This is a genomic window from Streptomyces sp. NPDC041940 (genome assembly GCF_055589465.1).
Map to the genome: position 1 here is coordinate 56,090 of NZ_JBVJBP010000004.1, position 55,544 is coordinate 111,633.

Genomic DNA, 55,544 nt, shown 5'->3' on the forward strand with positions numbered 1-55,544 from the left:
GACCCGACCAGGACCCAGCCGCGCTCGCCGTCACCCTCCGGCATGCAGGCCAGCGGCGTACGCCGGGCCAGCCCGCTGCGCGCCCCGGTGGAGGTCAGCACCACACCCGGCAGCAGCTGGGCACTGAGCAGCACCTTTCCGCGGGTGAGCCGGTGCACGGCCCGGTCCAGGGCCGGGAACACATGCGGTGCCACCCGCGCGAACCCCGGAGTGGAGGACACCTTCTGCACGAACCGCACGCCTCTCATCGGCCGGCCTCCTCGAAGACATGCGCCGCGTCGGCAGCATGCGCCCGGAGCCGGTGCACCGGCCCGAACAGCAGCTCGTCGCCCGCGGCACGCTTGAAGTACAGATGCATGTCGTGCTCCCAGGTGAACCCGATGCCGCCGTGCGACTGGATCCCCTCGGCGGCGGCCCCGCGCAGGGCTTCGAGCGCCTGGGCGAGGGCCAGGCCGCCGGCGGTCTCCTCGTGGGCGGCGGCCCAGGCCGCGTAGTACGCCGCCGAGCGGGCCGCCTGCACCTGGACGTAGGCGTCGGCCAGCCGGTGCTTGACCGCCTGGAAGGAGCCGACCGGCCGCCCGAACTGCTCGCGCTGCCCCACGTACTCCACGGTCCGCTCCAGCACCCGGTCGGCCGCCCCCACGGCCTCGGCGGCGAGACAGACGGCGGCGGTGTCACCGAGCCGGGCGAGGGCGGCGAGTACGTCGTCTGTCTCGCCTCCGTCGCGGCCCAGCAACTCGGCTTCCACGTGGCGGAGTTGGACGCGCGCTTGCGGACGGGTCGCGTCCAGCGCGGTCAGCCGTGTGCGGGTGAGGCCGTCGGCGTCCGCCCGTACGAGGAAGAGCAGGACGCGGGAACGGGCGAACCCCCCGGTGTGCGCGGCGACCAGGAGGAGCCCCGCGCTGTGCCCGTCGAGGACCTGCCCGGCCTCCCCGTACAGCCGCCAGCCGCCGTCGGTCGGACGGGCCTGCACTCCCCCGGCCCGTCCGCCGCCGGCCCACACCCCGCGCCGGTCGTGGCCGGTCAGCGCGAGGGCGGCGGTGAGGGCGGGGCCCGGTACGGCCAGGGCGGCGGTGAGGGCGCCGGAGGCGATCCGCGGGAGGAGGTCGGCCCGCTGGGCGTCGGTGCCTAGCGCGAGGAGCAGCGGTGCCGTGAGGACGGCCGTGGCGAGCAGGGGCGAGGGGGCGAGCGCCCGGCCCGTCTCCTCGCAGGCGAGGGCCAGCTCGGTGACCGAGCAGCCGACGCCGCCGTAGGTCTCGGGGAGGGCCAGCCCGGGCAGGCCGAGCCGGCCCGCGAGGGCGGTCCACAGGGCCGGGTCGTGTCCGGCCGGGCTGTCGAGGGCGGCCCGCAGCTCCCCCGGACCGCACCGCTTGTGGAGCAGTTCGCGCAGGGTGCGGCGGATCTCGTCCTGTTCGAGGGTGAAGCGGGCGTCCATGAGGGAACCACCTCCGCATCTGACGGTGCGTCATATTAGGGCGCGGGGGCAGGGATGCCCAGAGTTCCGGCGCTCCCCCGCCCGGGTTATCTGATGTACCGTCAGATTCATGGTTGCCCGGAGGAAAGTGGCCGTCGTCGGCGTGGCCCTCTCGGACTGCGGCCGCGTGGACGACGCGACCCCGTACGCCCTGCACGCCCAGGCGGCCCGCCGCGCCCTGGCCGACGCGGGCCTGGACCGTTCGCTGGTCGACGGCTTCGCCTCGGCGGGCCTGGGCACGCTGGCCCCCGTCGAGGTCGCCGAGTACCTGGGGCTGCGGCCCACCTGGGTCGACTCCACCTCCGTCGGCGGCTCCGCCTGGGAGGTCATGGCGGCCCACGCGGCGGACGCGATCGCGGCCGGGCACGCGCGCGTGGTGCTGCTCGCCTACGGCTCGACGGCCCGGGCGGACGTGAAGGCGGGCCGCCGCACCGGGACGCTGTCCTTCGGCACCCGAGGCCCCCTGCAGTTCGAGGCGCCCTACGGCCACACCCTGATCGCGAAGTACGCCATGGCGGCCCGCCGCCACATGATCGAGTACGGCACGACGATCGAGCAGCTGGCGGAGGTGGCGGTCCAGGCCCGGGCCAACGCGGCCCTGAACCCGGAGGCGATGTTCCGCACGCCCATCACCTCGGACGAGGTCGCCTCCGGCCCGATGATCGCGGACCCCTTCACCAAGCTGCACTGCTGTGTCCGTTCCGACGGCGGGGCGGCGGTGCTGCTGGCGGCGGAGGAGTACGTACGGGACTGCCGCAGGCCGCCGGTGTGGGTGCTGGGGAGCGGGGAGTCCGTGTCGCACTCGGCGATGTCCGAGTGGCCGGACTTCACGGTGTCGCCGGCGGCGGTGAGCGGACGGCTGGCCTTCGAACGGGCGGGCGTACGGCCCTCGGAGATCGACTTCGCCGAGATCTACGACGCGTTCACCTACATGACCCTGGTGACCCTGGAGGACCTCGGCTTCTGCGCGAAGGGCGAGGGCGGGGCGTTCGTGGAGAAGGGCCGGCTGCGGGTCGAGTGCGGCGAACTGCCGGTGAACACCGACGGAGGCGGCCTGTCGGCCCAGCACCCGGGGATGCGGGGTCTGTTCCTGCTGGTGGAAGCGGTACGGCAACTACGGGGCGACTGCGGCGACCGCCAGGTGCGGCGAGGCGACGGCTCCCTGCCACGACTGACGGTGGCGTCGGGGACGGGGGGCTGGTTCTGCTCGTCGGGGACGGTGGTGCTGGGGGCGGGGTGAGGGGGCGCGGGAGTGGGGCGGTGGCGCGGGGGCCGGCGTGAGGAAGGGCGGACGCGGCGGTGGGACGGGGCGGGATGCGAGGAAGCTCCGACGCGGGACGGCAGCGCAGGAAAGCCGTGCCAGGCAACCCCGACACGCGACGGCAGCGCAGGAAGCAGCGGCGCCCAGCAACCCCGCCGCGGGGCAGCAGCACAGGGAGCCGTGCGAAGAAACCCCGGCGCGCGGCGGCAGCGCGGGGGCGGCATGAGGGAACACCGACGCCGGGGCCGGTGTTGGTGTTCGTGAGAAGGATCTGAGCGAGCCGCTGGAGGAGACCGGAATGGCCCTGACCCGCGAAGAGCGCGAACAGTTCCTGGCCGAGCCGCATATCGCCGCGCTCGCGGTCGACGCGGGGGCGGGCCGCGCCCCGCTCACGGTGCCGATCTGGTACCAGTACGAGCCCGGCGGCGACATCTGGATCATGACCGGCCTCGATTCCCGCAAGAACCAGCTGATCAGCACGGCGGGCCGGTTCTCGCTGATGATCGACCGGCTCGAACCCACGATCCGGTACGTGTCGGTCGAGGGCCCGGTCGTCGACACGGCCCCCGCGACCCTCGACCTGCTCCGGGAGCTCTCGGCCCGCTACCTCCCGGCCGACAAGGTCGACGGCTACGTCGACTTCGCCTGGAAGAACCACGGAGAGCAGCTGGTACTGCGGATGCGGCCGGAGCGGTGGGTGTCGTCGGACCTGGGGCAGGTCTGACGAACGCCCTCGGGTGACAATCGGCCCATGGCACCCGATCTTCACGAGCTGCTGAGGTCACTGCGGGTCTGGGACCCGCAGTCCACCCACCTGCCCCCCTTCGATCCGACTGCCGCCCCCGCGACCCCGCTGCCGCTCTTCACGGAGTGGTTCGCGGCGGCGGTGGCGGCCGGGCAGAGCGAGCCGCACACCATGTCCCTGGCGACCTCGGACGAGTCCGGCCTGCCCGACGTACGGATCGTCATGCTGCACGGCGCGGACGAGACCGGCTGGTCCTTCGCGTCCCACGCCGGCAGCCGCAAGGGCCGGCACCTCACCGCCCGCCCGTACGCCGCCCTCGGCTTCTACTGGCCGGTGCTGGGCCGCCAGGTCCGGGTACGCGGCCCGGTGACGGCCGCCCCGTCCGCCGAGGCGCAGGGCGACCTGCACGCCCGCTCGACGGGCGCCCTGGCGGCCGCGCTGACCGGCCGCCAGAGCGAGGTGCTGGGCTCGGTGGAGGAGCTGGCCCGGGCCTCGGAGTCGGCGTGGGAACGGGCCGGCGACGAGCCGGAGGCTCCCGTACCGTCCTGGACGCTGTACCGGCTGCGAGCCGAGGAGGCCGAGTTCTTCCAGGGGGACGAGCGGCGGCGGCACGTACGGCTGCGCTACCGGCGCGGGGACGGGGAGGGGTGGGTGCGGGAGCTGCTCTGGCCGTGAGGGGCGCCGGGGTCTCCGTCAGACCGTGCCCAGGGCGGAGAACAGGAAATAGACGGAGAACGCCATGGCCGCCACGAACAGCGTGACGCCCGTCCAGATGTACCGGTCGAGGAGACGCAGCCGCCGGTCGCGGAACTCGCGGAAGCCCCTCTCGTCGCTCACGGTGACGAGGGTGGGCACCAGTGCCAGGATGAACGCCACGCCGGCGAGCAGGAAGAGGACCATGGGCAGCACGCTCAGCCGGCCGGTGAAGGAACCCGAGATCCCCTTGATCCCCACGTAGTTGAGCACCGCCGTATAGACGGGGATGGCGCCACTGCTGGTGGCCAGCATGGTCCGGCAGAAGTCGAGTGCCGTCGCACGTGACCCCTTCTGCCACTCGGCACGTTCACCGCCGCCCTCCTGTGCCACCGCGGCCCCCGCGGCCGCGGGCTCGGGGAGCGCGACGGTCACGGTGGCGCCCGCCGAGGGATCGACGGGGCCCAAGTAGGTCTCGTTCTCGCGGAGTTCGAGCTCGACGACGATCGGCCCACCCGTCGTCGGGCAGGTCAGGCCCGCGCCGGCCACGGCGCCTCCGAAGGTGAGAACGGCACGTCGGCCGAAGCCCAGCGTGAACCGGTGCCGCTCGGTGCAATGGGGGCACCGCTCCACGATGTACTGCTGAATGCGGGCGATGGGAATCGACGGATCTGACACATTTTCATGTTATCTACTGGGTACCGTATTTCGGTGGAAGAAATTCTGTTCTCCGGCGCCGGGCCGGCAGATCCATCGGCTCCGCAGGACGAGACACGGGCCCGCGCCGTGCCCCGGTCACTGGCTGTCGAGATCCTGGAAGCGGCGGTCGCGAAACTGAGCAGCAGCCCGGAGGCGCGGGGGCTTTACGGCGACCTGCACCGGGGCGCCACACTGGAACAGACCTGGCGCACATTCGGTCTGCTCTCCGGCATGCATCCGGTCTGCCTCCTCGCGGCCGGGCGGCCCGAGGTGCCGACCGCCGCGATCGACCGCGTGATCGTCTTCTCCCCGACCGCTCTGGTCGACCTCCTGGCCAGGGGCCTCATCACACGGAACGTCAAGGGGACGGCCGTCCAGGTGTACGACGGCCGCTCCGGACACTGCATCAATCTGGTGGCCGCCGACGACGATTCGGTCCTCTTCCACGACCCCTGGCCGGGTCGCTCCCTGCTGTGCCGCGAGCACAACGCGGCGGGCGTGGACGCGGTGGAGCACGGCAACGGCTGGATCATCTCCAGGGCCGATCTCGCCAAGGTCGTCTTCTCGGCCTTCCTGTGGCCGTCGGAGTGGGGTGACCTCTCCGGGGAGCCCACCCTCGTGCCGTACGCGGACCTGCGAGGCGGCGACTTCTTCGGCTTCTTCCATGTGGGAGAGACGGCGGACGGCCGTACGACCGAGGCGGACGGAACGACGGTGCGCCTCAAGACCGGCGGCTTTCAGGAACACGTGGACCTCACCCTGCACCTGGACGCGCGTGAGCGGGTGACCCGTGCGGAACTGTGGCTGCGCAGGGAGTGGATGGCGAACCTCAACCCGTTCGCGAAGGACATCGCCAAGAGCTTCGTGGGCGGTTTCGTCACCGAGCGCGGTGGCGAGCGGGCCGCCCCGATCGTCGAGCTCCTCTGGAACCTGGGCGGGCTCGACGAGGCCACCGCCGAGCGCCTGCTCGGGGACGACGCCCCGGAGTGCGCGATCGTACGGGCGTACCTCGGACTCCAGGAGCGAGCCTTCGCCGCCCTGGCGACCGAGACGCTGGACGCCGAGAACACCGACCGGGAGGGCACCGCCTGGTTCAGGCTGACGCTCACATTCTGGTGAGACCGCGGCACCGCCCGAAGGAGACCGCCGCGCTATCCGAAGTCGTACACCTCGAAGTCCGCCACCGGCCGGTACCCGATCCGCTGGTACAGCCCGTTGCTGGTCGGGTTCGCCAGGTCGGTGAAGAGCAGCACCTCCTGTGCGCCGGAGGCGAGGGCGGTGCGGCTGATCTCGGCCGTGGCGGCGCCCGCGTAGCCGCGGCCGCGGAGGTCGGGTGGGGTGTAGACCGGGGCGACGCGGATCTGGCCGGCGATCAAGGGGGTCCGGCCGGCCATGGCGACGGGCGTGCCGTCCGGGGTCTCCCAGAAGGTGATGCCGCCCTGTTCGATGCGGGCGTCCGCCCACTCGCCGTCGTCCCGGACGGTGCCCATGCCCATGGCCTCATTGAACTCCTCGTGCCAGCGGATGAGATGGGCGCGGTCCGCCTCGACGGCGATCCGGGGCCCGCCGGGCGGTACGGGGCCGGGCACGGTCAGGGTGCCGAGGCGATAGAGCCGCTGGCGCTGACGAAGTGTGGCCGTGGCGCCGGTGTGCCGCTGCCAGGCCTCGGTGAAGGCGGCGGCGGTGTCGCGGTCGGCGTTCACGCCGGGCAGAGGCCGCCCGAGAGCGGCCAGCCGCGCCGCGAGGGTATCGGCCTCCCCGGGGGTGAGGGCGGTGAGGTTCAGCCAGTGCGGAGGAGTGCGGAAGAACGACGCCCGGACGGCTCCGTCCCGCTCCAGTACGCCGAACTCCGGCGCCCCCTCGCCGTAGACGTGCCGTCCGCGGGTGCGCAGCGTCTCCGTGACGGTCAACGGGACGGTGTGCAGAGCGGGTTGGGAGCGGAGGAAGGTTCCCGCGTGGTCGAGGAAGTCGTCGAGGTCCTGGGTGAGGTGCCAGTCGTCGGTGCGCATGCCCCATGGTGCCGCCCGCGCCCCCGCCGGCACCTCCGAATTACGCCCGGGCCCCTCCGCCCGCTTCGGGTTCCGCGTCCGTCGCCAGCCGCGCGTGCAGGTGGGCGTCTCTGAACGTGTCGTGCCGGCCCTCCTCGAAGATCGACCCGCGCAGGGTTCCCTCGTACGCGAACCCGCAGCGCTCGGCTATCCGGCACGACACGTCATGACCGACCGCGTGGTCCAACTCGATGCGGTGCAGGTTGAGTTCGGCGAAGGCCCAGCGGGTGGCGAGCAGCAGGGCCCGGGTGGCGACGCCCTGGCCGCGGGCCTCGGGGAGCACCCAGTAGCCGACGCGGGCGACCTTCATGTGGTACTTGATCTCGTTGACGCCGATGTGGCCGAGGGCCGTGTCGCTGCCGGCGTCCGCGACGCGGAACGACACCGACGTGCCCTCCACGGCGCTCTGCTCCCGCGCGAGCAGCGACTGCCTGGCGCTCGCCCGGTCCGTGACCAGCCGCAACGGGGTGTTCCAGCGCCGGAACTCCGGGTCCCGCATGCCGCGCATCCACGTATCGACGTCGGCGCCGGACGTGGCGTCCCAGGGGCGAAGGCGGAGGCCGTGTCCGTGGAGTTCGGGCAGAGCGGTCGGGAACGGGTCGCGTATGGGGGCCATGGGGGTATTCAAGCCGGTGGGCTGGGAGGGGTCACCTCCCTTTGTGACGCCGATGTGGGCTCCTCCTGGAGCCCACATCGGCGGCTGGGTGAGGGGCTATTCCGTGCGCAGGCCTTCCGGGCGCATCATCCGCAGCAGTGGCGGCAGGCTGAGCAGCGTGACCACGCCGACCACGGCCGCGCCCACGCCGGTCATGGTCAGGACGCTCTCCCAGTCCATGGCCACCGGCGTATCGGTCATCTTCAGCAGCACCGTGCCGAGGGTGACACCCACCGTGGTGGCCAGGGCGAGGCCGAGTCCGACCGGGAGGGCCGTCTGCCACAGCACCGACAGGCTCAGGGTGCGGCGCCGGGTGCCGAAGGCGACCAGCGCGGAGAGCAGCTTCCTGCGCTCGCGCAGCTGCTCCAGCTGGGAGACCAGCAGGCTCGCGCCGATCAGTGCCAGCACGAAGACGGAGCCGACGAACAGGCCGGTGCGGATGGAGGTGTACTTGGTGTCCTCCTGGGTCGCCGACCAGGTGTAGGTGCTTGCCAGGGGGTCGATCCGGGCGGCGACGTTGCGTATGTACTCCCGTGCGTCCGGCACCGACGGGTCCAGGCGCAGGTAGACCCCGTCCGAGACCAACGCGGGCGCGGCCTCGGCGGGCAGGGCCGCGGGGGTGACCAGCACGCTGTTGGACTCCACCAGTGAGTCCTTGCGCGCGTCCACCACCCGCACGTTCGCCGGAACGGTCCAGGGTGCCTCCATGCCGCGTTCGCTCGTCGCTTCGCCGTACGACGGGTCGAGGTAGAGCTTCCGGCCGGGCTTGAGCACGGCGATCTCGTCGGCGTTGCTGGGGTCTTCGTAGTGGTTCCTGGTCCGCGTGACGAACACGTCGCCGTCCTCGCAGGAGGGAAGCGTGGCGAGTTCGCGCAGGGCGGTGCAGTTGCCCACGGTCATGCCGCCGCTGTACTCCGGGTCGCGACGGGTCTGCCCGTACTCCAGGTCGGCCAGGGACACCGCGGCCCGTACCCCCTTGGTGCCGGTGAACTCGCGCTCGACACCGGACAGCGGCTTGCGGTCGCTGAACTCGACCTGTACCCCGACGCGGCCGGGGTCCTGGCCGGTGGCCTTGGTGTACTGGCTCTCCGTTCCCGTGAACAGCATCTGCAGGGCGATGGCCCCGGCCACGGCGACGGCGATGCCGTTGACCATGCGTGCGGCGGTTCCGCTGCTCAGCTGGAGCCGTCGTACCGCGAGCTGCCAGGACAGCGCGCCCTTGCCGAGGCGCACGACGACCGCCTCCACGACCCAGGGGAGCAGCGCCGTGATGCCGACGAGCAGCAGCAGCACGCCGCCGATGACGTAGTACTGGTTGAACTCGCCGTTCTCACGCCCCTTGCCGATCATCGGGTAGAGCATCGCGAGGCCGGCCAGCGGAGGCAGCAGCCGCCACCACAGCCGGCGGCGGCGCTGTCTGGCCGCGCGGACGACGCCGAGCGGTTCCACCACCACGCCGCGCATCGCGAGCAGTGTGACGAGTACGGCGGCGACCGGGACCGCCACCGCGACCAGAGCGGCGAGCGCGGGGGAGGGATCGAGGTAGCTGGGCCAGACGCTCACGCCCAGCAGCTCGGTGGAGCCCAGCGTCTGTCGGCCGAGGAGGAAGAAGCCGGTGCCGACGACCAGGCCGAGCAGGGCTCCGGCGAGTGCTTCGCCCGCCGCGATCCGCCGGGTCATGTGGCTGTCCGAGCCGACCAGGCGCAGCGCGGCCAGCCGGCGGTCGCGGCGCTCGCCGCCGAAGCGGACGGCGGCGGCGATGAACACGGTGACCGGGGTCAGCAGCACCACGAACACGACCAGGATCATGAGCAGCAGCACCGGGTCGGTCTTCTCGGGTGCCGTGTCCGCGTCCGGTCTGCCGTATCCGGTCAGCCGGTGCACGGGGGAGAACTCCGTGAGTCTCAGCCCCGAGGTGCCCGCGTAGTAGGCCAGTTCGTGGGAGCCGATGAGTCCGCTCTCGCCGATCGTGCCGGTGATCTTGTAGGGCAGCCGCTCCCGCAGCAGCTCGGCATCGTCCGAGGCGAGCAGGTCCTTGAGCGCCGGGGAGACCACCATCTCGCCCTTGCCCGGGAAGCTTTCGACCCCTGGGGGCAGCGGCGCCCGCTCGCCCTCGGGCTCGACGAGCCGCCCGCGGATGTCGTCGTCGTGCCAGGTGGTGTCGGCGCCGGCGATGAGGAAGGTGTTGTCGGCCTTCGGCGGGGCCTTGCCGGAGTACACGAACGTGCTGTCGTAGCGGGCGTCCTCCACCTTGCCGCGGGCGGCGAACACGTTGGGCAGGGCGGTGCACAGCAGGAGCAGTGCCACACCGAGGCCGACCCCGACGGCCGTGAGCGTCATCCGGACCCAGCCCTCGCGTCCGCCGGTGAGGGCGAAGCGGGCCCCCATCGCCAGGTCCGTGGCCCACTGTCGCGGACTCATACGGCACGCTCCACGGTGCGGGACCTGCCGTCGAGGACGACGACCTCGCGGTCGGAGTAGGCGGCCACGCGTGTCTCGTGGGTGACGAGGACGACGGCGGCGTTGGTCGAGCGGGCCGCTTCGGTCAGCAGTTCCATCACGCGTTCGCCATTGGCGGAGTCGAGCGCACCGGTGGGTTCGTCGGCGAACAGCAGGCGCGGTCCGGTGACCAGCGCGCGGGCCACGGCGACGCGCTGGCCCTGGCCGCCGGAGACCTCGCCGGGACGCTTGGCCGTGAGGTCGTCGACCTCCAGGCGCTCCATCCAGCCGAGCGCGGTCCGCTCGGCGTCCTTGCGGGAGGTGCCGTTCAGCCGCAGCGGCAGGGCGACGTTCTCCACGCAGGTCAGCTCGGGCACCAGCTGGCCGAACTGGAACACGAACCCGAAATCGGAGCGGCGCAGCGCGCTGCGCTGGGCATCGCTCATCTTGGTCAGTTCGCGCCCGTGGTAGGTGATCGACCCGGAGTCGGGCGGCACGATCCCCGCGAGGCAGTGCAGCAGCGTGGACTTGCCGGACCCGGAGGGGCCCATGACGGCGACGACCTCGCCGGGGCGGATGGAGAACCCGGCGCCGTCGAGGGCGGTGGTGGGGCCGTACGCCTTGCGCAGGTCGTGCGCGGTGAGCAGGGGGCCGGGGGGAGGAGTCGGAAGGCTGTGACCGATGGACATGCCGCGCACTCTACACACTGTGTATACGCGGTGTGTATACATGGCATGCATACGGCTCGGAAATCAGGTCCCTACCGGGCACCCGGCGCGATCCGGAAGACCGGGATTCCTTCCCGGAAGGTCACTTCCAGGTCCGCCCCGGCGGACAGCTCCCGCTCCCCCACCACCTCCGTCATCATCCGCGGCCCCTCGGCCAGGTCGACCACGGCGGCGACGTACGGCGTGCGTTCCGCGAAGGGCGGCAGGTCGTTGCGGTGGACGACAGACCAGGTGTAGAGGGTGGCCCGGCCGCTCGCCGCCTCCCAGACGACGTCCTCGCTCCAGCAGCGGGGGCAGAACTCGCGCGGGTAGTGGTGGGCCCGTCCGCAGGCCCGGCAGCGGCGGATCAGCAAGCGGCCCTCGGCTGCCGCGTCCCAGTACGTCCGGGTGAAGGCGTCGGGCTCGGGCAGGCCGAATCGCCCGGTCGACGGCCCGCCCATCAGAACAGCCCCAGCGCGCTGTCCAGCGACCACGTCTGCCAGGACATCCCGAACAGCCCGACCACGGACATCAGCGCCATCATCGAGTTCTGCCCCTGCTCGGCGACGTCATGGATCATGAGCGTGAGGTAGAGGGCGTTGAGGAGGAACCCGCCGACCAGGGCGACCGGGGTGAGGAAGCCTGCGATCAGGCCCAGCCCCAGGGCGAGTTCCGCGTAGACGACGACGTACGCCATCACGCGCGGACGGGGCGCGACGACCGCGCCGAAGCCCGAACGGACGGCGTTCCAGCGGTGCTCGGCCGCTATCCCGGCCGCCCACTCGATGCCGGCGCCCCGTTCGAACCAGGCCTCGCGGTCCTTGTGCCGCCAGCTCTCCAGCCACCACAGCCCGAGCCCGATCCGCAGTACGGCCAGCCACTCCGCCCCGCCGAGCCAGATCGTGTCCATGCGATCTGACGGTACGTCAGTTCTTCGGATCCGCAAGACCCCGCGACAAGGCTCCCCGCAGCCAGGGAACCCCGGTCTTCGTATCCCTCACCGGAGGCCGCGCCCACCAGCCCCACGTCAGGAGTGATCACCGGCTCGCCACAACCGGGCGCCCTACGCCACAAGCCCCACCCCCTCCTCCTACAGCCGTGATCAATCCGCAACCAATTCCGGTCTTGACCGAGACCCATCAACCGGGCTCGTGATTACGCTCCCGCTCATGGCCGACTCCACGCCCTCCCCACACTCCTCCGCGCATCCCGCACCGGACCGCCCCGTCTACGTCATCGGCGGCGGCCCCGGCGGACTCGCCGCCGCGTACGCGCTGCGCGCCCGGGGCGTACGAGCCGTCGTCCTGGAGAAGTCCGACCAGGTCGGGGCGTCCTGGCGCCGCCACTACGACCGGCTGCGCCTGCACACCACCCGCCGCCTGTCGGCCCTGCCCGGGCTGCCGATGCCGCGCCGGTTCGGGCGGTGGGTGTCCCGGGACAACGTGGTGCGGTACCTGGAGAAGTACGCCGAGCACCACCGCCTGGAGATCGTCACCGGCGTCGAGGTGTCCCGGATCGAGCGGGCGCCCGACGGCACGGGCTGGCTGCTGCACGCCACCGGGGGCAGGGAACTGACCGGCTCGGCGGTCGTGATCGCGACCGGCTACAACCACACCCCGCGCCTGCCGGACTGGCCCGGCCGCGAGGCCTTCACCGGCGAGTTCCTGCACGCCGGGGAGTACCGCAACGGCACGCCCTACGCCGGCCGGGACGTCCTCGTCGTCGGCGTCGGCAACACGGGTGCCGAGATCGCCGTGGACCTGGTGGAGAGCGGCGCCTCCCGGGTCCGGCTGGCCGTGCGCACCGTCCCGCACATCGTGCGCCGTTCGACCGCCGGCTGGGCCGCCCAGTACAGCGGTGTCCTGGTACGCCGTCTCCCGGCCGGCCTCGTCGACCGGATCAGCCGGGCACAGGCCAAGGTGGCGATCCCCGACCTGTCGGCGCACGGGCTGCCGCGTCCCGACACGGGCCTGTACACCAGGGTGAAGCAGGGCGCGATCCCGGTGCAGGACGTCGGCCTGATCGACGCCGTGCGCAAGGGCAAGGTCGAGATCGTGGCCGCCGTGGAGTCCTTCGAGGGCGACGGGAAGGTCGCCCTCGCCGACGGCACCTTCGTCGAGCCGGACGCCGTGATCGCCGCCACGGGTTACGTCCGCGCCTTGGAGGGCCTGGTCGGCCACCTCGACGTACTCGACGCCCACGGCAAGCCCGTCGTCCACGGCGCCCGCAGCCCCAGGACCGCCCCCGGCCTGTACTTCACCGGCTTCACCAACCCGATCAGCGGCAACCTGCGCGAGCTGGCGCTCGACGCGGTGCGCATCGCGAAGGCCGTCGCGCGGGACGGTTCGGTGTAGAGCGCCGGTTTCTGCACAGCCATTCCTGGCATCGCGTCAGTTCAGTAATCTGACAGAGCGTCAGTTAGCGGCTGTCTCACAGGAGCGGGCGGAAACGATGCTTGGATCGACCTACGGCACCCTCACCACCGACTCCCGCCGGGCCCGGGCCATCGCCTGTGGCGAACGGCCCGGGCCTGCCGTGCACGGCAGGCCGGCCCAGGAGGGCGACCTCGACGTCAGCGGGCGTCCGCTGCACGCCGACGTCCCTGATCTCGACCACTTCTTCCGGCCCCGGTCCGTCGCCGTGATCGGCGCCTCGGACGCCGAGGGACGCCCCCACACCGGCGTGACCCGCCAACTGGCCGACTGGGCCGAGCGGGTCGGGGCCCGGCTGTACCCGGTGCATCCCAGCCGCCCGTCCGTCTTCGGCCTGGCCTGTTCCCCTTCCGTCGCCGACCTGCCCGAGCAGGTGGACCTGGCGGTCGTCCTCGTCGGCGACCCCGTCCCCGTGATCGAGGAACTGGCCGAGGCCAAGGCACGGTTCGCGGTCGTCTTCGCCTCCGGGTTCGCGGAGACCGGCCCCGAGGGCGAGGCCGCCCAGCGGCGACTGGCCGCAGCCGTCGAACGCTCCGGGGTGCGTCTGCTGGGCCCCAACACCAACCTCAACGCGTTCGAACGTTTCCGGGACGACCTCGAAGGCCCGGCGATCGCGCTCATCACCCAGTCCGGCCACCAGGGCCGCCCCGTCTTCGCCCTCCAGGAACTCGGTATCCGCCTCTCCCACTGGGCGCCCACCGGCAACGAGGCCGACCTGGAGACCGCCGACTTCCTCTCCTACTTCGCCGAGCAGCCCGGGATCGGCGCCATCGCCTGCTACCTGGAAGGGCTGAAGGACGGCCGCTCCTTCCTGCTCGCCGCCGACCGGGCCGCCCGGCGCGGAGTCCCGGTCGTCGCCGTCAAGGTGGGCCGCACCGAGACCGGCGCCCGCACGGCCGCCTCCCACACCGGCAAACTGACCGGCGCGGACGCGGTGGTGGACGCGGCGCTGCGCCAGTACGGCGTGATCCGCGTCGACGGCCTCGACGAACTCCAGGACACGGCGGCTTTGCTGGCCCGCGCCCGCCCGCCGCGCACCGACGGGGTGGCCGTCTACTCGATCTCGGGCGGCACGGGCGCCCACGTCGCGGACCTGGCGACCGAGGCGGGCCTGAGGCTTCCGGTCCTGTCCGAGGCCAAGCAGGCGGAACTGCACCAGTGGATCCCCGAGTACCTGAGCGTCGCCAACCCGGTCGACAACGGCGGGCATCCGGTCGGGGACGAACGCGGCCGGAAGATCATCGACGCGCTCCTCGAAGACCCCGGGATCGGCGTGCTGATCTGCCCGATCACCGGCCCCTTCCCACCGCTCAGCGACCGACTGGTACGGGACCTGGTGGACGCGGCCGAGCACACGGACAAGCTGGTGTGCGTCGTATGGGGCTCGCCGGTCGGCACCGAACCGGCCTACCGCGAGGTCCTGCTCGGCTCCTCCCGCGTGGCCACCTTCCGCACGGTCGGCAACTGCCTCACCGCCGTCCGCGCCCACCTCGCCCACCACCGCTTCACGACCGCCTACCGCTCCCCCTTCGACGAGGCCCCGCGCACGCCCTCGCCGTCCTGCCGCAAGGCCCAGGCGCTCATGCACCCCGGCGAACAGCTCAGCGAGCACGCCGCGAAGCAGCTGCTGCGGGCGTACGGCATCCGCGTACCGCGCGAGCAGTTGGTGACCAGCGCGGCGGGCGCCGTCCGGGCCGCCGGCCTGGTGGGCTACCCGGTGGTGATGAAGGCCTCGGGCGCCCGCATCGCCCACAAGACGGAACTGGGCCTGGTGAAGATCGGCCTGACCTCGGCGAGCCAGGTCCGCGACGCCTACCGGGAGCTGACCGACATCGCCCGCTACGAGGAGGTCTCCCTGGACGGCGTACTGGTCTGCCAGATGGTCGAGCAGGGCGTCGAGATGGTCGTGGGCGTCACCCACGACGACCTGTTCGGCCCGACGGTGACCGTGGGGCTCGGCGGGGTGCTCGTCGAGGTCCTGCGCGACACCGCCGTGGGCGTACCGCCCTTCGGGGAGGAGCAGGCGCGGGACATGCTCGCCGGCCTGCGCGGCCGGGCCCTGCTCGACGGGGTCCGGGGCCGCCCGCCGGCCGATCTGGACGCCCTGGTCGAGGTGGTCCTGCGCGTGCAGCGCATGGCACTCGAACTCGGGGATCAGCTGGCCGAGTTGGACATCAACCCGCTGATGGTACTGCCGCAGGGGCAGGGCGCCGTGGCACTGGACGCGCTGGCGGTGTGCCGCTGATGCCGGCCGTCCTGCACGCTACGGCCGACCAGGTCCTCACCGTCACCCTGAACCGCCCCGAGACGCTCAACGCCCTCACCCCGGACCAACGGGACGAGATCGTCCGGCTCCTGTGGGAGGCGTCCGCGACAGCCGCTGTCCGAGCGGTGGTGATCACGGGGACGGGCCGGGGCTTCTGCGCGGGCGCGGATCTCAGGGGGGCGGCCACCACGGACGAACGCCGCGTCGGGGATGTCGCCCGCACCCTCCGCACCGGCGCCCAGCGCCTGATCGCCGCCGTCCTGGACTGCGAGAAGCCGGTGATCGCGGCGGTGAACGGCACGGCGGCCGGCCTCGGAGCCCATCTGGCGCTCGCCTGCGATCTCGTCCTGGCGGCGGAGTCGGCCAGGTTCATCGAGGTGTTCGTACGGCGGGGGCTGGTCCCCGACGGCGGCGGCGCGTACCTGCTCCCCCGTCTGATCGGCCCCCAGCGGGCGAAGGAGCTGATGTTCTTCGGCGACGCCCTCACGGCGACGGACGCCGAACGCCTGGGCCTGGTCAACCGGGTCGTAGCGGACGGGGAGCTGGAGAAGACGGCCCGCGCCTGGGCCGAACGGCTCGCCACCGGCCCGACCCGCGCCCTCGCCCTGACCAAGCAGCTCGTCAACGCGTCCCTGGACACCGACCGGACCACCGCCTTCGCCGCCGAGGCCGCGGCGCAGGAGATCAACATGGCGACGGCGGACGCGCAGGAGGGGGTACGGAGCTTCGTGGAGCGACGGAAGGCGACATACGAGGGCCACTGACCCTTCCAATCTGACGCTTCGTCAGTTTCAATCATGAACGTGATGGGACAAGCAGGAATGGCGGAAGCCGCCGTTCGCTACCTCAGGTCGACCCGCGCTCCGGACCCGGGCCCACGGCCCGTGGAACCGCTGCCGCGCCCGGAGCTGCGCTGCGTGCGCGAGGACGAGCGCGCACCCCTGGACCGGCAGGAATTCCGCCGCGTCCTGGGCCACTTCGCGACGGGCGTGACGATCGTGACGGCACCCCCCGCCACGCCCGGCACCGCCCCCGCCGGCTTCGCCTGCCAGTCCTTCAGCTCCCTCTCCCTCGACCCGCCGCTCGTGGCCTTCATGGTCGGCCGTACGTCGACGACCTGGCCGCGCATCGCCCGCGCGGGCGGCTTCTGCGTCAACGTCCTGGGCGCCGGCCAGGGCGAGTTGTGCCGCTCCTTCGCGGTGAGCGGCGCGGACAAGTTCGCGGGCGTGGCGTACGACAGGGCACCCGTCTCGGGCTCACCCCGCCTCTCCGGCACGGTCGCCTGGATCGACTGCGCGATCCACGCCGTCCACACCGGCGGCGACCACCTGATCGTGGTCGGCAGGGTGACGGCCCTCGGCACCGGCACGGACTCCCCGGACGGACCGCTGCTGTTCCACCGAGGGCGCTTCGCGCGGCTGACGGAGGGCTAGCCGACGGCCAGCCGCCACAGCGAGGTGACCTCGGCGGCCCGTACGGCGTGCAGCGGATCGTCCGTGTCCCGCGCACGGGGGTGACGCGGACGCGTGTCCGAGCGGCCGACCACCCGCAGCCCGGCCTCCTCCACGGCGGTGAGGAGCTCGTCACGGCTGCGCAGCCCGAGCCGCTCGGCGAGGTCGGACAACACGAGCCAGCCCTCACCACCGGGTTCCAGCCGCCCGGCGAGCCCGCTCAGGAAGCCCTGCAGCATGCCGCCGCCCGCGTCGTACACACCGAGGTCGAGGTCGGAGGCGGGTCGGCCGGGAATCCAGGGCGGGTTGCACACGACCAGGTCGGCGCGCCCCGGGGGATACAGCTCGGACCCGCTCACCACCCGGACCACCCCCGAGAGCCCCAGCCGCCCCACGTTGTCCTGGGCACACGCCCGGGCCCGCGCACTGACGTCGCTCGCCACGACCTGCCCGACGCCCCGCCGGGCCAGCACGGCGGCGAGCACGCCCGTTCCGGTGCCCAGGTCGAAGGCGACCCGTACGTCACCGCCTCGCGGCAGCGGAGCCTGCGCGACGAGATCGACGTATTCGCTCCGGGTGGGCGCGAACACCCCGTAGTGCGGGTGAACCACCGCTTCCAGCGCCGGGACGAACACGCCCTTCTCCCGCCACTGCCGGGCACTGATCACACCCAGCAGCTCGGAGAGGGCGACGGCCACGGGCCCGTCGAACGCCCCGTACGCCTCGGCGACCGCCCGGCGCACATCGGGAGCCCTGCGAAGGTCCAGCCCCTGATCCGCGTCCAGCAGCACCAGCAACTTGCCCATCACGCGCGCACGGTGGGCACGAAACCGGCGCTGCGACCGGAAGGTGTCGGCCGTCGTGTCCGCCGCGCCGGGCGCGGTACGCCCGACACGGCGGTCCAAGGCACTCAACAACTGCCGCGCGTTGTGAAAGTCCCCGCGCCACAACAGCCCAGTGCCCTCACAGGCCAGCCGGTAGGCGACGGCGGCCCGCATCCGGTCGTCGGCCACGACGACCGTGCGGGGCAGGGGCAGTCCGGACTCGGAGTGCCAGCGGGCGGAACGGGGTTCGGTCTCGGTCCAGTGGATCGTGGACACGGCGTACTCCTCGGAAGATCGGGCGCGGACGAGCGTGCTGAGTCACGACGTCCACGTCGCCGAGGACCATGCCGAGTGTCGTCGACGGACCTCTCGATGCGGCGAAGCAGCTGGGCTCAGTGTGCCGGATCTTTCAGCCGGGCAGGGCCCGAACGAACCCGCCGACCAGCATCGCCACCGCGTCAGGAGCCTCGAGGATCATGGGATGGGTGGCGTCGATCCGCTCGACGCCGACCATCGGCCGGGCGCGGGAGAGGGCGGCCAGCTCGTCGGAGACCTCTCGGGCGAACCGGGCGCTGAACTCGTCGAACCACTCCATGCCGGGCGCGGGCGGCAGCCGTCGCCCGGCCTGCACCAGCAGCAGCGGGCGGTCCACCCCGTCCAGCCAGGCGGCGACACCGTGCGCGCCGAGCCGGTGGAGTTCGTCGACGATCTCCAGCGCCGCGGCCCGTCCCGGCAGCGTCTGCCAGGTGCCGTCCGGCAGCGGGCGCGCCGCCGCGCGGGCAGCGGCCTCCGCACGGTCGGCGGGCACTCCGAACCGCGCGGAGTTGGCGACCTGCTGCTCGACGTACCCTTCCGGTGCAACGGCCCCGACCGACGCCAGCAGCCCCTCAGTCACCTTTTCGGCACCGGGATACTCCCGCGGCCACCAGAACCCGTCGAGATTCACGGCGGCACGCGCACGCTCCGGATACGCCCGGGCGTACTCGACGGCGACCAGCCCTCCGAGCGAATGCCCCACCACGACGGCCTCGGTCACACCGTTCGCGTCGAGCGTGTCGGTGATGTCCCGCACCACGGTGGAAAGCACCCAGGGTGAGCTATCGGGAGAACGCCCGTGCCCGGGCAGATCGACACCGAGAACCCGATGCCCGTCGGTGAGCTGAGCCGCCGAGGCACTCCAGTCGACGAGAGACCGCCCGAACCCGTGCAGAAGAACCAGTTGTGGGCCATCGCCCCCGTAGTCATGCACATGAAGAAGAGTCATATGGGCCTCACCGTAGGCCGATCCACCTCCCCTCGAACACCGAATTACGCCGCTCAGTGATGGCCTTCCTGAACATCTGGCCGCCGCCTACGCTCCCGGCATGGCTGACTTTCTCCAGGTATCGACCGCGACACCGACTCATGACCAGGCCGTTGAACTTGCCCGTTCGGTCGTCGCCGAGCGACTCGCGGCCGGCGCGCAGATCATCGGCCCTGTCACGTCGGCGTTCTGGCACGACGGCGAGTTCGGCACCGGGGAGGAGTGGCAGCTCCTGCTGAAGACCACCCGGTCCCGCTACCCGGAGCTGGAGGCCCACCTGCTGAAGCACCACCCGTGGCAGACCCCGGAGATCGCGGCCGTGCCGATCGAGGCCGGCTCGAAGAGGTGCCTGGAATGGATCGCCGCGAACACCACGCCGCCCGCATAGCTCAGAGGCATCCGCCGCTCGCACCTGTGCCCATGCCATCGCCCCACGAAAGGAGCATGCCCTGGACCGTCCTCGCCGAGTGCGGAGCGTCGCAGAGCACTCACACACAAGTGCCCCGCCCCATACCCTGACAGTGGACGCTGACCGAGAAGGGGCGAGACCGTGCCATCTGACGCCACCCCGGACCCCTACGCCGACCCGCTGGTCTTCGGGCCACGACTCCAGATTCTGCGCACCCGCAAGGGCCTCACCCGCGAGCAACTCGGTGGCCTCGTCGGCCGGTCCGGTTCCTGGGTCAAGGGGATCGAGACGGGCCGCCTCAAGACGCCCAAGCTCGAAGTGATCCTGCGTATCGCCGAGATCCTCCGCCTGCGGGACCTCTCGGACCTCACTGGAGACCAGTCCGTGCGGGTCGGTCTGTTCACCGGCCCCGGTCACCCACGCCTCCCCGAGGTGAAGTCGGCGGTCGATGCCTTCCCGCTCACCACCGAGCGTCAGGCACCTCCTGCCGAGCACCTCCGCGCTCGCCTCGCACGCGCCTGGGCCGCCCGGCACTCGGCCCCGAACCACCGTGAGGTCATCGGCGAGTTGCTGCCGGACCTGATCCGCGACGCGCAGGCCGCGGCACGGCAGGCCGACTCCGGACCGGAGCGGCGCGCGGCACAGGCCGTCCTCGCGGAGGTGTACTCCCTCGCGCAGTTCTTCTGCGCCTACCAGCCCGACCCGGCGCTGCTGTGGCGCGTCGCCGACCGTGCCCTGACCGCCGCCCAGGAGTCCGAGGACCCGCACGCGATCGGCGTCGCCGCGTGGCTCGCCGCTCAGGCACACCGCGACAGCGGCCCCGCGCACTTCGACGCTGCCGACGCCGTGACGATGGGGACGCTGGCCTACCTCGAACCACTGCTGCCGAACGCGACCGACGACGTCCTCGCGATCACGGGCGCCCTCACCTTCGAAGCCGGATACACGGCAGCCCGCCGTGGCGAGGCGGGCACAGCCTGGAGGCACTGGGACCTGGCGCGGGACATGGCGACCCGCCTGCCGGCCGCCTACTACCACCCGGTGACGTCGTTCTCGCGCGGCATCATGGGCGCGCACGCCGTGACCATCGCCGTCGAGACGCACGCCGGCGGGGAATCCGTACGGCAGGCGGCCGCCGCCGACGCGGCAACCATCCCGTCGCGGCCTCGACGAGCTCGCCATCGCATCGAAGAGGCTCGCGCCTACCATCTCGACGGGCAGCCGGACGTGGCCCTCGCGACGCTCAACCAGGCCTACGAAGCAGCCCCGGAGACGATCAAGTACAACGGCTACGCCAAACGCATCGTCCTGGAGGAGACCGAGGCGAAGTCCCCAGCGCGCAGGCGCCGCGCCTCGGGGCTCGCGGTGAAGCTCGGTCTTCTCTCAGCGTGAGCAAGGGGGCACAAACTGTGCCCCTGCCGAGGTAGCAGCGCTTCTACGGTCACGGCGTGAAACGGAACGCACGTGACCGGGAAGGCCCGAGCATGCCGAACAACCACAGCCGCACAGCCTTACACCCCGCCGAACACTCGCTCTTGGCGACACTCCCCGCACCGAGCCGTGACCGCGCCCGCCTGGAATGGCAGCAGCACGCCGTAACCATGCTCCCGCTCGGCATCGGTTTCTCCGCCGTACGAATCCCCGGCCGCCTCGTACTCGCCCTGGCGGACAGCACCGAGCCTTCGGAACTCGACGAGTTCATGCGCCAAGCCCTCGACGACGGCCCGGTCATCTGCGATCCGCGCCACCTCCGCTACTACGCCCTCGTACCCCCGACCATGCCGAGAACCTGGCGTCAGGCCGTCGACGACTGGAGGCCCCTGGACGTGGAGTGCCTGGGCCAAGGCAGCTACCTCGGAGTCCCCAGAGCGGACGCCGTGGAATGCACCGGCGCTCGCGCCACGTACTGGTCGGTGCCGATGGAGTCGGCACCGACCCTGTGCAGGCCCTTGAAGGTCGCCCGGCTGATCGCCGCCGCCCGGCACTGCCTGACCACGGAGCCGGAAGCGTGAGCGACACGGCAGCTCCACGGGCCCCCTCAGCCACCCCGCCCCGCGTTGAGCCGTGCCGCCTGCCGTGTCAGGTGGTCGCGTTCGGCGAGGTTGGGGGCCAGCCGGGCCGCCTCGGCGTAGAGGCGGGCGGCCGTCGGCAGGTCGCCGTCGCGTTCGTGGAGGTACGCCGCCACCGCCGTGTGGCGGGGCAGAGAGGCGTCCAGTTCGGCGAGCGCGGCCAGGCCGGCGCGCGGTCCGTCGGCCTCACCCACGGCGACCGCGCGGTTGAGCCGGACGACCGGGCTGTCGGTCAGGCGGGCGAGCTCGTCGTACCACTCGACGATCTGCACCCAGTCGGTCTCCTCGGCGACGGGGGCGTCGGCGTGGAGGGCGGCGATGGCGGCCTGGGCCTGGAACTCGCCGAGGCGGTCGCGGGCGAGGGCGGCCTGGAGGATCGCGACGCCCTCGGCGATCGATGCCGTGTCCCAGCGGCCCCGGTCCTGCTCGGCCAGCGGCACCAGGCTGCCGTCGGGCGCGGTCCGGGCGGCGCGCCGGGCGTGGTGGAGCAGCATGAGGGCGAGGAGACCGGCCACCTCGGGGTGGTCGATCGCGGTCGCGAGCTGCCGGGTGAGGCGGATGGCCTCGGCGGCGAGGTCGATGTCGCCGGAGTAGCCCTCGTTGAAGACGAGGTAGAGGACGCGCAGGACGGTGGCCACGTCCCCGGGCTGGTCGAACCGTACACCGGAGACCGTGCGCTTGGCCCGGCTGATGCGCTGCGCCATGGTCGGCTCGGGCACGAGGTAGGCCTCGGCGATCTGGCGGGTGGTGAGGCCGCCGACGGCGCGCAGGGTGAGCGCTACCGCCGATGCCGGGGTCAGCGACGGGTGGGCGCACAGGAAGTAGAGCTGGAGCGTGTCGTCCAGCGCGGGCGCCGGGCCGGGCGCCGGCTCCTCCTCGACCCGGTCCTCGCGCCGGCGGCGTGCGAGGTCCGACCGGGTCGCGTCGAGGAACTTGCGCCAGGCCACGGTGACCAGCCAGCCCTTGGTATCGCGCGGCGGGTCGGCCGGCCAGACCCGGAGTGCCTCGACCAGCGCGTCCTGCACGGCGTCCTCGGCCGCCGCGAAGTCGGCTCCGCGGCGGACGAGGACGGTGAGCACGCTCGGCGTGAGGCTCCTGAGCAGAACCTCGTCCATCGCGGACACCTGTGGCCTCACTCCGTGATGGTGGTCCGCACGCCGTAGAACGGGCGCACCTCCAGCCACTCGTGGATCGGCTTGCCGCCCGCGCCAGGGGCGGCGGACAGCTCCCCGGCCAGCTCGACGGCACGCTCGTAGCTGTCGACGTCGATGATCATCCAGCCGGCGATGAGGTCCTTGGTCTCGGCGAACGGTCCGTCGGTGACCGGCGGGCGCCCCTCACCGTCGTAGCGGACCCACGCGCCCTCGGGGGCGAGCGCCTGGCCGTCGACGAACTCGCCGGTCTTCTCCAGCCGGGCCGCGAAGTCGTTCATGTACTGCATGTGCGCCGAGATCTCCTCGGGGCTCCACTGGTCCATCGGGACGTTGTTGACCGGAGCCGGGGCGCCGCGGTAGTGCTTCAGCAGCAGGTACTTCGCCATGATGGTCTCCTCGGTGCTCGTGCGACCCATTGTGGTCGCGTTCACACCGGGGACGGAGCCGGACGCGGGTTCTCGACATCCTCGTCCGACTTTTTTTCGGGCCCTGTGGAAACGAGGTCTCAGACCGCCACCGGCACCTCCCCCGCCCGCCGCCGGATCACCAGGGCCATCAGCGCAGCCACCGCGCACAGCGCCCCCGACGCGTACCAGACCACGTCGTACGAGCCGAACGCGTCGCGGGCGACGCCGCCGAGGAAGGCGACCAGGGCGGCGCCCACCTGGTGGGAGGCGAGGACCCAGCCGAAGACGATCGCGCTGTCCTCTCCGTACTGCTCCCGGCACAGGGCGAGGGTGGGCGGGACGGTGGCGACCCAGTCGAGGCCGTAGAAGACGATGAAGAAGATCATCGGTGGGTGGACCGAGGGCGCCAGCAGCAGGGGGAGGAAGAGGAGCGAGACGCCGCGCAGGGCGTAGTAGACCGCGAGCAGGCGGCGCGCGTCGAAGCGGTCCGTGAACCAGCCGGAGGCGATCGTGCCGACGACGTCGAAGATCCCGATGACCGCGAGCAGCGAGGCCGCGGCCGTGATGGGCATGCCGTGGTCGTGGGAGGCGGGCACGAAGTGGGTCTGGACCAGGCCGTTGGTGGAGGCACCGCAGATCGCGAAGGTACCGGCGAGCAGCCAGAACGGGCCGGTGCGGGCGGCCGAGAAGAGGACGGACACGGCACGGCGCGCGGCGCCCGTCACCGGGGCCGGCTTCGGTACGAACTCAGTCGCTCCGTACGGCTTCTGGCCGACGTCGGCCGGGTGGTCGTGCAGCAGGAGCCACACGAACGGCACGACCACGAGCGCCGCGAGCGCGACCGTCACGGCCGCCGGACGCCAGTCGTAGCGGTCGATGATCCTGGCCAGCAAGGGCAGGAAGATCAGCTGGCCCGAGGCCGACGCGGCGGTGAGGATGCCGGTGACCAGGCCGCGCCGCTCGGTGAACCAGCGGTTGGTGACGGTCGCCGCGAACGCCAGCGCCATGGAACCGGAGCCGAGGCCGACCAGCAGCCCCCAGCACAGCATCAGCTGCCAGGCCGCCGTCATCCACACGGTCAGGCCGGAACCGAGCGCGATGACGGTCAGGGCGACCGCGACGACCCGGCGGATGCCGAAGCGGTCCATCAGGGCTGCCGCGAACGGGGCCGTCAGGCCGTACAGCGCGAGATTGACGGAGACCGCGGCCCCGATCGTGCCGCGTGACCAGCCGAACTCGTCGTGCAGCGGGTCGATGAGCAGACCCGGTACGGAACGGAAGGCCGCGGCGCCGATGATCGTCACAAAGGTGACAGCGGCCACGAACCAGGCGCGGTGCACGCGCCTGCGCTTCGGTTTCGACGGCTGCTCCACGACTGCGGGGGCTTGGCTTGTCTGGGTCACGTCATAGAGCTTCCGATCCGCGCCCGGGACGCAGCGAGTGGCCCGAAGGACAGTATTCGTTAGGATCGGGCCATGGCAGCGAGCGCAGCAGACCCCGGCTTCCGGCCCCACCGCGTCGTCGTCCTCGCCCTCGACGGACTGCTCCCCTTCGAACTCGGCATCCCGCACCGCATCTTCGGCCGCCCCAAGGACGCCCGGGGACGGCACCTGTACGAGGTCGTGACCTGCTCGGTCCGCCCGCCCGGCCCGGTCGTGACGGACGCCGACTTCACCATCCACGTCCCCCACGGCCCGGAGGCCCTGGCCACCGCCGACACGGTGATCGTCCCGGCGTCGTACGAACTCGGCCCGGTCTACGAGGACGGCGTGCTGACCGCCGAACTCGCCGCCGCCCTCGCCCACCTCAGGCCCGGCACCCGGCTGGCCTCCATCTGCACCGGCGTCTACGTCCTCGCCGCCGCGGGCCTGCTCGACGGCCGCCCCGCCACCACCCACTGGGCCGACTCCGAACGCCTCCAGCGGCTCTTCCCGCGGGTCGAGGTCGACCCGGACGTGCTGTTCATCGACGACGGTGACGTGCTGACCTCCGCGGGCGTCGCGGCCGGCCTCGATCTGTGCCTGCACATGGTGCGCCGCGACCACGGTGCCGCCGTCGCCAACGACGTGGCCCGCCGTACGGTCGTACCGCCGCACCGCGACGGCGGGCAGGCGCAGTACATCGAACGGCCGGTGCCCGATCCGCAGCAGGCGTCCACCACCGCCGCCCGCGCCTGGGCCCTGGGCCGCCTCCACCAGCCGGTCCAGCTGCGTGACATGGCCGCCCAGGAGTCCATGTCGGTCCGCACCTTCACCCGCCGCTTCCGCGAGGAGACCGGCGTCAGCCCGGGCCAGTGGCTCACCCAGCAGCGCGTGGAACGGGCCCGGCATCTGCTGGAGTCCACCGACCTCTCCGTCGACCAGGTGGCCCACGACGCCGGTTTCGGCACGGCCCAGTCGATGCGCCAGCACCTCCAGACGGCACTCGGCGTCACCCCCACCGCCTACCGGCGGACCTTCCGGGCCGAAAAGGACCGGAAGGCGTCCGTCAGAACGTGAGCACCCCCCGCGCCACCCGCCCCGCCTCCGCGTCCGCCGCCGCCCTCTCGAACTCCTCGACCGGATAGGTCCGGGTGACGAGTTCGTCGAGCAGCAGCCGGCCCTCGCGGTACAGGTCGGCGTACAGGGCGATGTCGCGCTGCGGGCGGGAGGAGCCGTAGCGGCAGCCCAGGACGGACTTGTCGAGGTACATCGACGAGACGCGGAAGGACGCCTCGGCCGTGGCCGGGGGCACGCCGAGGAGGATCGCCTGGCCGTGCCGGTCCAGCGCGTCGATCGCCTGGCGGATCAGCTCCACCCGGCCGACGCACTCGAAGGCGTGGTCCGCGCCCGTGGGGAGGACGTCCCGCACGCCCTCGGTCGAGGTGAGGAAGTCCGTCGCGCCGAAACGCCGCGCCACCTCCTCCTTCGCCGGGTTGGCGTCTACGGCCACGATCCGCAGGGCGCCCGCGAGCCGCGCCCCCTGCAACACGTTCAGCCCGATCCCGCCCGTCCCGATCACCAGCACGCTGTCGCCCCGGTCCACCCGCGCCCGGTTCAGTACGGCGCCCACCCCCGTCAGCACCCCGCACCCGATGAGCGCCGCCGACGCCATGGGGATGTCCTCGGGGATGCGGACGGCCTGCACGGCCTTCACCACCGTGCGCTCCGCGAAGGCCGAGTTCGCCGCGAACTGGTACACCGGCAGGCCGTCGTGGCTGAACGGCCGCCCCGGGCGCCCGATCGCGCCCCGGCACATCGTCGGCCGCCCCCGGTCGCACTCCGCGCACGTCCCGCAGTTGGCCAGCGTGGACAGGGCCACATGGTCACCGGGCGCGACATGGGTGACGCCCACACCCACCGCCTCCACGACCCCGGCCCCCTCATGGCCCAGCACCACAGGAACCGGGAAGGGTATGGTCCCGTCCACCACCGACAGATCGCTGTGGCACAGCCCGGCCGCCCGGATCGCGACCAGCACCTCACCCGGCCCGGGCTCCCGCACCTCCAGGTCCGTCACGACCCGGACCTGCTTCCCGTCGAAGATCACGCCTCGCATCACACGGCTCCCTTGGGCTCCCTGGGCAGGCCGAGCACGCGCTCGGCGATGATCGTGCGCTGGATCTGGTCCGAGCCGCCGTAGAGGGTGTCGGCCCGGGAGAACAGGAACAGGTGCTGTGCCGCGTCCAGTTCGTACGGCGCCGTGGCCGACCAGCCGGCGGGACCCACACTCGCCGCCGTGCCCCGCACCAGCACCGCCAGCTCCCCCAGCCGCTGATGCCAGCCGGCCCACAGCAGCTTCGCCACGCTCGGCGCCCCCGCGTCGCCCGAACCGCCCAGCGTGCGCAGGGCGTTCCAGCGCATGGTGCGCAGTTCGGCCCACTGCCGTACGAGCCGCTCCCGTACGACGGGATCCCGCGCCGCCCCCGACTCCAAGGCCGCCCGCACGACGTCCTCGAACTCCTGGGCGAACCCGATCTGCTGGGCCAGCGTGGACACGCCCCGCTCGAAGCCGAGCAGGCTCATGGCGACGCGCCAGCCGTCACCCTCACCCCCGACGACCTGCTCCGCGCGGGCGCCGTCGAAGTAGACCTCGTTGAAGTCGCTGGTACCGGTCAGCTGCCGGATGGGACGGACCTCGATGCGGCCCGGCTGGTCCATGGGGACGAGGAGGAAGCTCAGCCCGCGGTGCCTGCGGGACCCGGCCTCGGTACGGGCGAGCACGAAGCACCAGTCGGCCTCGTGCGCCAGCGACGTCCAGATCTTCTGCCCCGTGACCCGATACGCCCGGCCGCCCGCCTCGCGCACGGCCGCGGTACGGACCCCTGCCAGGTCCGAACCGGCACCGGGTTCGCTGTACCCCTGGCACCAGAGTTCGTCACCGGCGGCGATCGGAGGCAGGAACCGGGCCTTCTGCTCCTCGGTGCCGTGCGCGATCAGCGTGGGCGCGAGCAGGTTCTCCCCGATGTGCCCGGAGCGCGCGGGCGCCCCCGACCGCGCGTACTCCTCGGCCCAGACGACCTGCCGCGTGAGGCCGACCCGCCGGTTCCCATACCCGTCGGCACCCCACCCGAGCCCGATCCACCCGGCCGCCCCGAGCGTCCGCTCCCATGCGCGTCGGTCGCCCGTACCCCCGGTATGCGCGGCAAGCCATTCACGGACCTCGCCGCGAAAGTCCTCGTCTTCACGCGTGAACCCAAAATCCATGAGGTTCGTCCCTCCCTCAGGGGCGCGGGGAACTGCGCGAACAGCCACACTCGACCCGCACCCGCCATACGGACACGCACCCCCGAGCTACTGGGCGTTGGGCCGCTCCCCTTCCCGCGCCGCCCGCTCCCCCTCCCGCACCCGCTCCAGCAACGGCATCGGATCCACCCCCACCGACCCCGGCAGAAACTCCGCGACCTTCTCCACGGTCCAACCGCCGGAGGCAAACCCCGCCCGCAACTCCCTCGGCTGCGCCCACACCGCGATCTTCGCCCCGGCGACGGTGTACACCTGCCCGGTGATCCCCTCCCGGGCCGCCGCGTCGGACAGCAGATACACCACCAGCGCGGCGACGTCCTCCGGCTCCCCGATCTCCGCCAGTTCCATCGGAACGCCCGCCGACATCCGCGTCCGCGCGACCGGCGCCACCGCGTTCGCGGTCACCCCGTACTTGTGCAGCCCCAGCGCGGCGCTCCGTACCAGCGAGATGATCCCGCCCTTCGCCGCGCTGTAGTTGGCCTGCGACACGGACCCCTGGTGATTCCCGCTGGTGAACCCGATCAACGTCCCGGCCCGCTGCTTCCGCATCACCGCCGAGGCCGCCCGGAACACCGTGAACGTGCCCTTCAGATGGGTCGCGACGACCGGGTCCCACTCCTCCTCGGTCATGTTGAACAGCATCCGCTCGCGCAGGATCCCGGCCACGCAGACCACCCCGTCGAGCCGCCCGTACGACGACAGCGCCACGTCGACGACCCGCTGTCCGCCCGCCATGGTGGAGATGTCGTCGGCGACCGCCACCGCCTCCCCGCCGGCCGCCTCGATCTCCTTGACCACGCCCTCGGCTATCTCGCTGGTCGGCGAGGCGCCGTCGACGGAGACGCCGTAGTCGTTGACGACGACCTTCGCCCCTTCGGACGCCGCCGCGAGCGCGACCGCCCGGCCGATGCCCCGCCCGGCGCCGGTGACGGCGACGACCTTCCCTGCCAAGAAGTTACCCACGCCCGGCCCCTTCCCGTCCCACGGTTTCTGACGGACCGTTAGATTTCAGGTTCCCGAATTCTACGACCCGTCAGATACGGGAAGACAAGCCCCGGGGAGGACTCATGTCGCTGCCGGACGTGTTCCACGACATCGCCAAGCGCGTGAACAACTGGGGCCGTTGGGGGACCGACGACGAGCTGGGCACACTGAACCTGATCACCGACGAGGTCGTACGGGACGCCGCGGCCACCGTCCGCACCGGCCGCCGTGTCCCCCTCGCGCTGCCCCTCCAGCAGGACGGCGTACAGACCGGGATGATCCCGGGACGCGTCAACCCCCTGCACGTCATGGTGCAGATCAACCAGGAGCTGTTCGGCCCGGGCACGGTCGCGTGCAGCGACGACGCCGTGACCATGGGGCTGCAGGCGGCCACCCACTGGGACGCGCTGCCCCATGTCTCGCACTCGGGCCGGATCTACAACGGCCGCCCGGCCGGCTCCGTCACGGCGCACGGCGGCGCCGGGTTCAGCGGCATCGGCACGGTCCGGCACCTCGTCTCGCGCGGGGTCCTGCTCGACGTCGCCCGGGCCCGGGGCACGGACCGGCTCGACGGCGGGTACGCCGTCACCCCCGAGGACCTGGACGCCGCCGAGGAACTGGCCGGAACGCGCGTACGGGCCGGCGACATCGTGCTCGTACGGACCGGGCAGGTCCAGGTCTGCCTGGCCGGGGACCGGCACGGCTACGCCTACCCGTCGCCGGGACTGTCGATCCGGACGCCGGAGTGGTTCCACGCGCGCGATGTCGCGGCCGTCGCCAACGACACCCTGACCTTCGAGGTGTTCCCGCCCGAGGTGGACGGCCTGTGGCTGCCGGTGCACGCCCTCGACCTCGTGGAGATGGGGATGCCACAGGGCCAGAACTGGAATCTCGAAAAGTTGTCCACAGCCTGTGGAGAAGCGGGGCGCTACGCCTTCCTGCTGACGGCGACGCCCGAGCCGTTCGCCGGGGCGACCGGGTCTCCGGTGGCACCGGTCGCCGTTCTCTAGGGCATCGCCCCCAGGGATCCACTGAAGCTGGATGGCGGCGCCCCGCTGCTCGCCCCGAGCACGGCAGCGTGCGCCGCCATCCATCTCCGGCGCTCCCGCCCCGGCTCCCCTGGCCCTGAAGGGAGCCGACGCCGAATCACGACTCACACTCGCCGAGGGCCACCGTCACCGACGCCCTCGCCGTCCCCTCACGGCGAATCGCTGCTCACCAGCGTGAACACACGGTCACGGCGCGTCAACACCCGGTTCGGTGATTTGTCGCTTATGCGGTGTGTGCCGTAGGCGCGCACGGAAGCACATCCCGGCGCATCGCCGCATGCCCTGACGGAACCGGCCGGCCTGCCGTGCACCCGTGCCCCGACTTCGCCGCAAGACCCCGCGGCATGTGCCGCCCCGGTCTGAAGGGTCCGGCCCTACACCGCCTCGTAGGCCAGCCCCTCGAAGGACGTCCCGCCGCCGTACGCCGCCGCGCCCCCTCCGCACGACGTCGTGACCTCACCGGACTTCGCGCACCGGTCCAGCTCGCACCAGATGCGCTTGCCGGTGCTCTCGACGCTCCAGCCCCAGCGGTCGGCGAGGCCGTCGACGAGGGCGAGACCCCGGCCGCCGGTCGCGTCGTCGTCAGCGCACCGGGGCACGGGGGCCCGGCCGCTGCGGTCGGCGACCTCGAGACGCACCGTGGCCTCGTCCGTCACCGCGTGCGGCAGGGACAGCAGCAGGACCGCGGGACAGCCGGTGTGCACCACGGCGTTGGTGACGAGTTCGGAGACGAGCAGGATCAGCGTCTCGGCGAGCGGTTCGTCGGCCTGTATGCCCGACCCGGCCAGGCGCGAGCGGGCCCACCGCCTGGCACGCCCCACCTCTGCGGGGTCGGGCCGGATCTCCAGCTGCACTTGAAGCACCTGCACCGCTCACACCATCCGAACCGGCGGACACTTAGGCTCGCGCCTCACGAGGGCCACGATCGTAGCCATTTTCTGCATGGCCAGAACAACGGCCGGGACAAGGATCACGGACCGTGAATCCCTTGTGGGACAGCATGGTTGACGTACAGTCACCCCAACAAGCGCTTCGGGCATATTCCAGCGCGAAGGAGTACCCCTGCGGGATACTGTGCGACGCTCACCGCGGGGAGTCGAACAGGCCGCGCCCCTGGGTCGCACCGCGCTCTGAGCCACTCGCATCTCACACAAGGTACCGGAGCGGACCGCCGACTCCGGGCTGTTACGAGTCACGCATCGGATACGACCCGGTATCAACTCTCCGTAATTCCGGCATGCCACAATCCGCGACATCTTTTCGGGCATCGTCGGCAATGTCGCAGCCAGCGGGCCTGTCAGGCCGCCCCGGCCGCCAGATCGGCCGCGAGGATTTCCTCACTCTCCGTGACGCTTCCCGCACGTTGGGTTCGAACCCATGCGCGTTTCAGATGCAGATGGACCTCGGACTCCCAGGTGAAGCCCATGCCGCCGTGCACCTGGAGACAGTCGCGGGCGCCGCGTACGGCGGCCTCGTCGGCGAGCAGGCGGGCGGCGGCGATGTCGACCGGGTCGGCGGTGACGGCGGCCGCGTACACCGCGGCGCGGGCCGTCTCCGCCCGGACCAGCATCCCCGCGCACAGGTGTGCCACCGCCTGGAAGGCCCCTATGGGCCGTCCGAACTGTTCGCGGGCCCGGGCGTGTTGCGCCGCCAGCTCGCAGACGCGGCCCGCCGTGCCGAGCTGCTCCGCGGCGGTGAGGAGGACGGCGACGGGGTCCGGGGCCGTCGCCGCGCCGCCGGGCACGCGGTGCAGGGGCGTCAACGGGTCGAGGGAGCGCAGCGGCACGGCTCCGGCGGTGTCGCCGCGTACGACGTCGGCCTCCGCCAGCCACTCCGCGAGGCCGCCGTCGACGGCCGTCACGACGGTCTCCCCGGTGGCCGCGCCGGGTACGGCACCGGCCGCCAGGTGGGTGGCGGCCAGCGGCCCGGGCAGCAGCGCCCGCCCCGCCTCCTCGAACACCAACACCGCCTCGGGCAGCCCCAGTCCGACCCCGCCGTCCGCCTCGGGCAGCCGCAGGGCGAAGAACCCGGCGTCGCCCAGGGCCCGCCACAGCGCCCGGTCCAGTCGCACCGGGTCCCGCACGGCGGCCCGCAGCGCCTCCGCGTCGAAGCGCCGGGCGAGCAGCTGCCGCACCCCGTCGCGCAACGCCCGCTGGTCGTCCGTCAACCGGAAACGCACGGTCACCGTCCCTTCGGCAGGCCGAGGATCCGCTCGGCGACGATGCCGTGCTGGATCTGCGAGGTACCGGCCGCGATGGTGTACGAGAGGGAGGAGAGGCGGTCCAGCGTCCAGGGCCGGTCCAGGTCGAGGCAGTCCGGGCCCAGGACCTCGGCGGCGGCGTCGTAGAGCTCCTGGCGGGCGTGCGAGTACCGCAGTTTGAAGACCGAGCCGCCGGCCCCGGGCACCCCGCCCGAGGCCTCCGCCGCGCTGACGTTCCACTGCGTGAGCCGCCACAGCGCCCGGAACTCGGCGTTGAGCCTGCCCAGCCGGCGCCGGAGCGACGGGTCGTCCCAGCGGCCGTTCTTACGGGCCTCGACGGCCAGTTCGGCGAGCACACGGCGGCAGGCCACGACCTCGCCCGCGAAGGCTGTGCCGCGTTCGAAGGACAGCGTCACCATCGTCACGCGCCAGCCGTCGTTCTCGTCCCCGACCCGGTTCGCGAGCGGCACGCGCACCTCGTCGAGGAAGACCTCCGCGAACTCGGCGGAGCCGGCCAGCGTGCGCAGCGGCCGTACGGTGATGCCGGGGGCGTCCATGGGCATGGCGAGCCAGGTGATACCGCGGTGCTTGGGCGCCGAGGGGTCCGTGCGGACCAAGAGCTCGCACCAGTCGGCGACTTCCGCGTGGGAGGTCCAGATCTTGGAGCCGGTCACCACGTAGTGGTCGCCGTCGCGCCACGCGCGCGTGCGCAGGGCCGCGAGGTCGGAGCCGGCCTCCGGTTCGCTGAAGCCCTGGCACCAGACCTCCTCGCCGCGCAGGATCGGCGGCAGCCAGCGCGCCCGCTGCCCGTCCGTGCCCTCGGCGGCGATGGTCGGGCCGGCGTGCAGCAGCCCCACGAAGCCCGCGCCCACATAGGGCGCGCCGGCCTTCTCGGTCTCCTCCAGGAAGATGAGCCGGGTGGTCGGGGAGGCGTCCCAGTGGACGTCGGCGTATCCGGCGTCGTGGAGCCTGCGCTGCCAGCCGAGGTCGTAGGCGCGGCGGGCGGGCCAGTCGTCGGGGGGCGGCTTGGGAGGCAGCGCGGGCAGCACCGTGCCGAGCCACTCCCGCAGGCGCGCCCGGAACTCCTCTTCCTCGGGGCTGTACGTGAGGTTCATCTACTTGTCGAGGTCCAGGTCGAGCATGCGGATCGCGTTGCCGCGCATCAGCTTGTAGACCGTCTCGTCGTCGAGGCCCTTGACGTGGTCGAGGGCGACTTCCTTGGTGTGCGGGAAGGTCGAGTCGACGTGCGGGTAGTCGGTCTCGAAGGTGGCGTTGTCGCGGCCGACGACGTCGAGGGACGCGACGCCGTGCTTGTCGCGGAAGAAGCAGCAGTACATCTGCCGGTAGTAGTACGTGGACGGCGGCTCGGGGATGGTGTCGCGGACGCCGCCCCAGGCGCGGTGCTCCTCCCAGACGTCGTCGGCGCGTTCCAGGGCGTAGGGGATCCAGCCCATCTGGCCCTCGGAGTAGGCGAGTTTGAGGCGCGGGTACCTCACCAGGACCCCGCTGAAGAGGAAGTCCATCATCGAGGCCATCGCGTTGTTGAAGCTGAGCGAGGCCTGGACGGCGGGCGGTGCGTCCGGGGAGGCGGCGGGCATCTGGGACGAGGACCCGATGTGCATGTTGACGACCGTCCCGGTCTCCTGGCAGACCGCGAAGAACGGGTCCCAGTAGCCGGAGTGGATGGACGGCAGCCCGAGGTGGGTGGGGATCTCGGAGAAGGTCACCGCCCGTACGCCGCGCTCGGCGTTGCGCCGGATCTCCGCGACGGCCAGTCCGATGTCCCACAGCGGGATCAGGCAGAGCGGGATGAGCCGCCCGCCGCTGTCCCCGCACCACTCCTCGACCATCCAGTCGTTGTAGGCGCGTACACAGGCCAGGGCGACCTCCTTGTCGTGCGCCTCGGCGAAGGTCTGGCCGCAGAAGCGGGGGAAGGACGGGAAGCAGAGGGACGCCTCGACGTGGTTGAGGTCCATGTCCTCCAGGCGGGCCTTCGGGTCCCAGCAGCCGCGCCGCATCTCCTGCCTGGTGATGCCCTCCAGGGTCATCTCGTCCCGGTCGAAGCCGACGGCGGCGATGTTGCGCTTGTACGGGAACTTGAGGTCCTCGTAGATCCACCAGTCGGTGGGCGGGCCGTCCGGGTCCATGGTGATCCGGTACTTGCCCGCGACGTAGGCGAGTTCACCGATCCCGGCGGTCAGGGGCCGGGGTCCGCGGTCGCGGTACTTGGCCGGCAGCCAGGTGTCGAAGAGGTGGGCGGGCTCGATCACGTGGTCGTCGACGCTGATGATGCGGGGCAGTTCGGTCGCGCGCTCCATGGGTCGTCCCCTCCGCCGGACTGATGCTTATCTGATGCCGCGTCAGATAGCATCCTACCTGACGACCCGTCAGCCAAGCAGGTAGGGGGCAGCCGTGAACGAGACCCCGCACGCCCTGAGTTCGTCCCGCACACTGTGGGAGCTGGTCACCCGCCGTGCCGCCCTCACCCCGGATCGCCCGCTCTTCCTCCAGGGCGACCGCAGGCTCACCTTCGGCGCTCTGCGCACGCGGGCCGAGCGGGTCGCGGCCGGGCTGTACGGCATGGGAGTCCGCCCCGGCACGGTGGTCGCCTGGCAGCTGCCCACCCGGATCGAGACCGCCCTGCTGTCCTTCGCGCTGGCCCGCCTCGGGGCCGTGCAGACGCCGGTCATCCCCTTCTACCGGGACCGCGAGGTGGGCTTCGCGCTGCGCGAGTCGAGGGCGGAGTTCTTCGCGGTGCCGGGTGTGTGGCGGGGCTTCGACCACACGGAGATGGCCCGGCGGCTGGGCGCGAAGGGCGTCTTCGAGGCGTACGCCGACCTGCCCGACGGGGATCCCTCCGTCCTGCCTCCGCCTCCCCCGCCCTCCGACGGCACCACGGTCCGCTGGATCTACTGGACGTCCGGCACGACCTCCGACCCCAAGGGCGTGCTGCACACGGACCGTTCCCTGATCGCGGGCGGCTCCTGCCTCGCGCACGCCCTGCGGCCGTCGGGGGACGACGTGGGGTCGATCGCCTTCCCGTACGCCCATATCGGGGGGCCCGACTACACGGTGATGCTGCTGCTCTACGGCTTCCCGGCGGCGCTGTTCGAGCAGTTCGCGCTGCCGGACGCGCTGGAGTCCTACCGGCGGCACGGGGTGACCATGGCGGGCGGGTCCACGGCGTTCTACTCGATGTTCCTGACGGAGCAGCGGAAGCGGCCGGGGACCCCTGTGGTCCCGACGCTGCGGCTCCTGGCGGGCGGCGGAGCCCCGAAGCCGCCGGAGCTGTACCACGCCGTGGTCCGAGAGATGGGCGTCCAGCTCACCCACGGCTACGGCATGACCGAGGTACCGATGATCACCATGGGTGTCCCGGACGACACCCCCGACCTGCTGGCGACGACCGAGGGGCGGCCGCCGGAGGGCATGGAGATACGGATCGTGGACGGGGAGGTGCGGTTGCGCGGGGAGGCGGTGTGCCAGGGGTACCTCGATCCCGAGCAGACGGCGGAGGCCTTCGACCCGGACGGCTTCCTGCGCACCGGCGACCTCGGACACCTGACGGAGACCGGCCACCTGGTCCTCACCGGCCGCCTCAAGGACGTCATCATCCGCAAGGGAGAGAACATCTCGGCCCAGGAGATCGAGGACCTGCTGCACCGGCATCCGGCGGTCGCAGACGCGGCGGTGATCGGCCTGCCGGACGCGACACGCGGCGAGCTGGTGTGCGCGGTGGTGGAACAGCCCCCGGACGCCGAGCCCTTGACCCTGGCGACGGTCACCACCCACCTGCGCGCCGAGGGACTGTCCGTGCACAAGCTGCCGGAGCGGCTGGAGGTGGTGGCCGCGCTGCCGCGGGGGGAGACCTTGCGCAAGGTACTGAAGTACAAGCTGCGCGAGCGGTACTCGGGCGGGTGATGCGGCCGGGGCGGGAGCCCTGCCCCCGGGCAGGTGGCGCCATACGGGCCTGGGCACCACACGGTGGCAGGCGACTGGCCCGGGCCGGCGGTGCCGGCCCGGGCCAGTCGCTTCACCCGTCGCTCTACTCGGGCACCGTGAAGTACCGCGCGAAGGCCGGTACGACCTCGGGCTCTCCGACCTTGCCGTCCTCGTCCGCGTCCAGCGCGCCGGCGGCTGTGCGGGCGATGTCCTCGGGGGCGCCGAGGCAGGTGAGGACGCGGGCCACTTCCTCGAGGGTCGCCGCGCCGTCACCATCCGTGTCGGCGATGTCCAGTGCCGCGTGCAGGAAGGGGCGGGCGATCTCGGCGAACCGGTCCGGGTTGTCGCGCAGGCGCTTGACCGCGCCGCCCACGAACTCCTCGCGCGTGATGCGCTGGTCGCCGTCGCGGTCCGCGATGCCCGCCATGCCCTGCCAGAACGCCTCCGCGCCGCCGTACAGCGCCTGGCCCTTGTCGGACCGGGCCGCTACGGCGAACTCCGCGAGCAGCGCCTTGGCCGCCCCGTAGAAGTCCTCGCGGTCGATGTAGCCGTTGCCGTCCTGGTCGAAGATGGCGAACCGGGCGGCGATCCTGCGCTCGTACTCGCTGCTGACCATGTCTCTTTCAGGCCGCCTTACGTCAGGTGGGGTGCGTCTCGCTCGGAGCGTACGACGGAGGGGGCCGTTCGGGCGCGGGAAAACGTCACTTGCGCCAAGACCGGGGGAATTCCGGGACAACAGCGTGTCAGAACGGCAACACTCGCCCTACCGTGCGTCATCGGCCCCTCACGCGGACAGGGGTTCGCCCTCGTCACCCAGGGCCGCGTCCACATCGACGTACACGTCGAACAGCCTGCGAACGCCCAGCGCGCCGAGGACCCGGTTGACGTGGGACCCGTCGGCCGCGCCCCGGGCGGGCAGCACCAGCCGCAGCCGGCCCTGGCAGGAGCGGATCAGACGGCGGGCTGCGATGAGCACGCCGACGCCGCTGGAATCGCAGAAGAACACGTCGGAAAGGTCGAGGACAAGACAGTGGTGCCCCTCGGCCACTACGTCGTGCACACGCTGACGCAGCACCGGCGAGGTCACCAGATCCAGTTCGCCGGACACCTGGAGCACGGCCCATTCGCCCTGCTCGCCGCCGGTCACTTTGAAGGTCACCACCACGCCCTTCGATCGCCAAAACGGAAGCAGTCCCTACGCTTCCTTGCAGCGCGGCTGCCCAGCGGCCGTTCCCTGAAACTCAACCCGAAAAACGGATCCCTCTCGAATGAGGCTTGTTTTAGTCGGCTTCGATCCTGTTCGATCCTATTCAGTCAGGTCTGATCGGATGGCGGCGGGGTAGGCGCCTGTACCACCTGCGGCCGCCCGGGGGGCGCACATTGCCACAAAGGGGCGTGCGCTACCGGACGTGCCGACTACATTCGAGGAGACATCAGGCACACGCTGGACAGGGCACGGGCGCGGGACACGAGCAGGGGGTGAGGGGGCCGCATGGCGAAAAAGGACGTACCGCCCCGCTGGGACCGCAAGATGCAGCAGCGGCTCGCCCGCGGGGAGGCCGCCGCCCTCGGTGAGCTCTACGACCGGTTCGCCTCCCTCGTGCACGGCCTCGCCCACCGCGTCCTCGGCGACGAACACGCCGCCGACGGCATCACCCGCGAGGTCTTCGTCCACGTCTGGGAACATCCGGACGCCTACGACCCCCGGCAGGGCCCGCTGCGCACCTGGGTCGCCACCCTGACCCACCGCCTGGCCGTGCAACGCCTGCGCGCCACCGAGACCGCCGCCCTCGCCCGCGACGGCTCCGGCACCGCCGAGGAGCTGGAGCACAGGGTGCGCCGCGCCTCGGTCGCCGCCCGCGCCGACTACATCGTCCAGTCCATGCCGGCCCCGCTGCGCTCGGCCCTGGAGCGGGCCTACTTCCAGCGCCGCGACTACCGCCAGACCGCCACCGACCTCGGCATCACCGAGGACGAGGCCCGCCGCCGGCTGCGCCTGGGCCTCCAGCTCCTGTCCACCGCCCACGAGACCGAGCCACCCGGCGCACCGCAGGGACACGGGGGTGCGGTGTGAGCGGGTCGGAGATGCCCGAGTACGACGAAGGACAGGAGCCGGGGAAGCCGCCGCGGATCCCTCCGCCCCGGGCCTCCGTCGAGGACAGCGGACTGCCCCTGCCCGCGCCGGCGGATCTCGGCGACGCGGCGCTCCCTCCCGTACGGCCCGTGCTGGAGCACCCCGTGCTGAAGGCCCTGCTCGGCGCCTGGGCGCTGGCCGCCTGCTCGCCCGAGGAGGCCGTGGCCGTCGAGGAGCACCTCGGCGAGTGCGGGCAGTGCGCCGACGAGGCACGGCGGCTGCGCGAGGCGGTCGGACTGCTGCAACGGCCCGAGAGCCTCGACCTGGACCCGTCGCTGCGCACCCACGTCCTGGAGACCTGCCTGGAGCGGCGCCCGCCGCGCATCCCGGTGCCGGACTGGGCCGCCGCGTACGACGCCGAGACCGCGCGCCTGGACGCCCTGGTCCAGGACTTCGGCGACGCCGAGTGGCACGCGCCGGTACGGCTGCGCTGGTTCCGGGCCGACGCGTCCACGAGCCGCCGCACGACCGTCGCCGGGGTCATCGCGCATCTGCTCAGCGTCGACGGTCTTGTCGCGCTCGCGCTGGGCCTGGACGACCCGCTGGGCGACGTCACGTCCCGGCGCCCGACCCCGGCGGCCCGCACCGAGGCGTACTGGCGGGCCTCCCACTTCCCGCCCACCCGGGCGGTGCGGGCGCCCTGGCGGGAACAGAGCCACCACCTCGTCCGCACGGTGTCCTTCACGGGCGGCGGCGCCGGGAAGATGATCGTGCCGTACGGCGACTTCGCCCTGCCCCTGCACGACGCGATGCTCGACCGGGCCTTCGAGTGCTGGGTGCACGCCGAGGACATCGCGGACGCGGTCGACTACCCCTACGACCCGCCCTCGCCGCGCCATCTGCACCGCATGATCGACCTGGCGGCCCGCATGCTGCCGACGGCCCTGGCACACCGCCGCCGGGCCGGCCTCGCGGCCCCCGCCCACCACCGCCACCTCGTGGCGGCGGGCGAACCCGGCCGCAGCCTCCGCCTGGAGATCGAGGGCCTCGGCGGCGGCGAGTGGCTGATCCCCCTCGACTCCCCCGCGGCCAAGGGCTCCGCGGAACACGAGGTGGCCCACGTAGCCCTGGACGGCGTCGAATTCTGCCGCCTGGCAGCAGGCCACGTACCTCCCCAGGAGGCGGCCGCGGGCCAGGTGGGAGACAAGGAGGCGATCAGAGACGTCCTCTTCGCCGCAGCCTCACTGAGCAGGATGTAGAACCCGGGAGCGGGGAAGTTCCCTCAGGGGCGCGGGGCTGTGTCGATATGCGGCTCCGCCGCGTGGGCGCGAACAACCACACACGACCCGCACCCGCCACCAAACGGGACGACCCGAGCTACTAGGCGAAAATAACCGTCCGCCGCCCATTGGGCAGAATCCGCCGCTCGGCATGCCACTTAACCGCCCGCGCCAGCGCCTGACACTCCACATCACGCCCGATGGCGACCAGCCCCTCAGGCGTCACGTCATGCCCCACCCGCTCGACCTCCTGCTCGATGATCGGCCCCTCGTCAAGATCAGCCGTCACATAGTGAGCCGTCGCCCCGATCAGCTTCACACCCCGCGCATGAGCCTGGTGATACGGCTTCGCACCCTTGAAGCTCGGCAGGAACGAGTGGTGGATATTGATGATCCGCCCGGACAGGGCCTTGCACAGATCGTCCGACAGCACCTGCATGTACCGGGCGAGGACGACCAGCTCGACACCCTCCTCACGCACGATGTCGAGCAGCCGGCCCTCCGCCTCGGACTTCGTGTCCCTCGTCACCGGAATGTGGTGGAAGGGGATGTCGTACGAGCCCACCAGCTCGGCGAAGTCCGTGTGGTTGGACACCACCCCGGCGATCTCCACCGGCAGCGCCCCGGTCCGCGCCCGGAACAGCAGGTCGTTCAGGCAGTGCCCGAACTTGCTGACCATGAGCAGGATGCGCATCTTCTGGTCGCCCCGGTTGATCTGCCACTCCATCTGAAAGGAGTCACCGATCGCCGCGAAGCTGGCCCGCAGCTTCTCCACGGACACCGGTGCGTCCGCCGAGAAGTGGACGCGCATGAAGAACAGTCCCGTGTCGTGGTCGCCGAACTGCTGGCTGTCCTCGATGTTGCAGCCGGTCATGAAGAGGTAACTCGACACGGCGTGCACGATGCCCTTCCTGTCCGGGCAGGAAAGGGTGAGGACGTACTGGTCGGGCGGGGTCGCGGCGGTGGTGGACTGCTCGTTCATGCAGGACAGGGTCCCACAGGCGGCCGCACCGCCCGCAATCGTCCCGCTGTACGGACCCCCTGGGCGAACCCCTAGGCGGACCTGGTCATGATCCGCAGTACCTCCAGGCTGCGCGGCGGCGTGTCCGGCTCCTCGCCGTCGCTCGCGGCGAGCCGCACATGCGCGTCCCGGGCCGCCTGGATCGCCTCCGGCCACGCCTGGTGCTCGAGGTACGCGGCGACCGGCGCGTCCGGCCCGACCTGGTGCATGATCCGCAGCACCCGCAGCACGGCGCCGTCGACCAGGGCCGCCTCCTGCGAGTCGCGGAAGATCGTGCCCACGTACTTCTCGGCGGACCAGTGATCCAGCCAGGTGTCCTCGACCAGCCGGTACACCGCGTCGGTCACGTCGCCGTAGCCGTCCACGCCGGCCAGCCAGACGTCCCGCTGGAACCCGGGATCGGAGAGCATGTGCAGCGCCGAGCGCACGTTGCTGCGCCAGCGCCACCACGGCATGTCATTGACAGGCATGCCGCCCATGGTGGATGAGCGACGGCCACGACGGGAAGAGTTCTCCGAAGCTTGCACGGTCATCGATCGTACGTTCCCCTCCACATCGGTCACCCCTGCCCCCGCAATTCACCTGCGCGTCACCCATTGTTGAGCCGAGATCACTCTCGGGTTGGTCATGTGGCGGAATCGTGCGGAACCATGACCGGCAGGCGACGCACCCGCAGCACATTCCTCCCCGGCCACCTCACCCGTCACGCCAGAAAAGGCGTCCTGTCCGCGGGCACGGCGGCCGCGTGCGCGTCGATCCTCGCCGGCTGCGGGGTCGTCCCCGGCACCACGGGGGATGCCGGGGACGATCCGATCACCGTCATGACCTGGGCGCCGCAGGACACCAAGGCCACCAACAAGCCCGGCATGCCCGCCTTCGCCCACGCGTACGCCCGCTGGATCAACGCCAAGGGCGGGATCAACGGCCGCAAGCTCAACGTGCTGACCTGCAACGACCACAACGACAGCGTGGCCGCCGCCAAGTGCGCCCGGCGGGCCGCCAAGGAGAACGTCGTCGCGGTCGTCGGATCGTACAGCCAGTACGCCGACTCCTTCTTCCCGTCCCTGGAGGGCGCGGGCATCCCGTACATAGGCGGCTACGGCATCACCAACGCCGAGTTCACCAGCCCCCTGTCCTACCCCGTCAACGGCGGCCAGCCCGCGCTGCTCGCCGGTCTCGGCAGGTCCCTGGCCGGCTGCGGGCCGGTCGCGCTGGTGCGGCCCGACACCATCGCGGGCGACCAGCTGCCTCCGCTGCTCGACTCCGGCCTGAAGGCGGGCGGCCACTCGGCGGCCCGGGACCAGCGGGCGCCGGAGGACGCCACCGAGTACGACGGCCACGCCGGGCGGGCGCTGGAGACGACGACGTCCTCCCCCGGGGACGAGGGCTGCGTGGTGCCCGCCCTCGGGGACCGCAACGGCACCTTCATGGACTCCTTCCGGCGGGCCCGCGAGGACTATCCCGACGTACGGACGGCCACCGTGCTCGGCAGCGTCGACCAGACGGTGATCGACGCGACCGGCGGGGCCTCGGGGCCGTACGAGGGCTCGTACATCACCGGCTGGTACCCCGTGGCGAGCGATGCCCGCTGGGACGGGATGAAGCGGGTGATCAAGGAGGAGGCCTTCGGCGACAACCGCATCGACGCCGCGGACGCCGGGGTGCAGACCACCTGGATCGCCTACACCGTGTTCAAGAAGGTCGTCGAGTCCCTCGGCGGCGGCGAGGTGAGCGCCGACACGGTGACGGAGGCGCTCGACGACGGCCTCAGGGTCAGCACGGGCGGGCTCACGCCGACGCTGCGGTGGCGGTTCCAGGACAAGCTCGCCGCCGTCGGCTTCCCGCGCCTGGTGAACGCGAACGTGACCCTTCAGGTGGTGCGGGAAGGGCGGCTGGTGTCGGCGCGGAAGGGCTTCGTCGACACGACGAGGACCCTGCAGGACGCCGACGTGAACTACTGAGCCCCGCTCAGCGGTTCCCGCCCGGATCGGGCCGCGTCACCTCACGTCACCTCACGTCACAGCTGCGTCGGCTGGCGCTCGGTCAGGCCGTACGTCTTCGCTATCGCGTTCCACAGCCCGGCCGCCTTGGTCTTCTCGGTGCTCGCGACACCGCTGGCCCTGTTGCCTGCCTGGGTCTGGCCGGTGGCCCGGGCCTGGCCCTTCCGGCAGCCCTTCTTGCCCGCGGTCTGGTCGGCCCAGGCCGCGTAGTGGTTGTCGGCGGACGCCGAGGCCTGCCACGCCTTGGTGAGGGCGGTGGTCAGCGCGGCGTGCTGGGGCAGCTGGTCGACCGCGATGCCGGAGAGGCGGGTGACCAGCTCGGTGCGCTGCTTGGCCGCGTCACGCAGGTTCTTGGCGGCCTGGGGCAGGTTGTCGCAGCCCTTGACGTCGGCGACGGAGGTGATCACGGTGGTGCGGCTGTCGCCGCTGTCGGCGAGCAGCTTGTCCAGCTCGACCGCCTGCGCGCGGGCCGGGTCGGCGGAGGGTGAGGCGGAGTCGTCCGTCGCGGGCGCCGAGGCGGCCACGGTCTTGTTGTTGTCGCCGCCGTCGTCGTCCCCGCCTCCGCCGGCGGCGAGCAGCGCGCCGGCGCCGACGCCGAGGACGGCGATGCCGATGCCGACCGCCGCGATGACCGGAACCCGCGAGCCGGTCCGGCCGCCGCGCCCGGACCGCCCGCCGCCGGAGTGGCCGCCGCCGGAGTGGCCGGGCGGGGTGTAGGAGGGCTGGGGCTGGTGCTGGGGCTGCTCGAAGCGGGGCATCTGCTGCGTGGCCCCGGCCGGGCTCTCGGCGCCGTGGTCGCTGCGGAAGAGGTTGTCGAACTCGGCGGGCGGCTGCTTGTCCCCGCCGGGCACCGGCGCGATGTACTGCGTCGCCTCGGCGTCCGGATTCGAGGCGGGCGGCAACGGCCCGGCTCCGGCCCGGGGCCCGGTCCCCAGGAACGTGGTCGCCTCGGGGTCGTGACCGGTGGGCGTCTCGGGCGGCAGCGCACCCGGGCCCACCGGGGGTATGTACTGCGTCGCCCCTTCATCGGGGGCAGCGGCGACTGGCGGCAGGAACTGGGTCGCGCCCTCGTCGGCGGGCGCGGGCAGCGGTGCGCCTCCGGCGCCCGTGGACGGGGAGGGAGACCCGTACCCGTCCGTCGCGGGCGGCAGCGGGGCACCCCCGGCGGGAGCGCCGTACGCCCCTGGAGCGGCCCCGTACGCGCCGGAGCCCGGCGCGGGATACCCGTAGCCGCCGGGCGCCGAACCGCCCGCGGTGGATCCGTACGCGTCGGAGGCCGGGGGCAGACCGCCCCCGGCGGGAGACCCGTACGCGTCCGTGCTCGGCGGCAGCTGGCCTCCCGCGGCCGGGGAGCCGTACCCGCCCGCGGCAGGAGATCCGTAGCCGTCCGTGGCCTGCGGCAGCGGGGTGCCGTACGGGCCGAGGGCCGGGGGCAGTTGGGAAGCGTCGGGCGGAGTGCCGTACCCGGCGTACGGGTTGGGGGGCTGGGTGCCCTCCTGGGGGAGCGCGCCCGGGGCGGCGGGGTGTTGGGCGTGCTGGGCGTCCCATGCCGGGGGTTCCGGGGTGGCCCACTGCTGGGACTGCTGAGGCTGCGGGGACTGCCAGCTGTTGTCCTGCGGCGGGGGCGGGGTCTGCTGGTCGGGGCCCCAGGGCTGGCCCCAGGTCTGGCCCCCGGCGGGAGCGGAGGCCGGGGCCTGACCGGTCGGGGCCGGGCCGGGCCGGACGCCTGCCGGGGTGTCACCGGGTCCGCCCGTCATCCCCGGCAGCAGGGGTTCGCCACCGTCGGAGGGCAGCACGATGCCTTCGCGCGCTTGGCGCGCCGAGGGCTCCTCGCCCTGTCCACTCTGCGTCACCGGGACTCCTACTTATGGGGGACCTTGTGAATCGTCGGTTCACGCTACCGGGTCCCCAGAGCCCCGTGCCACGCAGCACAGGGCCTGACCTCAAGCCCTGTGAGCGCGGTAACACAACCGGGTCACGGCACGCTGTTCATGTCACCTCCCGCGCGCGCGGCGGCCGTTTCCCACACGTTCACGCATTCGCAGACCGTGTGTTCACGCCGCCGCCTGGAGGTCCAGGCGTGCCCCGAACTCCCTGACCACGGCCTCGTCCCGGTACGGCTCCAGCCGCTGCTGGAAGTCCTCCAGATACTCGGCGCCCCGGTTGGACCGCAGTCCCTCCAGCAGTTCCACGGCCTTCATGCCCGTGCTGCACGCCTCTTCGACCTCGCGCTGCTGCACCTGCGCCGTGGCCAACAGCACATAACCGATGGCCCGGCGGCGCGCCCGCGTCTCGGGATGCCCGTCCAGCGACTCCCGCGCGCACCGCGCCGCCGCGTCGGCCTGCCCCAGGTCCCGGTGACAGTGGGCCAACTCGTCGGCGAGATAGGCCTCGTCGAAGTGCGCGATCCACACCGGGTCGTCCCCGGCGGCCGGGTCGGCCGCCTCCAGGGCGCTCACCGCGCGCCCGGCCGCGGACTGGGTGGCGCGCACGTCGCCCATCAGGGCGTGCCCGCGCGCCTCCGCCGCGTAGAACATCGACTCCGCACGCGGTGACACGCGCCCCCGCGCCCCCTCCTGCGCCGCCCTCGCCAACTGCGCGATCTCCCGGGGATTCCCGAGCTGCGCGGCGAGATGGCTCATGGAGGCGGCGAGGACGTATCCGCCGTAGCCCCGGTCCCCGGCCGCCTGGGCGAGCCGCAGCGCCTGGATGTAGTAGCGCTGGGCCAGACCGGGCTGGCCGGTGTCCACGGCCATGTATCCGGCGAGCTCCGTCAGCCGGGCCACCGCGGCGAACAGGTCCCGCCCCACCGCCTCCCGGTACGACCCCGCCAGCAGCCCCGAGACCACGCTGTTGAGGTAGTGCACGACGACCGGGCGCACATGCCCGCTGCCGTACTGGTGGTCGAGATCCACCAGCGCCTGCGTCATGGCGAGGACCGCCCCCACGTCGGACTGCCCCACGCGCGGCCCGGCCGAGCGCGACACCTGGCCGTCGGGCGCGGAGATCAGCCAGTCACGGCTGGGCTCGACCAGCGCGGACGCGGCGACGGAGGAGCCGGACAGGAAGTCCCGCCGCCCCACGTCACTGCGCCACAGCTCGCAGACCTGCTCGATGGCCCCCAGTACCGTCGGCGAGAACTGGAGACCCACGCCCGAGGCGAGGTTCTTGCCGTTGGCCATGCCGATCTCGTCGATCGTGACCGTACGGCCGAGTTTGCGGCCCAGGGCCTCGGCGATGATCGCCGGGGCCCGGCCCCGCGGCTGCTGCCCGCGCAGCCAGCGCGCCACCGACGTCTTGTCGTAGCGCAGGTCGAGGCCGTGCTCGGCACCGCACATGTTGACCCGGCGGGCGAGGCCGGCGTTGGAGCAGCCGGCTTCCTGGATGAGCGCCTGGAGCCGTTCGTTCGGCTGCCGAGCGACGAGCGGCCTTGCGGCCATGGCGTACCCCCTGTGGCTGCGGTGCCTGCCCACGCACCGAGTTGACGTGTCTTCCGCGGCCGAACTCCCTCACGTCCCGGCGAAAAGATCCGGCCGTGAAGATCAATGCCCCGCCGACCAGGCGAAAATGCGAGGCATGTGAGGATTGCCGGGGTAACGGCTGTTGCCGGCCCCACTCGTGGCTACCCAGGTCCGGCCACCGATCCTCCTGCGCGCCCCCGCACATGCACCCATGCGCCCCGAGGACAGGGGCGGTGCTCTCCCCCGCGCACACGGGCGGGCGTAACCCCTGGTGACGACCAGAGTTGTGTTCATCGTGGAAGAGACGATCGCCGGCACCGAAGCCGCTCAGATCCCGAAGCAGCGCGGGGAATCGCTGCTGGAGACCGCCGTCCGCTACGCCGAGGAGCGCCACTGGGACGTGTTCCCCGGCACCTGGCTGGAAGCGGTCGAAGGACATCAGCGGTGCTCCTGCGGTGACGCCGCGTGTCCGGCACCCGGATCGCACCCGGCGCGCCCGGACTGGGCGACACAGGCGACGGGCAGCGCGACCGTCGCGCGACGGATGTGGCAGAAGCAGCCCACCGCGTCGATCCTGCTGCCGACGGGGCGGACGTTCGACGCGATCTCCGTGCCGGAGACGGCGGGCTTTCTGGCCTTGGCCCGGATGGAGCGGATGGAGCTGACACTGGGGCCGGTGACGCTCACGCCGAGTCGGCGGATGGAGTTCTTCGTGCTGCCGGGGGCCGGGGCGAAGGTGCCGGATCTGGTGCGGAAGCTGGGGTGGTCGGTGTCGTCGCTGGATCTGACCGTGCTGGGTGAGGGGGCGTATGTGGCAGCGCCGCCTACGCGGTTCGGGTCGCGGGGGGCTGTGCAGTGGGCCTGCCGGCCTACGCCTGCGAATCGGTGGCTGCCGGATGCGGAGGAGTTGATCTCGCCGCTTGCGTATGCGTGCGGGCGGGACCGGTAGCGCCTGATCGTCTGCGTGGTTCCTCTTCGTCGGCGGCTGCGGCTTGTCTGTGGTTGATCGCGCAGTTCCCCGCGCCCCTGAAAGACGCCACCGTAGGGTTCTAGGTGACGGAGGGAGACGCGGTGGGATCCAGTGCTGTACGGGTGCAGGGGCTCTGGAAGCGGTTCGGGCAGCAGGTGGCTGTGGCCGGGGTCGATCTTGAGTTGCCGGCGGGGAAGTTCATCGGGCTGGTCGGGCCGAACGGGGCCGGGAAGACCACCACCTTGTCGATGGTGACCGGGCTGCTCAGGCCCGATCACGGGACCGTCGAGGTGGTCGGGCACGACGTGTGGCAAGACCCTGTCGAGGTGAAGGCCCGCATCGGGGTGCTGCCCGAGGGGCTGCGGCTGTTCGAGCGGCTGTCCGGGCGGGAACTCCTGGCGTACAACGGGCGGTTGCGCGGACTGCCCGGTGCCGAGGTCGACAAGCGGGCCACACAGCTCCTCGACGTCCTCGATCTGGCCGGTGCCCAGCACAAGCTCGTCGTCGACTACTCGACCGGCATGCGCAAGAAGATCGGGCTGGCCACCGCTCTCCTCCACAATCCCGAAGTGCTGTTCCTGGACGAGCCGTTCGAGGGCGTCGACCCCGTCTCGGCCCAGACCATCCGGGGCGTGCTGGAGCGGTACACCGCCTCGGGCGCCACCGTCGTGTTCTCTTCCCACGTCATGGAGCTCGTCGAGTCGCTGTGCGACTGGGTGGCCGTCATGGCCGCCGGGCGGATCCGGGCCACCGGGACCCTCGCCGAGGTGCGCGGAGACGCGCCCTCACTGCAACAGGCGTTCCTGCAACTCGTCGGGGCGCAGAGCCGGGACGCCGGATCCGACCTCGACTGGCTGGGCGGCGGGGCCCGGTGAGTGCCCCCGCCCTCACCCCCGTCGTCGTACGGCTGAAGCTGTCGCTGCTGCGCAACGGGCTGAAGCAGTCCGGCGGGCGCAAGGCCGCCTACATCGCCTCGGCCGTCTTCGCCCTGCTCTTCGCCGCGCTGCAACTGGTCGGTCTGATCGCGCTGCGCGGGCACGCGCACGTCGAGTCGCTGGTCGTGCTGGCCGTCGCCGTACTGGGGCTGGGCTGGGCGGTGATGCCGCTGTTCTTCCCCACGGGTGACGAGACGCTGGATCCGACCCGTCTGGTGATGCTGCCGCTGCGGCCCCGGCCGCTGGTGCGCGCCCTGCTCACGGCGTCGCTGGTCGGCATCGGGCCGCTGTTCACGCTGTGCCTGCTGGTGGGCTCCGTGATCGCGGTGGCCCGGGGCGGGGCGGCGTTCGCGGTGGGTGTCGTCGCGGTCGCCCTGGCGCTGCTGGTGTGCGTGGCGTTCGCGCGGGCCGTCGCCGCCGCCAACGTACGGCTGCTGAGCAGCCGCAAGGGCCGCGACCTCGCGGTGCTGAGCGGGCTCGTCATCGCCGTCGGGGCGCAGGTCGTCAACTTCGGCGCGCAGCGGCTCGGTTCGGCGGGGCTGGGCGAGCTGGACCCGGTCGCGGACGTGCTCCAGTGGGTGCCGCCGGCGTCGGCGATCGGCGCCGTGCACGCGGTGGGCGAGGGGTCGTACGGACTGGCCGCCGTCCAGCTGGCGCTGACCGCCGGTGCGCTGGTGGTGCTGCTCGCGGTGTGGTCCCGGCATCTGACGCGGCTGATGACCTCGCCCGACGGGTCCACCCTGCCCTCCGCCGAGTCGGCCGCCCGGGAGCGGTCCTCGACCGGGCTCGGGCGGCTGCTGCCCTCCGGGCGCACGGGCACGGTCATGGAGCGCAGCCTGCGGTACGTGTGGCGCGACCCCAAGACCAAGGCGGCCTGGGTGACCTCGCTGGCCATCGGGCTGATCGTGCCGGTGTTCAACGCCTGGCAGGGCACCGGGTCCGTGTACTTCGCGTGCTTCGCCGCCGGGATGCTCGGCATCCAGATGTACAACCAGTTCGGGCAGGACACCTCCGCGTTCTGGATGGTCGCCCTGACGATCTCCTCGCGCCGGGACGCCTACGTCGAGCTGCGCGCCCGCGCGCTGGCGCTGCTGCTGATCACCCTGCCGTACGCCACGCTCGTCACCGTGGTGACGACCGCGATGCTCGGCGACTGGCGGCGGCTGCCCGAGGCGCTGGGGCTGTCCTTCGCGCTGCTCGGCGCGATGCTCGCGACCGGGGCGTGGACGTCCGCCCGCTTCCCCTACTCCATCCCGCAGGAGGGCTACAAGAACGTCGCCCCGGGGCAGACCGGGCTCGCCTGGATCTCCATCTTCGGCGGGATGATCGCCGCCGCCGTGCTGTGCGCTCCCGTCATCGCGCTCACGATCTGGCTGAACGTGAGCGCCGAGGGCGACGACTGGACGTGGCTGCTGCTGCCGGTGGGCACGGCGTACGGGGCCGCGATCACGGTGCTGGGGCTGCGGCTGGCCGCTCCGCAGACGGCCCGGCGGCTGCCGGAGATCCTGGGGGCGGTCAGCAAGGGTTGACCTGTCTGCCTCCGGGTGCGCCTCAGTTCGTGCTGAGGGCGTCCAGGAACGGCTCGATCGCCGCGCGCCAGGCCTCCGGCTGGTCGTAGTGCACCAGGTGGCCGGCGTCGGCGACCTCCGCGTACTGGCCACGGGGCAGGACGCGGACCATCTCCTGGGCCTCGGCGCGGCCCAGTTCGCCGTCGAGGCCGCGCACGACCAGGGCCGGGCAGCGGACCTGGGTCAGCTCCTCCCAGTGCGCGTCGTACACCCAGGTCTCGCGGGAGCGGAGCATCTGTTCCGGCTCGAAGACGGGGCGCCAGCCGTCCGGGGACTCGGCCATCACCTCGGCGTAGAACGCGCCGCGGGCCGGGTTGGGCCGCTCCACCCAGGGGTCGTCCTCGCCGAACCACTTGCGGACGTCGGCGAGCGTGGCGAAGGGCAGCGGCCAGGACTGGAACCACTGGTCCCACTCACGCTGCGACGCCGCGCCGAGCGCGGAGGCCCGCATATCGCAGATGATCAGCCCGCGGACCAGGTCCGGGCGCTTGGCGGCGAGCTGCCAGGCGGTCAGCGCGCCCATGGCGTGACCGATGAGGACGACCGGGTCGAGCCCGAGCTGTTCCAGGGCGGCCTCGACGTCGTCGACGTAGGCGTCACGAGAGAAGGCTCCCCGCGGGGGCTTCTCGCTGCGGCCGTGGCCGCGCTGGTCGAGAGCGACGGCGCGGTACCGGCCGGAGAGCCAGCGGGCGGTGGACGCCCAGTGCGAGGCGCGGCCCATCAGGCCGTGCAGTAACAGCACGCCCGGGGTGCCGTTCGCCGCGGTCCGCGCGCCGGGCGTGCGCTGCGGGTCGTGCGGGTGCCGCGAGTCGTGCGGGTGCTGCGGGTCGTGCGGGTGCTGCGGGTCGTGCGAGTCGTGCGGATCGTGCGCCGGATCGGTCTTGGGCGGGTCTCCGAACTCCCAGGCCGCGAGGCGTACGCCGCCCGTCCCGGTCACGTCGATGCGTCGCGCCATGTCCTGGCACCCCCCAAGCTTCGCGCGGACCGTGGTCGTCTCCGGCCGTTCGGTCCTGTGAACCGTGTTCTGCCTGCTGCGCCTTCTTGCCGTGCCGTGCGTCACCCGCACACTATCGAATGCCCATTCGAGAATGCCGTTCTCGCGGACAACACCCCTCGTTCGAGTGACCACCCTCAGGGATTGATAGCCGCTGCCGAGGGGAGATCTTCAACGGGAGGCGGACCGCTCGGGGAAACCGGTCCGCGGGGGATGACCTTGAGAGCTCGGGGCTCCGGGTCAGCACAGGGGAGGACAGGCCCCGGCGCCACAAGGCGCCGGGGCCCTCCGCATCTCCACGGCGGCACATCCTCCCGCCCCCTCCCCGGCCGGGCGACATCGCTGTCGAGCCACGACCAAGAGCCCTCAGGTCATATGCCTCACGCGACAGCGTCGCACGGGAAGCGGACGAGCGCTGCCATTCGACGGACTGAATCCCGGATACGACAGGATCACGCCAACACCGACGCCAACACCGACGCCAACGCCACCGGCGCGGCCGACCCGGCCGGGCTCAGGGCTTGGCGACGAACACGTGGGAGGCCACCTCCGACTCCAGCTCGGCCGCCTCGCCGCCGCTCCCCACCAGCACACCGCCCGCCGACTCGGTCACGCTGACCACCGAGCCGGGCTGCACGCCCGCCCGCCGCAGCGTGTACATCAGCTGCGCGTCCGTCTGGATCGGCTCGCCGATCCGGCGCACCACGACCGTCTTGCCCTCGGCGCCCGGGTCGAGCGTCGCCAGCGACACCATTCCCTCGTCCAGGAACGGGTCGGCGCCGTCCTTCTCGCCGAGCTCCTCCAGACCCGGGATCGGATTGCCGTACGGCGACTCCGTCGGGTGCCGCAGCAGCTCCAGCACGCGGCGCTCCACGGCCTCGCTCATCACGTGCTCCCAGCGACACGCCTCGGCGTGGACCTGCTCCCACTCCAGGCCGATCACGTCGACGAGCAGACACTCGGCGAGCCGGTGCTTGCGCATCACGCGCGTGGCGAGACGGCGGCCCTCGTCGGTGAGCTCCAGGTGCCGGTCGCTGGCGACGGACACCAGCCCGTCGCGCTCCATCCGCGCCACGGTCTGGCTGACGGTCGGCCCGCTCTGGTCCAGCCGCTCGGCGATACGGGCGCGCATGGGGACCACACCCTCTTCCTCCAGCTCGAGGATGGTGCGGAGATACATCTCCGTGGTGTCGATCAGTCCGGACATACATGCCCCTCGATGAGATCTGCCGGAGGCTGGACGGCTCACCGGCGCGTGCGCTGGCCCTGCACCCAATTCTGCCGGATACCACCGGCAACCGTGCCGCGGGAGGGAAAGCAGGGGATTACTCGGCCCGGCGGAGGGGTACGAACTTCCCCTTCGAGGGCCCCGGAGCCCCGCGGAGCACCGTGGACCCGGCCGTCACGACCGTCTTGACACCGCACTGGTCCAGACCGCACCGTATCGGCGACATGCGCCCACCGAGGCCATCCTGAAGGGACCCCGTATGAGCGACCGCGCGCCGGCCGGCCAGTTCCTCGACGCCGCGATCGACCTGCTGCGGCGGGTCCGCGACGAGGAGGCCGACAGCATCACGGCCGCCGGCACGCTCCTCGCCGACACCGTCGAGAGCGAAGGCCGCCTCTTCGCCTTCGGCGCCGGGCACTCCTCCCTCGCCGCCCAGGACCTCGTCTACCGCGCCGGCGGTCTCGCCCTCATGAACCTGCTCGCCGTGCCGGGCGTCGTCGGCGTCGACGTCATGCCCGCACCCCTCGGCTCCGCCCTGGAACGCGTCGACGGCCTCGCGAGCGCCGTCCTGGACAGCTCCCCGCTCCGCGCCGGCGACGCCCTCCTGATCATCTCCCTGTCCGGGCGCAACGCACTCCCCGTGGAAATGGCCATGAAGGCCCGCGCCCTGGGTGTGCGCGTCATCGGAGTGACCTCGGTCGCCTACGCCTCGGAGACCGAGTCCCGGCACGCCTCGGGGACGTATCTCAAGGACCACTGCGACCTCGTCCTCGACTCGAAGATCGCGGTCGGCGACGCCGAACTCACCCTCGACAACGTCCCGGCCCCCTTCGCCCCCGCCTCCACGGTCGTCACCTCGGCCCTCCTCCAGGCCGTCATGGCCACCACGGCCGCCACCCTCGCCGACCGCGGCCTCGAGCCCCCGCTCCTGCGCTCCGGGAACGTCGACGGCGGGCACGACTGGAACAGCCGCGTGATGGAGCGGTACCGGGACCGGATCTTCTACCGGCACTGAGGTCCCGGAGCCTCGGGCCTCGGGGCCCGGGCCTGGGGCCTGGGGCCTGGGTTCACACCGGCTCGTCCGACAGCCCCGCGAGATCGAGAGCCGCCGCGATCCGTATCGCCACGTCCTCCGCGTACATCGCGTCGGACCGCTCGAACGCGCTGCGCCCGGCTCCCCGCAGGAACGTCACCACACCCAGCGTCCGCCCCCGGCTGCGCAGCACCGCGCACAGCGCGTGCACCGCGTCCGGCGGCCACTGCCGGGCCTCGGCCCACAGCCGGGCCTCCTCCGGCGACGCGGCCCCCGCACTCGCCCGCAGCGCACCGACCCGCTCCACACACTGCAGGGCCGGATGCCCCTTCGCGTACCGCGCGGGCAGCCCCGCGTGCCCCGAGAGCTTGCTCGGCCCCGGCGCGCCGGACGGAGTGGCGGCGACCCGCACCAGCCGTACCGTCCCCTCGGTCTGCGCGTCGGTGAGCGCGCCGCCGGCCACCCGGTCGATCAGCGCATGGTCGGCGAACCCGGCCAGGGCGAAGTCCAGGTGCACCGTCGCCGCCTCCGCCGGGTCCTCGCACTCGGCGGCGGCCCGCGAGGCCCGGTGCAGCTGCTGCGTACGGAACCGCAGCAACGACGCCTCCTGCTCGCTCTGCTTGGCCTCCGTCACATCCTGGAACAGCCACCCCACACCCAGCGGAACCGGCTCCTCCGCGAGGGGCGAGGCCAGCCGTACGAAGCCGCTGCGCCAGCACCGCCGCCGCTCCCCCTCCGGCAGGCGCACCCCCACCCACACCTCGGCGGGCGCGGGCGGCGCGCCCTCCGCCAGCACATGCTGCAGCGCGCTCTCCAGTTCCTCCACGCCCTGCGACAGCAGATCCCCGAGCGGCCGGCCGAGCACGGACGTACGCCCCGTGCCCAGCGCCTTGGCCGCGTGCGCGTTCACCACGGCGGGCCTGAGGTCCACATCCACGAGCACGACGCCCCAGCTGGCGTCCTCGAACAGCGCCTCGCTGAGCGCGATCGACCGCTCCAGATCGATCTGCGCGTGCACCTCGCTGAAGGCGCAGTACACCCCCGCCGGCTTCCCGTCAGGCCCTCGCACGGCCGCCGACTGGGTCCGTACGAGCACCCGCCCGCCGTCCTTCGTCAGCAACGCGAACTCGTTCACCTGCCGGCCCGGGGCGTGCATCGCGGACAGCAGCCGGCTCTCGACCTCCTCGGCGTCCGCGCTGCGCACGGCCCATCCGGCCAGGCCCCGCCGCCCCACGGCCTCGTCCGCGCTCCACCCGAGAATCCGCTCGGCCTCACGGTTCCAGTGCGTCACGACACCGTCGGCGTCGAAGGCACACAGTGCCGCGTCCATCCCGTCCAGCAACGCGGCAAGCAGATCGGACCCGTCCGAACCGTCCCGCTCGGGCTCGTCGGGCCCCAGTTCGTCGGTGGTCCCACTATGCCGGGAAGCACTCACCTGGACCCCCTGCAGGCTGCGTCCGCACGTACCGCACGTCGGTTCGCTACTTGCAATCATTCAACTGGAACGTGACCCAGCGCACACCGTGTTCCCACAACATTGAAGGAATCGTTGTACGAGGGCATTCCCCACGTCAACGCCCGGCAGTCGTCCGACCGCACCCACCGAAGCATTCCAACGATCCGTAGCACGAAGATCGGCTGCGCATTCGAGGAAGCGGCCCTCTTCGCACGGATGAGCGCTGTCGGGCCGGTGAGGCTGTTGTGCAAGCAGACCCACCAGGCTGTGCTTCCTCAGCAGCCTGCGATGTGCAGTTTCTGCCTGGCTACTCGGTGCTGCTGACCGACGATCCCGCGGTGGAGCGGCTGTCCGAGCTGCCGCGGAGCGAGCGGCTGGCGTTTCTGGCCGACATGGATCGGCTGGGGGAAGCCGTCGAGGAGGCCTGCCGACGGGTGGAGGCGGGATTTCGGCGGGTCAATCTGGAGATTCTCGGGAATGCCGACGGGTTTCTGCACGCTCACGTGTGGCCGCGGTACGACTGGGAGCCGGCGGATCTCGTGCGGCTGCCCGTGTGGCTCTATCCGCGTGGGATGTGGGGCGAGGAGCGGTACGCGCTCGGAGCACGGCATGAGCCGCTGCGGGAGGCCATCGGTGCGGAGCTGGACCGGCTCACCGGGTGAGACGTGCTCACGGCCCCACCCGGAGCCGGGTGAGGCCGTGCGGGGGTCGGATCAGTGGGCGATGTCCCCGTAGCCCTCAACCTCGCGGGGGTCGCGGGTGCCCGGGCCGACGTAGCGGGCCGAGGGGCGGACCAGGCGGCCCGTGCGCTTCTGCTCCAGGATGTGGGCGGACCAGCCGGCCGTGCGGGCGCAGGTGAACATGGACGTGAACATGTGCGCCGGGACCTCGGCGAAGTCCAGGACGATGGCCGCCCAGAACTCGACGTTCGTCGCGAGGACGCGGTCGGGGCGGCGGGCGTGGAGTTCCGCGAGGGCCGCCTTCTCCAGGGCCTCGGCGACCTCGAAGCGGGGGGCGCCGAGTTCACGGGCGGTGCGGCGCAGGACCCGGGCGCGGGGGTCCTCGGCGCGGTAGACGCGGTGGCCGAAGCCCATGAGGCGTTCGCCGTTGTCGAGGGCCTGTTTCACGTAGGCCTCGGCGTCGCCCGTGCGTTCGATCTCCTCGATCATGCCGAGGACGCGGGAGGGGGCGCCGCCGTGCAGCGGGCCGGACATGGCTCCCACCGCGCCGGAGAGCGCGGCCGCGACGTCCGCGCCCGTCGAGGCGATCACGCGGGCCGTGAACGTGGACGCATTCATGCCGTGCTCGGCCGCGCTCGTCCAGTACGCGTCCACCGCCGCCACATGCTTGGGGTCCGGCTCGCCGCGCCAGCGGATCATGAAGCGTTCGACGACGGACTGCGCCTTGTCGATCTCCCGCTGCGGGACCATGGGCAGGCCCTGGCCCCGAGCCGACTGGGCGACGTAGGAGAGGGCCATGACGGCGGCGCGGGCCAGGTCGGCGCGGGCCTGCTCCTCGTCGATGTCGAGGAGCGGCTTGAGGCCCCAGACCGGGGCCAGCATGGCCAGGGCCGACTGGACGTCGACGCG

General features: G+C 72.2%; 53 protein-coding genes (2 of these 53 running past the window's edge). 22 read left to right on the forward strand and 31 right to left on the reverse strand.

What is annotated here, in order from left to right; translation table 11 throughout:
• Both ACZ6I3_RS09555 and ACZ6I3_RS09560 read right to left on the reverse strand, forming a co-directional pair.
• A protein-coding gene (locus ACZ6I3_RS09555) for a nitroreductase family deazaflavin-dependent oxidoreductase (protein WP_469413222.1) crosses the window boundary here: on the reverse strand, window positions 1–248 show its 5' portion. Its footprint begins 226 nt before the window's first position; 248 of the gene's 474 nt are visible here — the first part of the coding sequence; its start codon is at window positions 246–248; the stop codon falls past the left edge of the window.
• Window positions 245–1,435, reverse strand: a complete 1,191-nt coding sequence (locus ACZ6I3_RS09560; RefSeq protein ID WP_469413223.1) for an acyl-CoA dehydrogenase family protein — start codon at window positions 1,433–1,435, stop codon at window positions 245–247. Before ACZ6I3_RS09560 ends, ACZ6I3_RS09555 begins: the two co-directional genes overlap by 4 nt.
• 109 nt (window positions 1,436–1,544) lie before the next feature.
• On the opposite strand from ACZ6I3_RS09560, the gene ACZ6I3_RS09565 reads away from it, so the two are divergent.
• The 3 genes from ACZ6I3_RS09565 (at window position 1,545) to ACZ6I3_RS09575 (ending at window position 4,155) form a co-directional block, all read left to right on the forward strand.
• Complete coding sequence (locus ACZ6I3_RS09565) at window positions 1,545–2,714, forward strand: thiolase C-terminal domain-containing protein (RefSeq protein ID WP_469413225.1); 1,170 nt, start codon at window positions 1,545–1,547, stop codon at window positions 2,712–2,714.
• Between the two features lie 319 nt (window positions 2,715–3,033).
• Window positions 3,034–3,459, forward strand: coding sequence for a pyridoxamine 5'-phosphate oxidase family protein (locus tag ACZ6I3_RS09570; RefSeq protein WP_469413227.1), 426 nt, complete (start codon window positions 3,034–3,036; stop codon window positions 3,457–3,459).
• Between the two features lie 27 nt (window positions 3,460–3,486).
• Window positions 3,487–4,155, forward strand: a complete 669-nt coding sequence (locus tag ACZ6I3_RS09575) for a pyridoxine/pyridoxamine 5'-phosphate oxidase (protein WP_469413229.1) — start codon at window positions 3,487–3,489, stop codon at window positions 4,153–4,155.
• A gap of 18 nt (window positions 4,156–4,173) precedes the next feature.
• On the opposite strand, the gene ACZ6I3_RS09580 is transcribed toward ACZ6I3_RS09575, so the two are convergent.
• Window positions 4,174–4,851, reverse strand: coding sequence for a hypothetical protein (locus ACZ6I3_RS09580; protein WP_469413231.1), 678 nt, complete (start codon window positions 4,849–4,851; stop codon window positions 4,174–4,176).
• A gap of 33 nt (window positions 4,852–4,884) precedes the next feature.
• Here ACZ6I3_RS09580 and ACZ6I3_RS09585 point away from each other — a divergent pair, with 33 nt between their 5' ends.
• Window positions 4,885–5,991 (forward strand): hypothetical protein, encoded by a 1,107-nt coding sequence (locus ACZ6I3_RS09585; protein ID WP_469413233.1) that lies wholly within the window; start codon window positions 4,885–4,887, stop codon window positions 5,989–5,991.
• A 32-nt stretch (window positions 5,992–6,023) separates the two neighbouring features.
• Here the strand turns inward: ACZ6I3_RS09585 and ACZ6I3_RS09590 are convergent, their stop codons facing one another.
• The 6 genes from ACZ6I3_RS09590 to ACZ6I3_RS09615 form a co-directional block, all read right to left on the reverse strand.
• Entirely contained in the window at window positions 6,024–6,881 is an 858-nt protein-coding gene (locus ACZ6I3_RS09590) for a GNAT family N-acetyltransferase (RefSeq protein WP_469413234.1), read from the reverse strand.
• A gap of 40 nt (window positions 6,882–6,921) precedes the next feature.
• Window positions 6,922–7,536: a GNAT family N-acetyltransferase gene (locus tag ACZ6I3_RS09595; RefSeq protein WP_469413236.1), complete on the reverse strand. Its 615-nt coding sequence runs from the start codon at window positions 7,534–7,536 to the stop codon at window positions 6,922–6,924.
• 96 nt (window positions 7,537–7,632) lie between these two features.
• Window positions 7,633–9,996, reverse strand: a complete 2,364-nt coding sequence (locus tag ACZ6I3_RS09600; RefSeq protein WP_469413238.1) for an ABC transporter permease — start codon at window positions 9,994–9,996, stop codon at window positions 7,633–7,635.
• Complete coding sequence (locus ACZ6I3_RS09605) at window positions 9,993–10,703, reverse strand: ABC transporter ATP-binding protein (protein WP_469413240.1); 711 nt, start codon at window positions 10,701–10,703, stop codon at window positions 9,993–9,995. The genes ACZ6I3_RS09600 and ACZ6I3_RS09605 overlap by 4 nt, the downstream gene beginning before the upstream one ends.
• 71 nt (window positions 10,704–10,774) lie before the next feature.
• Window positions 10,775–11,182 carry a Zn-ribbon domain-containing OB-fold protein gene (locus tag ACZ6I3_RS09610; protein WP_469413242.1) on the reverse strand — a complete coding sequence of 136 codons (408 nt, stop codon included), beginning with the start codon at window positions 11,180–11,182 and terminating at the stop codon, window positions 10,775–10,777.
• Complete coding sequence (locus tag ACZ6I3_RS09615; RefSeq protein WP_469413243.1) at window positions 11,182–11,631, reverse strand: DoxX family protein; 450 nt, start codon at window positions 11,629–11,631, stop codon at window positions 11,182–11,184. The genes ACZ6I3_RS09610 and ACZ6I3_RS09615 overlap by 1 nt, the downstream gene beginning before the upstream one ends.
• 259 nt (window positions 11,632–11,890) lie before the next feature.
• On the opposite strand from ACZ6I3_RS09615, the gene ACZ6I3_RS09620 reads away from it, so the two are divergent.
• From ACZ6I3_RS09620 to ACZ6I3_RS09635, 4 genes are all read left to right on the forward strand, one after another.
• On the forward strand, window positions 11,891–13,075 hold the full coding sequence (locus tag ACZ6I3_RS09620; protein ID WP_469413245.1) for a flavin-containing monooxygenase: 1,185 nt from the start codon (window positions 11,891–11,893) through the stop codon (window positions 13,073–13,075).
• Window positions 13,076–13,172: 97 nt separating this feature from the next.
• Window positions 13,173–15,398, forward strand: a complete 2,226-nt coding sequence (locus ACZ6I3_RS09625) for an acetate--CoA ligase family protein (RefSeq protein ID WP_469413247.1) — start codon at window positions 13,173–13,175, stop codon at window positions 15,396–15,398.
• Window positions 15,398–16,183, forward strand: a complete 786-nt coding sequence (locus tag ACZ6I3_RS09630) for an enoyl-CoA hydratase/isomerase family protein (protein ID WP_469413249.1) — start codon at window positions 15,398–15,400, stop codon at window positions 16,181–16,183. Before ACZ6I3_RS09625 ends, ACZ6I3_RS09630 begins: the two co-directional genes overlap by 1 nt.
• Window positions 16,184–16,225: 42 nt before the next feature.
• Window positions 16,226–16,852, forward strand: a complete 627-nt coding sequence (locus ACZ6I3_RS09635) for a flavin reductase family protein (protein WP_469413251.1) — start codon at window positions 16,226–16,228, stop codon at window positions 16,850–16,852.
• On the opposite strand, the gene ACZ6I3_RS09640 is transcribed toward ACZ6I3_RS09635, so the two are convergent.
• On the reverse strand, window positions 16,849–17,970 hold the full coding sequence (locus tag ACZ6I3_RS09640; RefSeq protein WP_469413252.1) for a methyltransferase: 1,122 nt from the start codon (window positions 17,968–17,970) through the stop codon (window positions 16,849–16,851). The genes ACZ6I3_RS09635 and ACZ6I3_RS09640 overlap by 4 nt on opposite strands.
• A gap of 133 nt (window positions 17,971–18,103) precedes the next feature.
• Window positions 18,104–18,958 (reverse strand): alpha/beta fold hydrolase, encoded by an 855-nt coding sequence (locus ACZ6I3_RS09645; protein WP_469413254.1) that lies wholly within the window; start codon window positions 18,956–18,958, stop codon window positions 18,104–18,106.
• Window positions 18,959–19,058: 100 nt separating this feature from the next.
• Here ACZ6I3_RS09645 and cutA point away from each other — a divergent pair, with 100 nt between their 5' ends.
• The 3 genes from cutA (at window position 19,059) to ACZ6I3_RS09660 (ending at window position 21,418) form a co-directional block, all read left to right on the forward strand.
• Window positions 19,059–19,385 carry a divalent-cation tolerance protein CutA gene (cutA, locus tag ACZ6I3_RS09650; RefSeq protein WP_469413255.1) on the forward strand — a complete coding sequence of 109 codons (327 nt, stop codon included), beginning with the start codon at window positions 19,059–19,061 and terminating at the stop codon, window positions 19,383–19,385.
• A gap of 162 nt (window positions 19,386–19,547) precedes the next feature.
• Window positions 19,548–20,798, forward strand: coding sequence for a helix-turn-helix domain-containing protein (locus tag ACZ6I3_RS09655; protein ID WP_469413256.1), 1,251 nt, complete (start codon window positions 19,548–19,550; stop codon window positions 20,796–20,798).
• Between the two features lie 143 nt (window positions 20,799–20,941).
• Window positions 20,942–21,418 carry a hypothetical protein gene (locus tag ACZ6I3_RS09660; protein WP_469413257.1) on the forward strand — a complete coding sequence of 159 codons (477 nt, stop codon included), beginning with the start codon at window positions 20,942–20,944 and terminating at the stop codon, window positions 21,416–21,418.
• A 26-nt stretch (window positions 21,419–21,444) separates the two neighbouring features.
• On the opposite strand, the gene ACZ6I3_RS09665 is transcribed toward ACZ6I3_RS09660, so the two are convergent.
• The 3 genes from ACZ6I3_RS09665 to ACZ6I3_RS09675 all read right to left on the reverse strand — a co-directional run bounded on the left by ACZ6I3_RS09665 (window position 21,445) and on the right by ACZ6I3_RS09675 (window position 24,439).
• Entirely contained in the window at window positions 21,445–22,590 is a 1,146-nt protein-coding gene (locus ACZ6I3_RS09665; protein WP_469413258.1) for an RNA polymerase sigma factor, read from the reverse strand.
• 17 nt (window positions 22,591–22,607) lie between these two features.
• Window positions 22,608–23,015, reverse strand: coding sequence for a YciI family protein (locus ACZ6I3_RS09670; protein WP_399017696.1), 408 nt, complete (start codon window positions 23,013–23,015; stop codon window positions 22,608–22,610).
• A 119-nt stretch (window positions 23,016–23,134) separates the two neighbouring features.
• A complete protein-coding gene (locus ACZ6I3_RS09675) occupies window positions 23,135–24,439 on the reverse strand; it encodes an MFS transporter (RefSeq protein ID WP_469413260.1) in 1,305 nt (434 codons plus the stop codon).
• Window positions 24,440–24,511: 72 nt separating this feature from the next.
• On the opposite strand from ACZ6I3_RS09675, the gene ACZ6I3_RS09680 reads away from it, so the two are divergent.
• On the forward strand, window positions 24,512–25,534 hold the full coding sequence (locus tag ACZ6I3_RS09680) for a GlxA family transcriptional regulator (RefSeq protein WP_469413262.1): 1,023 nt from the start codon (window positions 24,512–24,514) through the stop codon (window positions 25,532–25,534).
• Here ACZ6I3_RS09680 and ACZ6I3_RS09685 read toward each other — a convergent pair.
• The 3 genes from ACZ6I3_RS09685 to ACZ6I3_RS09695 form a co-directional block, all read right to left on the reverse strand.
• Window positions 25,524–26,573 carry a Zn-dependent alcohol dehydrogenase gene (locus ACZ6I3_RS09685; protein WP_469413264.1) on the reverse strand — a complete coding sequence of 350 codons (1,050 nt, stop codon included), beginning with the start codon at window positions 26,571–26,573 and terminating at the stop codon, window positions 25,524–25,526. The genes ACZ6I3_RS09680 and ACZ6I3_RS09685 overlap by 11 nt on opposite strands.
• Window positions 26,573–27,721 carry an acyl-CoA dehydrogenase family protein gene (locus tag ACZ6I3_RS09690; RefSeq protein WP_469413265.1) on the reverse strand — a complete coding sequence of 383 codons (1,149 nt, stop codon included), beginning with the start codon at window positions 27,719–27,721 and terminating at the stop codon, window positions 26,573–26,575. The genes ACZ6I3_RS09685 and ACZ6I3_RS09690 overlap by 1 nt, the downstream gene beginning before the upstream one ends.
• A gap of 87 nt (window positions 27,722–27,808) precedes the next feature.
• Entirely contained in the window at window positions 27,809–28,723 is a 915-nt protein-coding gene (locus ACZ6I3_RS09695) for an SDR family oxidoreductase (protein ID WP_469413268.1), read from the reverse strand.
• 104 nt (window positions 28,724–28,827) lie between these two features.
• On the opposite strand from ACZ6I3_RS09695, the gene ACZ6I3_RS09700 reads away from it, so the two are divergent.
• Window positions 28,828–29,754, forward strand: coding sequence for a cyclase family protein (locus ACZ6I3_RS09700; protein WP_469413270.1), 927 nt, complete (start codon window positions 28,828–28,830; stop codon window positions 29,752–29,754).
• Between the two features lie 413 nt (window positions 29,755–30,167).
• Here the strand turns inward: ACZ6I3_RS09700 and ACZ6I3_RS09705 are convergent, their stop codons facing one another.
• The 4 genes from ACZ6I3_RS09705 to ACZ6I3_RS09720 form a co-directional block, all read right to left on the reverse strand.
• Window positions 30,168–30,647: an ATP-binding protein gene (locus ACZ6I3_RS09705; RefSeq protein WP_469413681.1), complete on the reverse strand. Its 480-nt coding sequence runs from the start codon at window positions 30,645–30,647 to the stop codon at window positions 30,168–30,170.
• A 443-nt stretch (window positions 30,648–31,090) separates the two neighbouring features.
• The gene (locus tag ACZ6I3_RS09710; protein ID WP_469413271.1) at window positions 31,091–31,972 is read right to left on the reverse strand and encodes an acyl-CoA dehydrogenase family protein; all 882 of its coding nucleotides are present in this window, start codon (window positions 31,970–31,972) and stop codon (window positions 31,091–31,093) included.
• A gap of 2 nt (window positions 31,973–31,974) precedes the next feature.
• Window positions 31,975–33,108, reverse strand: coding sequence for an acyl-CoA dehydrogenase family protein (locus tag ACZ6I3_RS09715; protein WP_469413273.1), 1,134 nt, complete (start codon window positions 33,106–33,108; stop codon window positions 31,975–31,977).
• A complete protein-coding gene (locus ACZ6I3_RS09720; protein ID WP_469413274.1) occupies window positions 33,109–34,311 on the reverse strand; it encodes an amidohydrolase family protein in 1,203 nt (400 codons plus the stop codon).
• A gap of 94 nt (window positions 34,312–34,405) precedes the next feature.
• Between ACZ6I3_RS09720 and ACZ6I3_RS09725 the strand changes: the two genes are divergently transcribed.
• The gene (locus ACZ6I3_RS09725) at window positions 34,406–35,914 is read left to right on the forward strand and encodes a class I adenylate-forming enzyme family protein (RefSeq protein ID WP_469413276.1); all 1,509 of its coding nucleotides are present in this window, start codon (window positions 34,406–34,408) and stop codon (window positions 35,912–35,914) included.
• 124 nt (window positions 35,915–36,038) lie between these two features.
• Here the strand turns inward: ACZ6I3_RS09725 and ACZ6I3_RS09730 are convergent, their stop codons facing one another.
• A complete protein-coding gene (locus ACZ6I3_RS09730; protein ID WP_469413278.1) occupies window positions 36,039–36,551 on the reverse strand; it encodes an EF-hand domain-containing protein in 513 nt (170 codons plus the stop codon).
• A gap of 168 nt (window positions 36,552–36,719) precedes the next feature.
• Window positions 36,720–37,100, reverse strand: coding sequence for an STAS domain-containing protein (locus tag ACZ6I3_RS09735; RefSeq protein WP_469413279.1), 381 nt, complete (start codon window positions 37,098–37,100; stop codon window positions 36,720–36,722).
• 327 nt (window positions 37,101–37,427) lie between these two features.
• Between ACZ6I3_RS09735 and ACZ6I3_RS09740 the strand changes: the two genes are divergently transcribed.
• Complete coding sequence (locus ACZ6I3_RS09740; protein WP_469413280.1) at window positions 37,428–38,009, forward strand: sigma-70 family RNA polymerase sigma factor; 582 nt, start codon at window positions 37,428–37,430, stop codon at window positions 38,007–38,009.
• Window positions 38,010–38,020: 11 nt separating this feature from the next.
• Window positions 38,021–39,268 carry a zf-HC2 domain-containing protein gene (locus ACZ6I3_RS09745; RefSeq protein ID WP_469413682.1) on the forward strand — a complete coding sequence of 416 codons (1,248 nt, stop codon included), beginning with the start codon at window positions 38,021–38,023 and terminating at the stop codon, window positions 39,266–39,268.
• 121 nt (window positions 39,269–39,389) lie between these two features.
• Here ACZ6I3_RS09745 and purU read toward each other — a convergent pair whose 3' ends face one another.
• Window positions 39,390–40,271: a formyltetrahydrofolate deformylase gene (gene purU / locus ACZ6I3_RS09750; RefSeq protein WP_382580696.1), complete on the reverse strand. Its 882-nt coding sequence runs from the start codon at window positions 40,269–40,271 to the stop codon at window positions 39,390–39,392.
• Between the two features lie 71 nt (window positions 40,272–40,342).
• Window positions 40,343–40,843, reverse strand: coding sequence for an SCO4402 family protein (locus ACZ6I3_RS09755; protein ID WP_469413283.1), 501 nt, complete (start codon window positions 40,841–40,843; stop codon window positions 40,343–40,345).
• A gap of 117 nt (window positions 40,844–40,960) precedes the next feature.
• On the opposite strand from ACZ6I3_RS09755, the gene ACZ6I3_RS09760 reads away from it, so the two are divergent.
• A complete protein-coding gene (locus ACZ6I3_RS09760; protein WP_469413285.1) occupies window positions 40,961–42,271 on the forward strand; it encodes an ABC transporter substrate-binding protein in 1,311 nt (436 codons plus the stop codon).
• A gap of 56 nt (window positions 42,272–42,327) precedes the next feature.
• On the opposite strand, the gene ACZ6I3_RS09765 is transcribed toward ACZ6I3_RS09760, so the two are convergent.
• Window positions 42,328–44,163, reverse strand: a complete 1,836-nt coding sequence (locus ACZ6I3_RS09765; protein WP_469413287.1) for a DNA polymerase III subunit gamma/tau domain-containing protein — start codon at window positions 44,161–44,163, stop codon at window positions 42,328–42,330.
• 201 nt (window positions 44,164–44,364) lie between these two features.
• The gene (locus ACZ6I3_RS09770; RefSeq protein WP_399017664.1) at window positions 44,365–45,750 is read right to left on the reverse strand and encodes a transcriptional regulator; all 1,386 of its coding nucleotides are present in this window, start codon (window positions 45,748–45,750) and stop codon (window positions 44,365–44,367) included.
• Between the two features lie 307 nt (window positions 45,751–46,057).
• On the opposite strand from ACZ6I3_RS09770, the gene ACZ6I3_RS09775 reads away from it, so the two are divergent.
• The 3 genes from ACZ6I3_RS09775 to ACZ6I3_RS09785 all read left to right on the forward strand — a co-directional run bounded on the left by ACZ6I3_RS09775 (window position 46,058) and on the right by ACZ6I3_RS09785 (window position 49,205).
• The gene (locus ACZ6I3_RS09775) at window positions 46,058–46,720 is read left to right on the forward strand and encodes a bifunctional DNA primase/polymerase (RefSeq protein ID WP_469413684.1); all 663 of its coding nucleotides are present in this window, start codon (window positions 46,058–46,060) and stop codon (window positions 46,718–46,720) included.
• Window positions 46,721–46,824: 104 nt separating this feature from the next.
• A complete protein-coding gene (locus ACZ6I3_RS09780) occupies window positions 46,825–47,616 on the forward strand; it encodes an ABC transporter ATP-binding protein (protein WP_469413290.1) in 792 nt (263 codons plus the stop codon).
• The gene (locus tag ACZ6I3_RS09785) at window positions 47,613–49,205 is read left to right on the forward strand and encodes a transporter (RefSeq protein ID WP_469413292.1); all 1,593 of its coding nucleotides are present in this window, start codon (window positions 47,613–47,615) and stop codon (window positions 49,203–49,205) included. Before ACZ6I3_RS09780 ends, ACZ6I3_RS09785 begins: the two co-directional genes overlap by 4 nt.
• A gap of 22 nt (window positions 49,206–49,227) precedes the next feature.
• Here the strand turns inward: ACZ6I3_RS09785 and ACZ6I3_RS09790 are convergent, their stop codons facing one another.
• On the reverse strand, window positions 49,228–50,199 hold the full coding sequence (locus ACZ6I3_RS09790; protein ID WP_469413293.1) for an alpha/beta fold hydrolase: 972 nt from the start codon (window positions 50,197–50,199) through the stop codon (window positions 49,228–49,230).
• Between the two features lie 553 nt (window positions 50,200–50,752).
• Window positions 50,753–51,445 carry a metal-dependent transcriptional regulator gene (locus ACZ6I3_RS09795; protein ID WP_215120741.1) on the reverse strand — a complete coding sequence of 231 codons (693 nt, stop codon included), beginning with the start codon at window positions 51,443–51,445 and terminating at the stop codon, window positions 50,753–50,755.
• A 280-nt stretch (window positions 51,446–51,725) separates the two neighbouring features.
• Here ACZ6I3_RS09795 and ACZ6I3_RS09800 point away from each other — a divergent pair, with 280 nt between their 5' ends.
• The gene (locus ACZ6I3_RS09800) at window positions 51,726–52,481 is read left to right on the forward strand and encodes an SIS domain-containing protein (RefSeq protein WP_469413295.1); all 756 of its coding nucleotides are present in this window, start codon (window positions 51,726–51,728) and stop codon (window positions 52,479–52,481) included.
• Window positions 52,482–52,533: 52 nt separating this feature from the next.
• Here the strand turns inward: ACZ6I3_RS09800 and ACZ6I3_RS09805 are convergent, their stop codons facing one another.
• Window positions 52,534–53,994, reverse strand: coding sequence for a PAS domain-containing protein (locus ACZ6I3_RS09805; RefSeq protein WP_469413296.1), 1,461 nt, complete (start codon window positions 53,992–53,994; stop codon window positions 52,534–52,536).
• A gap of 206 nt (window positions 53,995–54,200) precedes the next feature.
• On the opposite strand from ACZ6I3_RS09805, the gene ACZ6I3_RS09810 reads away from it, so the two are divergent.
• The gene (locus tag ACZ6I3_RS09810) at window positions 54,201–54,617 is read left to right on the forward strand and encodes a diadenosine tetraphosphate hydrolase (protein WP_469413298.1); all 417 of its coding nucleotides are present in this window, start codon (window positions 54,201–54,203) and stop codon (window positions 54,615–54,617) included.
• 51 nt (window positions 54,618–54,668) lie between these two features.
• Here the strand turns inward: ACZ6I3_RS09810 and ACZ6I3_RS09815 are convergent, their stop codons facing one another.
• Window positions 54,669–55,544, reverse strand: the 3' portion of a protein-coding gene (locus tag ACZ6I3_RS09815) for a citrate synthase 2 (RefSeq protein WP_469413300.1). The gene runs 225 nt beyond the window's last position; 876 of the gene's 1,101 nt are visible here — the last part of the coding sequence; its start codon lies off the right edge, out of view; its stop codon occupies window positions 54,669–54,671.

Coding starts and splice junctions, on each gene's coding strand:
- ACZ6I3_RS09645 (WP_469413254.1), bottom strand. CDS start 18,958: ATGACTCTTCTTCATGTGCATGACTACGGGGGCGATGGCCCACAACTG.
- ACZ6I3_RS09575 (WP_469413229.1), top strand. CDS start 3,487: ATGGCACCCGATCTTCACGAGCTGCTGAGGTCACTGCGGGTCTGGGAC.
- ACZ6I3_RS09760 (WP_469413285.1), top strand. CDS start 40,961: ATGACCGGCAGGCGACGCACCCGCAGCACATTCCTCCCCGGCCACCTC.
- ACZ6I3_RS09685 (WP_469413264.1), bottom strand. CDS start 26,573: ATGCGAGGCGTGATCTTCGACGGGAAGCAGGTCCGGGTCGTGACGGAC.
- ACZ6I3_RS09600 (WP_469413238.1), bottom strand. CDS start 9,996: ATGAGTCCGCGACAGTGGGCCACGGACCTGGCGATGGGGGCCCGCTTC.
- ACZ6I3_RS09670 (WP_399017696.1), bottom strand. CDS start 23,015: ATGGCGAAGTACCTGCTGCTGAAGCACTACCGCGGCGCCCCGGCTCCG.
- ACZ6I3_RS09795 (WP_215120741.1), bottom strand. CDS start 51,445: ATGTCCGGACTGATCGACACCACGGAGATGTATCTCCGCACCATCCTC.
- ACZ6I3_RS09715 (WP_469413273.1), bottom strand. CDS start 33,108: ATGAACCTCACGTACAGCCCCGAGGAAGAGGAGTTCCGGGCGCGCCTG.
- purU (WP_382580696.1), bottom strand. CDS start 40,271: ATGAACGAGCAGTCCACCACCGCCGCGACCCCGCCCGACCAGTACGTC.
- ACZ6I3_RS09615 (WP_469413243.1), bottom strand. CDS start 11,631: ATGGACACGATCTGGCTCGGCGGGGCGGAGTGGCTGGCCGTACTGCGG.
- ACZ6I3_RS09665 (WP_469413258.1), bottom strand. CDS start 22,590: ATGGACGAGGTTCTGCTCAGGAGCCTCACGCCGAGCGTGCTCACCGTC.
- ACZ6I3_RS09680 (WP_469413262.1), top strand. CDS start 24,512: ATGGCAGCGAGCGCAGCAGACCCCGGCTTCCGGCCCCACCGCGTCGTC.
- ACZ6I3_RS09755 (WP_469413283.1), bottom strand. CDS start 40,843: ATGACCGTGCAAGCTTCGGAGAACTCTTCCCGTCGTGGCCGTCGCTCA.
- ACZ6I3_RS09565 (WP_469413225.1), top strand. CDS start 1,545: ATGGTTGCCCGGAGGAAAGTGGCCGTCGTCGGCGTGGCCCTCTCGGAC.
- ACZ6I3_RS09625 (WP_469413247.1), top strand. CDS start 13,173: ATGCTTGGATCGACCTACGGCACCCTCACCACCGACTCCCGCCGGGCC.
- ACZ6I3_RS09805 (WP_469413296.1), bottom strand. CDS start 53,994: ATGATTGCAAGTAGCGAACCGACGTGCGGTACGTGCGGACGCAGCCTG.
- ACZ6I3_RS09745 (WP_469413682.1), top strand. CDS start 38,021: ATGCCCGAGTACGACGAAGGACAGGAGCCGGGGAAGCCGCCGCGGATC.
- ACZ6I3_RS09635 (WP_469413251.1), top strand. CDS start 16,226: ATGGGACAAGCAGGAATGGCGGAAGCCGCCGTTCGCTACCTCAGGTCG.
- cutA (WP_469413255.1), top strand. CDS start 19,059: ATGGCTGACTTTCTCCAGGTATCGACCGCGACACCGACTCATGACCAG.
- ACZ6I3_RS09630 (WP_469413249.1), top strand. CDS start 15,398: ATGCCGGCCGTCCTGCACGCTACGGCCGACCAGGTCCTCACCGTCACC.
- ACZ6I3_RS09790 (WP_469413293.1), bottom strand. CDS start 50,199: ATGGCGCGACGCATCGACGTGACCGGGACGGGCGGCGTACGCCTCGCG.
- ACZ6I3_RS09605 (WP_469413240.1), bottom strand. CDS start 10,703: ATGTCCATCGGTCACAGCCTTCCGACTCCTCCCCCCGGCCCCCTGCTC.
- ACZ6I3_RS09560 (WP_469413223.1), bottom strand. CDS start 1,435: ATGGACGCCCGCTTCACCCTCGAACAGGACGAGATCCGCCGCACCCTG.
- ACZ6I3_RS09570 (WP_469413227.1), top strand. CDS start 3,034: ATGGCCCTGACCCGCGAAGAGCGCGAACAGTTCCTGGCCGAGCCGCAT.
- ACZ6I3_RS09800 (WP_469413295.1), top strand. CDS start 51,726: ATGAGCGACCGCGCGCCGGCCGGCCAGTTCCTCGACGCCGCGATCGAC.
- ACZ6I3_RS09590 (WP_469413234.1), bottom strand. CDS start 6,881: ATGCGCACCGACGACTGGCACCTCACCCAGGACCTCGACGACTTCCTC.
- ACZ6I3_RS09730 (WP_469413278.1), bottom strand. CDS start 36,551: ATGGTCAGCAGCGAGTACGAGCGCAGGATCGCCGCCCGGTTCGCCATC.
- ACZ6I3_RS09620 (WP_469413245.1), top strand. CDS start 11,891: ATGGCCGACTCCACGCCCTCCCCACACTCCTCCGCGCATCCCGCACCG.
- ACZ6I3_RS09610 (WP_469413242.1), bottom strand. CDS start 11,182: ATGGGCGGGCCGTCGACCGGGCGATTCGGCCTGCCCGAGCCCGACGCC.
- ACZ6I3_RS09595 (WP_469413236.1), bottom strand. CDS start 7,536: ATGGCCCCCATACGCGACCCGTTCCCGACCGCTCTGCCCGAACTCCAC.
- ACZ6I3_RS09700 (WP_469413270.1), top strand. CDS start 28,828: ATGTCGCTGCCGGACGTGTTCCACGACATCGCCAAGCGCGTGAACAAC.
- ACZ6I3_RS09740 (WP_469413280.1), top strand. CDS start 37,428: ATGGCGAAAAAGGACGTACCGCCCCGCTGGGACCGCAAGATGCAGCAG.
- ACZ6I3_RS09770 (WP_399017664.1), bottom strand. CDS start 45,750: ATGGCCGCAAGGCCGCTCGTCGCTCGGCAGCCGAACGAACGGCTCCAG.
- ACZ6I3_RS09720 (WP_469413274.1), bottom strand. CDS start 34,311: ATGGAGCGCGCGACCGAACTGCCCCGCATCATCAGCGTCGACGACCAC.
- ACZ6I3_RS09690 (WP_469413265.1), bottom strand. CDS start 27,721: ATGGATTTTGGGTTCACGCGTGAAGACGAGGACTTTCGCGGCGAGGTC.